We start from the raw sequence: 57,671 nt of genomic DNA on the forward strand, positions 1-57,671 counted from the left end.
CCCCCCCCCCCCCCCCCCCCCCCCCCCCCCCCCCCCCCCCCCCCCCCCCCCCCCCCCCCCCCCCCCCCCCCCCCCCCCCCCCCCCCCCCCCCCCCCCCCCCCCCCCCCCCGTCGTGTCCGCGGCTGTCCGCAAGGGACTGCCTAGTGCTGCGGGACGTCGGCCAGCAGCTTGCGGAGCAGTCCCGTCAGGACGTCGACCTCCTCGGGGTCGAACCCCTTGAGGGCGGCGGCCTGTGTCTCCAGGCCGGCCCCGACCGCCTCGTCGATGAGCGCGAGTCCGCGCTCGGTGATGGTGACCTGGAGGCCGCGGCGGTCGTGCGGGTCCGGACTGCGCGTGAGCAGTCCGGCCTTCTCCAGCTTGTCCAGGCGCCCGGTCATGCCGCCGGTGGTGAGCATGAGGGTGGCCGACAGCTGGCGGGGCGAGAGCGTGTAGGGGGCCCCGGAGCGCCGCAGCGTGGCGACGACGTCGAACTCCCCGGTGGAGATCCCGTAGCGGTTGTAGACCCGTTCCATCGCGTCGCCCATGGCCCTGGCGATCCGGTAGATCCGGCCGAAGACGCCCATGGGGGCGGTTTCCAGGTCCGGTCGTACCGCGAACCACTGTGCGGTGATCGCGTCGACGGCGTCCTTGCTGGCTGCTTCTTCCCTGATGACCTGGTTCATGTCCGAAGTATCCAAGTTCCGCTTCCTCGTTCGCAAGAAACTAGCTTGCAGAAAACTAGCTTAGTAGTAAGCTACTTACGAGCGATCTAGTTGGGGGGCAGTGGGCTCCCGGTCGCCGCCGCCGAGGAGTCGCCGTGAACCGCGTCGCCACCATCGCACTGACCGCGCTGGCCCCCATCTCCTGGGGCTCCACCTACGCCGTCGCCAGCGAACTACTGCCGCCCGACCGGCCGCTCTTCACCGGGGCCATGCGGGCCCTGCCCGCCGGACTCCTGCTGATCGCCCTCTCCAGGACCCTCCCCAAGGGCGCCTGGTGGTGGAAGTCCGCCGTCCTCGGCACCCTGAACATCGGGGCCTTCTTCCCGCTCCTCTTCCTCGCCGCCTACCGGCTGCCCGGGGGCGTCGCCGCCGTACTGGGCGCCGCCGGCCCGCTGTTCGTCGTGGGCCTCGCGGCCCTCCTCCTGGGGGAACGGGCCAGGCTGCGCACCGTGCTCGCCGCCGTGGTCGCCGCGTTCGGCGTGAGCATGGTGGTGCTGACCGCCGAGGCGGAGCTCGACCTCATCGGCGTCATCGCCGGCATCGTCTCCTCCGCCTCCATGGGCGCCGGCACCGTGATGACCAAGCGCTGGGGCCGCCCCGAGGGCGTCGGCCCGCTGGCCGTGACCGGCTGGCAGCTCACCGCGGGCGGACTCGTCATCATCCCGATCGCCGCCCTCGTCGAAGGGGCCCCGCCCGCACTCGACGGCAAGGCCTTCCTCGGCTACGGCTACATGATGCTGATCAACACCGGAGCCGCCTACGTCCTCTGGTTCCGCGGCATCGGCAAGCTCTCCGCCACCTCCGTCACCCTGCTCGGCCCGCTCTCCCCGCTCACCGCCGCCGTCATCGGCTGGGCCGCGCTGGGCCAGGCGCTGACCCCGGTCCAGCTGGTGGGCATGGCGATCGCCTTCGGAGCGACCGTCTTCGGGCAGCTCCCGGGCCGCGCCGACCGCACCCCCGCGGCTCCCGCGGCCTCGGCATCCGAGGAACCGTTCAGTTCTCCTGAAGCAACCGATCGAAATGTTTCGATGGACCTGAGCAATGCGGAGGTGCGACGGTAGGGCACATCCAGACCAGCTCCAGAACCGAGGGGGAGACACCCAGGTGGCCGTCACGGACCGCGCCCGAACCGTTTCGCAGGAACAGCAGCAGTCCGACAGCGGACGCGGGAAGAAGGGGGCCGCCGGGGTCGGCGTCCTCCTCGCCCTGCTCGCGACGGTCGTCTGGTCCGGCAGTTTCGTGGCCACCCGGGGCATGGCCGGGTCCGTCCCGCCCGTCCAGGCCGTCTTCTGGCGCTGGATCATCGCCACCCTCGCGGTCGCCCCCTTCGCGGCCCGGCAGGCGTGGCAGCAGCGGGCCCTGATCCGCGAGCACCTCGGCTACGTCAGCCTCGCCACCCTCTTCGGCGTCACCCTCTACAACACCCTCGTCCACCAGGCCGGACTGACCACCTCCGCCTCCAACATGGGCATGATCATGGCCGCTTCGCCGGTCATCATGGCCCTCTACGCCCGCCTCGGCGGCGAACGGCTCGGCATCCGGCGGACCTTCGGGATGCTGCTCGCGGCCTTCGGGGTCCTGCTCCTCGTCGGAGACGGCTCGCTCGGCTTCGACTTCACCGCCGGCGACCTGTGGATGTTCGCCGCCGCGCTCTCCTTCGCCACCTACAGCGCGCTCCTCAAGCGCAAGCCCGCCGAGATCGGCGGCCTCGCCTTCCTGATCACCACCTTCGTGCTCGGCGCCCTGATGCTCGCCCCCGCCTACGCCGTCTCCCTCCACCTGCAGGGCGGCTTCGAGGCCACCGCCGGGACGGTCGGACCGCTGCTCTACGTCGGCGTGTTCTCCTCCGCGGTCGCCTTCTTCGCCTGGAACAAGGCCATCTCGATCATCGGCGCCGCCCGCGCCGGAGTCGTCTACTACCTCCAGCCGGTCTGCGTGGCGGGCCTGGGCCTGCTGCTCCTCGGCGAGCGCACCGGCCCGGCCGAACTGATCAGCATGGTGCTGATCCTCGGCGGGGTCGGGCTGGCGAGTGTCACCCGGAGGTAGGTTCGGGGGCGTGATCGAGTGGGACATCAAGAAGCTGCGGATCCTGCGGACCCTGGCCCACCGGGGGACCGTCACCGCGACGGCCGAGGCGCTGCACATGACGCCCTCGGCCGTTTCGCAGCAGCTGACCAACCTCGCCCGGCAGCTGGGGGTCCCGCTGCTGGAGGCCCAGGGACGCCGGGTCCGGCTCACGGACGCCGCCCACCTGGTGCTGCGTCACACCGAGGACGTCTTCGCCCAGCTGGAGCGGGCCGACGCCGAACTCACCGGGTACCTCGCCGGAGAGGCCGGGGAGGTACGGATCGGCGCCTTCTCGACCGCCGTACCGGTGCTCGTCGTCCCCGCCGTCGCGGCCCTGCGGCGCAGCCATCCCGGCATCGAGGTCCGCATCCGGGAGACCGAGGCCGCCGAGTCCTACGAACTCCTCTCCGCCGGGGCCGTCGACCTCGCGCTGTCCCTCGCCGCCCATGCCCCGGGCGCCGGGGACCCCCGCTTCACCCGGGTCACCCTGCTGGAGGACCCGCTGGACGTCGCGCTGCCGCCCGGCCATCCGCTGGCCGCGGCGCGGGGCCTGCGGCTGGCCGACCTGGCCGGGGAGCGGTGGATCTACGGGGGCAGCGGGCCCTGGTCGGAGATCACCCGCAGCGCGTGCGAGGCGGCGGGGTTCGTACCGGAGCAGGCGCACTCGGCGTCCGGGTGGACGGCGATCCTGGCGATGGTGGAGGCGGGGATGGGGGTCGCGCTCGTACCGCGGATGGTGTCGGGGCGGGCGGAGGGGGTCGAGGTGCGGGTCCTGCACCAGGACCGGCCCACGCGGCACGTGATCGCCGCCCTGCGGCGGGGCTCGGAATCGGCCCCCGCCCTGGCCCGCGTCCTGACGGCCCTCCAGACCGCGGCCGCCTGACCCGGGACCGGCTCCGCTGCGCGGGCCGGTCCCCGCCCCAGCCTTCCTCCGTTCCCGCCTCGATCGCCGGCGCGGCTCACTCCACGGCGCTCCGCGCCCGCGCCTCAAACTCCCCCAGCCACCGCCGGGAGGTGCCCCCTGGCGGGGCTGGAAGATCCAGCCCCGCCGGAGTGTGCGTCAGCCCGGCGGCGTCAGCCCTGGGTGGCGGCGGCCGCGTCGGCGGCCTGGGCCTTCAGGGCACGCTCGACCCCCGCCCGGGACTCCGACACCAGCCGCCGCAGCCCCGCGTTCGGCTCGGCCGAGGCCAGCCACGCGTCGGTCGCGTCGAGCGTCTCCCGCGAGACCTGCAGCGACGGGTACAGACCCACCGCGATCTGCTGCGCGATCTCGTGGCTGCGGGTGTCCCAGATCTCCTTGACCACGGCGAAGTACTTCTGCGCGAACGGAGCGAGCAGCTCCCGCTGGTCGCTCTGGACGAAGCCGCCGATCACGGCCTCCTGCACCGCGTTCGGCAGGTCCGCGGAGTCGATCACCGACGCCCACGTCTCCGCCTTGGCGGCGGCCGTCGGCCGCGCGGCACGGGCCGTCGCCGCGTGCCGCTCGCCCGCCGCCGTCGCGTCCCGCTCCAGCTCGGCCGCGATGGCCGGCTCGTCCGCGACACCGGTGGCGACCAGGCGCTCCAGGAACGCCCACCGCAGCTCGGTGTCCACGACCAGGCCCTCGACGGTCTCGGAGCCGTCCAGCAGCGCCGCCAGGTACGCGAGCTGCTCCTCGGTGCGGGCCGTTGCCGCGAAGGCCCGCGCCCACGCCAGCTGGTGGTCGCTGCCCGCCTCGGCCGTCCGCAGGTGTTCCCGCGTGGCCTCGGTCCAGGTCGCCAGGCCCCGCTCCCGCCACGCCGGGTCGGCGTACAGGTCCACGGCCAGCTTCACCTGGCGGTGCAGGGACTGCACGACGCCGATGTCGGACTCCTTGCCGATGCCCGACAGGACCAGCGCCAGGTAGTCGCGGGCGGCGAGCTCGCCGTCGCGGGTCATGTCCCAGGCGGAGGCCCAGCACAGGGCGCGCGGCAGCGACTCGGTGAAGTCGCCCAGGTGAGCGGTGACGTTGGCCAGCGAGACCTCGTCCAGGCGGACCTTGGCGTAGGACAGGTCGTCGTCGTTGAGCAGCACCACGGTCGGACGGGCACGGCCCACCAGCTCCGGCACCGCCGTCCGCTCGCCGTCGATGTCCAGCTCGATGCGGTCCGTGCGGACCAGCTTGCCGTCCTGGAGCTCGTACAGGCCGACCGCGATGCGGTGCGGGCGCAGCACGGGCTCGCCCTTGGCGCCCGCGGGCAGGGCCGGGGCCTCCTGGCGGACGGCGAAGGCGGTGATCACGCCGTTCTCGTCCGTCTGGACCTCCGGGCGCAGGATGTTGATGCCCGCCGTCTCCAGCCACGCCTTCGACCAGGCGGTCAGGTCGCGGCCGGAGGTCTCCTCCAGCGCGCCCAGCAGGTCGGACAGCCGGGTGTTGCCGAACGCGTGCGCCTTGAAGTAGGCCTGCACGCCCTTGAAGAAGGCGTCCATGCCGACGTAGGCGACGAGCTGCTTGAGGACCGAGGCGCCCTTGGCGTACGTGATCCCGTCGAAGTTGACCAGGACGTCGTCCAGGTCACGGATGTCCGCCATGATCGGGTGCGTCGACGGCAGCTGGTCCTGGCGGTACGCCCAGGTCTTCATGGAGTTGGCGAACGTGGTCCAGGCGTGCGGCCACTTCGAGCCCTCCGCGTACGCCTGGCAGGCGATGGAGGTGTAGGTGGCGAACGACTCGTTCAGCCACAGGTCGTTCCACCACTCCATGGTGACCAGGTCGCCGAACCACATGTGCGCGAGCTCGTGGAGGATCGTCTCCGCGCGGACCTCGTACGCCGCGTCCGTCACCTTGGAACGGAAGACGTACTGGTCGCGGATGGTGACCGCGCCGGCGTTCTCCATCGCGCCCGCGTTGAACTCCGGGACGAAGAGCTGGTCGTACTTGGCGAAGGGGTAGTCGTAGGCGAACTTCTCCTGGAACCAGTCGAAGCCCTGCCGGGTCACGTCGAAGATCGCGTCCGCGTCGAGGAACTCGGCGAGCGAAGGGCGGCAGTAGATGCCGAGCGGGACGGACTGGCCGTCCTTGCCCTCGTACGAGCTGTGGACGGCGTGGTACGGGCCGACGATCAGCGCGGTGATGTACGAGGAGATCCGCGGGGTCGGCTCGAAGGCCCACACCCGGTCCTTCGGTTCCGGCGTCGGGGAGTTCGAGATGACCGTCCAGCCCTCCGGGGCCGTCACGGTGAACCGGAACGTCGCTTTCAGGTCGGGCTGCTCGAAGCTGGCGAAGACCCGCCGCGCGTCCGGCACCTCGAACTGGGTGTACAGGTAGGCCTGCTGGTCGACCGGGTCGACGAAGCGGTGCAGGCCCTCGCCGGTGTTGGTGTAGGCGCAGTCGGCGACCACGCGGAGCTCGTTGGTCCCGGCGGCGAGCCCGGACAGGGCGATCCGCGAGTCGTGGAAGACGGCGGCGGCGTCCAGCGCCTCGCCGTTCAGGACGACCTCGTGCACGGCCGGCGCGACCAGGTCGATGAAGGTCTCGGCGCCGGCCTCGGCCGACTCGAAGCGCACGGTGGTCACGGACGGGAAGGTGCCGCCCTCCTGCGCACCGCTGAGATCGAGTTCGACCTCGTACGAGTCGACGGTGAGCAGCTTCGCCCGCTGCTGAGCCTCTTCACGGGTGAGATTCGTGCCAGGCACGCGGTCATCTCCTTTGATGGTGACGTTGCCCCGCCATCCTTCCACGCGCTCCGCGTCATCGCGCCGGAGTAATCCACGGGCGAACGCGAGGTCCGATTCCCGCCAGCCCCGGCGGACCGGGCGGGGCACGATCGCAGTCATGACCTCCTCCACCGTCCGGGCCGCCGGAACCCCTTCCTCCGTCCTGCCCCGCCCCCTCGCCCCCGACGCCCTCGCCGAGCTGCGCCGGCGCGACGACGCGGGCCGGCCCTGCCTGCCGTACGAGGACCCGGAGGGCGGGGCCCCGCTGCGCTGCTGCCTGCGCCGCAGCCGGGCGGGCGAGCGCATCGCCCTGGTCTCCTACGCCCCGCTGCGCCGCTGGGCGGCCGGGGCCGGCGCGGATCCGGGGGCGTACGACGAGCAGGGGCCCGTGTTCGTGCACGCCGACCCCTGCGCGGGTCCGCCGCAAGGCGGCGGGCTCCCCTTCGGGACGCCGGGGGCGTTGCGCGTCGCCCGGCGCTACGACGCGGGCGGCCGGATCCTCGGCGGCCGCGTACTGGACCTCGGCGAGGAGCCCGACGCGGTCGTCGGGCAGGCGCTGACCGAGGCCTTCACCGACCCGGAGGTCGCCCTCGTGCACGTCCGCGCGGCGGAGTACGGCTGCTTCCTCTACGAGGTGCGGCGGCCGTGAAACGGGGGAGGGGGGGGGGGGGGGCCCCGCCCCCCCCCCCCCCCCCCCCCCCGCGCCCGGGGCTCGGATCAGCCCTGGCGCAGCTCCTCGGCCACGAGCTCGGCGATCTGGACGGCGTTCAGCGCGGCGCCCTTGCGCAGGTTGTCGTTCGACAGGAACAGCGCGATGCCGTTGTCCACCGTCTCGTCGACGCGGATGCGGCCCACGTACGAGGCGTCCTTGCCGGCGGCCTGGAGGGGGGTCGGGATCTCGGACAGCTCGACGCCGGGGGCGTCCCCCAGCAGCTCGTAGACGCGCTCGACGCCCAGCGGGCGGGCGAAGCGGGCGTTGACCTGGAGCGAGTGGCCCGAGAAGACGGGGACGCGCACGCAGGTGCCGGAGACCTTGAGCTCCGGGATCTCCAGGATCTTGCGGGACTCGTTGCGGAGCTTCTGCTCCTCGTCGGTCTCGAAGGAGCCGTCGTCGACCAGGTTGCCCGCGAGCGGGACCACGTTGTAGGCGATCGGGCGCTTGTAGACGGCCGGCTCCGGGAAGTCCACCGCGCCGCCGTCGAAGGTCAGCTGGTCGGCGGCCTCGGAGACCGCGCAGGCCTGGCCCTTGAGCTCGGCCACGCCGGCCAGGCCCGAGCCGGAGACGGCCTGGTAGGTGGTGGCGACCAGTGCGGTCAGGCCGGCCTCGTCGTGCAGCGGGCGCAGCACGGGCATCGCGGCCATCGTGGTGCAGTTCGGGTTCGCGATGATGCCCTTGGGGCGGTTCTTGATCGCGTGCGGGTTGACCTCGGAGACGACGAGGGGGACCTCGGGGTCGCCGCGCCAGGCGGAGGAGTTGTCGATCACGACGGCGCCCTGGGCGGCGACCTTCTCGGCGAGGGCCCGGGAGGTGGCGCCGCCCGCGGAGAAGAGCACGATGTCCAGGCCGGAGTAGTCGGCCGTGGAGGCGTCCTCGATGGTGATCTCGCGGCCCTCCCACTCCAGGGTCGAGCCCGCCGAACGGGCCGAGGCGAACAGCCGCAGCTCGTCCACCGGGAACTTGCGCTCGGCCAGGATGCCGCGCATGACTCCGCCGACCTGTCCGGTGGCTCCGACGATTCCGACCCTCACGGTGACTCCTCTTGGTACGTAGGCGCGGGCGCGCGTGAGGCCATCATGCGTTCGACCCCACGAGGATTGTCCAATCCATTGTCCGAGCTGCGGACGGTGTCCGGGATGTGAACCTGCGTGGCGAGTCCGTGACGGGCTTGTTTCAGGGCCCCCGGACATCCGTTTTGCCTGGTCAAAGCCGGTTAGCGTCCGGTCTGTCGTGCCCGGTATCCGGACACGGCGTACCAGACATCGGAACGCTCACCTCGGGGAGAACACCGTGCGGGACATCCGCCACCGCCGCCGGTCGATACCGGCCCTCGCCGCCCTCGCGGCCGCCGCCGTCGCCGCGCCCGTCCTGATCGCCGCCGGCCCGGCGTCGGCCCACGACGACGACCACCGGGGCCGGCGCGGGGCCAAGCTCGCCAAGGAGCTCGTCGAGGAGGTCACCGCCCGCGGGGCCTACCGCCACCTGGCGAAGTTCCAGCAGATCGCCGACGCCAACGGCGGAAACCGCGCCGCGGGCACCCCCGGCCACGCGGCCTCCGCCGCCTACGTCCACGACACCCTGAAGAAGGCCGGGTACGACGTCTCGTACCAGGACTTCGACATCCACGAGGCGCACACCAGGACGGAGAAGACCACCGTCCTCGGTGAGGGCGGGCGCGAGCTGGCCACCGCCGCCTTCACCTTCACCCGGTCCACCCCGGCCGGCGGCCTCGTCGCCCCGCTCGCCCTCGCCCGGGTCGACGAGACCCCCGGCTGCACCGCCGACGACTACCCGGCCGGAGCCTTCACCGGGAAGATCGCCCTGGTCAAGCGGGGTGCCTGCACCTTCGTGGAGAAGCAGAGGGCCGCCGCCGCGGCCGGCGCCGTCGGGGTGATCGTCTACAACCACAGCGGCACCACCCCGGTGCGCGGCGGCTTCTCCTCCCCGGCCGAGGGGGTCATCCCGAGCGCGGGCATCACCCTGGCCGACGGCGAGGCGCTGGCCGCGGCCGCCGCCGGGGGCGAGGTGAAGGTGCGCCTGGACCTGGACCAGGAGCACGTGAAGAAGACCACCCGCAACGTGATCGCGGAGACGAAGGGCGGCCGCGCCGACCGCGTGGTGGCCCTCGGCTCCCACCTGGACTCGGTCCCCGAGGGCCCCGGGATCAACGACAACGGCTCGGGTTCGGCCGGTCTGCTGGAGGTGGCCCTGAAGCTCGCGGACGAGGGCGCCAACAAGAAGGGCGGGGGGACCGCGAACAAGGTGCGCTTCGCCTGGTGGTCGGCGGAGGAGCTGGGCCTGCTCGGCTCCGAGCACTACGTGGCGCAGCTGAACGGGAAGCAGAAGAAGGACATCGCCCTCTACCTGAACTTCGACATGATCGCCTCGCCGAACCCGGCGCAGTTCGTCTACGACGGCGACGACTCGGACCGGACCGGCGAGGGCGCGGGCCCGGCCGGCTCGGCGCAGATCGAGGCGCTGATCAACGGCTTCCTCGACAGGAAGGGCAAGCCGCACGAGGGCAGTGACTTCGACGGCCGCTCCGACTACGGCCCGTTCATCGCCAGCGGCATCCCGGCGGGAGGCACCTTCACCGGCGCCGAGGGCGTCAAGACGGCGGAGCAGGCCGAGCGCTACGGCGGCACGGCCGGGGCCCCGTACGACCCGAACTACCACGGGGCCGGCGACACCCTGAAGAACCTGGACCTCAAGGCGTTCGACACCAACCTCGACGTGATCGCGTACGCGGTCGGCACCTACGCCCAGGACCTGAGCTCGCTGAAGAACTGACGCAGCCCGAGGGGGGCATGCGGAAGGGGCGGGTGCTCATCGAGCGTCCGCCCCTTCGTCATGCTGTCAGCTCACGCCCTTACGGGGTGACCTTGTCGATCTGCACGCTGCCGGTGCCGGCGGCGGTGCCGCGGCCGTTGAGCAGCTGGACCTGGCCGAAGAACTGACGGCCCTCGGGGGCCGCGCTGCTGACCAGGACGTTCGCCGAGACCTGCGCGGAGGCGCCGGTGGCGAGGTTGACCGCGGCGGCCTCGTCGACCTGGACGGTGCCCAGGGCCGAGGAGAAGTACACGTCGCGGTAGTCGTACGTGGTGGAGCCGGACGGGACCGCGTAGCCGATCACCTTGACGGTGTAGGTGCCGGCGGCCGGCTTGTCGATGCTCACGGACTCGTCGGAGTCGCCGTCGGCGGACGAGGCGACCTTCACGCCGTCCTTGTAGACCTCGAGGTCGAGGTCGGCGGCGGCGTCGGAGGTGTGGTTGATGCCCACGTCCAGACGGGAGACGCCCTCACCGACGGTGATCTCGGTGGTCTTGGTCTCGCCGGCGGCGATGGTCGGCTTGTCGACCTTCGCGGAGCCGAGCGGGCCGCCCTGGAGCTTGCCGCCGGAGATGGCCGCGCCGGTGTTCTTCACGGTCCACTGGACCGGGGCCGGGGTGCCCTGCTTGACCTCGGGGAGGACCTTGACCGCCGGGTCGAAGCCCGCGCCGAGGACGGAGACGTCCAGCTTGAACGGGTTGTCCAGCAGCGGCGACGTACGGCGCGACTCGACCTCGATCTCCCAGACGCCCGCCTGCGGGTTGTCGTAGGAGCGCAGGTCGGGGCGGCACTTGTTGGCCGGGTTGTCGTAGTTCGGGTAGCACTGGGTGGTCGCGCTGTCCTCGACGCCCGTGCCGTACGGGTGGATCGAGATGAAGCGCGTCTGGCTGCCCGGCTTCAGACCGCCGAGGGCGACCTCAAGGGTCTTGGCGCCCTGCGGGACCGTCACGAAGTACGACTTGTGGCTGTTGCGCTGCACGGAGGAGGTGTCCGAGAGCGCGAACGAGGGCTGCGCCAGCGGGGTGGAGGCGACGACCGTGGCCAGGACCTGCTTGTCGATGCCCTCGGTGGTGGGGTCGTCGAGCTGCAGGATGCCGCTGTGCACGCCGGCCGACTTGACGTTGGCCTCGACCTTGATGGTGACGGGCTTGTTCAGCGGGAGCGTGACGTAGTCGTAGCCGCCGACGACCTTGAAGGTGCCGTCGTTGTTGCGCCAGCTCAGGTTGTGCCGGGTGCCGTACTTGACGCCCGTGGTGCGGGTGACGACGACGTCGTAGACCTTCTTCTGGCCGACCTTGAGGCCGCCCTCGCGGTCGTACAGGCCGGTGCCGAAGCCCGGGGTCTTCAGGAACTGGTCGAGCGCGGTGTCGACCGGGGCCTTGACGGTGAACTCTTCGGCCTTCGCGCCGCGCTGGATGGACTTCCAGGCGTCGACGATGTTGATGAGACCGGCACCCTGGGCGTGCGCCGGGACGTCGTCGATCTTCTTCGCGGTGCTGGTCAGCGCCACGCGCAGGGTCGCCGGGGTCAGCGCGATCTTCTGCTGCTTGGCGGCCGAGATCAGCAGGGCGCTGGCGCCCGTCGCCTGCGGCGAGGACATCGAGGTGCCCTGGAGCATCGAGTAACCGGCCGGCAGGTTGTAGCCGGCCTCCTTGACCGGGCTGCCGGGCAGCCAGGTCTGGGTGGTGTTGATCGCCGCGCCGGGGGCGGTGATGGTCGGCGTGAACCCGCCGTCCTCACGCGGACCGCGCGAGGAGAAGGGGAACATGTTGTACTTCTTCGACACGCCGGAGCCGTAGTTGGCCGCCCAGGTGTCCTTGGAGACCGCCGCGCCCACGGAGATGACCTTGTCCGCGAGGCCGGGGTCGCCGATGGTGTTGACGCCGGGGCCCTCGTTGCCCGCCGAGATGACGAGCTGGACGCCGTAGGTGTCGATGAGGTTCTTGTACAGCTCCGAACGGGCGTTGTTGCCGTCGTTCAGCGCCGGGAGACCACCGATGGACATGTTGACGATGTCCACGCCGCGGTTGACGACGAGGTCGATCATGCCCTCGGTCAGCGCGATGTTGGTGCAGCCGCCGGACCAGGAGCAGGCGCGCGAGGAGACGAGCTTGGCGCCGGGCGCCTCGCCGTTCATCTTGCCGCCGAAGAGGCTGTTGGCGGCCGTGATGCCGGCGACGTGCGTGCCGTGCTCCGACTCGATGATACCGATGTTGACGAAGTCGGCCTTCTTGCCCACCCAGTCCCCGCCGAAGGGGTCCATCGGGACGTCCTTGCGGATCTGGATCACGAACGGGATGCGCTCGGCGACGTCGGTCGCCGGGTTGTCCGTGCCGAAGTAGCCGACCTGGTAGCCGTCCTTGTACGGCTTCATCGGCTCGTTGTTGGTGAAGTCGCCGTCCTGGTCGGTGTCGACGCGGACGGTGCCGGCCACCGGGTCGTACAGCATGCCGAACTTGTCGGTGGTGTCGCCGTCGCGGTTGACGTCGCCCTTCATGTCACCGGTGGCGGTGATCGACTCGCTGAAGCGGCTCCACTGGAAGCTGCCCTCGGGCGCCTTCCAGCTCTGGCCGCCCGCGGTGAAGGAGCCGCCGGTGGCGGTGACCGGGGTGACCTGGGGGCGCCAGGTGGCGTCGTTGTCCAGGATCGGGTCGGTCGCCGTGACCCAGTCGACGATCTTGCGCTCGCCGGTGGTGGTCTTCTGGAGGGCCGGGTGCGCGATGTCGACGCCCGAGTCCAGGATGCCGATGGTCACGCCGCGGCCGTCGGCCTGCGGGTTCTTCTGGACGAAGTCCACCGCGCCGGTCTCGAAGGACGGGTTGTACGGGTTCTTCGCCGGGGTGTTCTTGTCCGGCCCCGGGAAGGACCCGTCGGCGGTCTTCTTGGCCGAGCCGGCGTCCTTGCCCGCGTCGGGGCGCGGGTCCGGCAGCTGGATCTCCTGCCGCAGGTCCATGCCGTGTACGGATTCGAGCTTGGCGGCGGCCTTGAGCGCGGCCTCGGCCTTGTCGGTCGGCAGGGTCGCGCGGACGTAGCCGAGCTTGTCGTACGTCTGGCCCACCGAGGCGCCGTGGACGGCGTCGAGCTGGTCGGCCACCTGCTTGGTCTGCCCGGGGGCGGTGGCGACCATGACGGTGACGGTCGCGTCACCCTTGGCCTTGGCCTCCTGGAGCAGCTCGGCGTCGACCGAACCGAGCTTCTGGTCGGCGGACTTGACCGGCGGGGCGTTCCGCGGGTCGTCGCCGGCCGCCGCGAAGGCGGGGACGGCGCCGGTGGCGCAGAGGGCGGCCACCAGGCCCGCGGCCGCCGCGACGCGGGCGGCACGCCGCGCGCCGGGTATGGACCCGGTGGTGGAGCTGGGGGAGTCGAGGGTCATCAGCATCCCTGGCTAAGTGAAAGATACGGTCCGGATTTCGGTGCCGGATGACCGGTCAGCTTTGCGCAAGTGACAGCTGTTTGGGGAGGGTTGTTATTGACCGAGACCTGACATGGCGGACTCTCGCCAGTGCGTACTACCCGCCAGTAGGGACATGCCGGGGCAAGGCGGGGCGACTCGCAGCGGTATGCGAGTTGATTTATCGACTTTCCAGCCTCGCGCCGAGTGCGGTGCGGGCCTCCGTCTCATGACGGGTGTGACAGATTCCGACCGTTCAGCGCTCGCGCGTGCGCGCGTAGTGCCGCGAGGCCTTGGCGCGGTTGCCGCAGGCGGCCATGGAGCACCAGCGCCGGGTGCCGTTGCGCGAGGTGTCGTGGAAGTGCAGGATGCACGTCTCCGAGGCGCACTTGCGGATCCGGTCGGGCGCCGACCGCAGCAGTTCCAGGTAGTCGCGGGCCGCGGTCCAGGCGGGTCCCCAGGAAGGGTCGTCGAACTCCGCCCGCTCGCCCGGACCTTCGGCCGTGAGGGTGGCCCGGATGCGGCCGTGCTCCAGTACGGCGTCGATCAGCTCGCGGGCGCCGGCGTCGGCCGGGTCCGTGACGGCGCGGGCGAGGGCCTCGCGCGCGGTCAGCAGGTGGACCAGGGTCGACTTGTCGGCGCGGAAGCGGCCGTCCAGCCCCGTGCTCCGCAGCCAGAGGGTCAGCCCCTCCAGCCGGCTCAGGCCGAAGGCCCCGGCGAAGAGGTCGGTGGGCACGCCCTCCGGCATCCAGCGCGTGTTCACCAGGTCGAGGGCGAGCGGCTCCCCGGTGAGCGGACGGGGGTCCGTCGTCGGTACTGCCGTCATGTCCGCCTCCTGGCTCCGCTAACCCCTCAAGGGTACGTGACCGGTTGACGCCCGAATCTCTAACCTCTAATCTCAATTTAGAAGGTTAGAACCACTGAAGGGAACCCTCATGACCGCCACCACCGTCGGCACGCTCCGCACGGGCCACGTGGGCCTCAACGTCACCGACGTGGACCGCTCGCTCGCCTTCTACCGCGACGCCCTGGGCTTCGAGCTCCTCGGCGAGGGCAAGGAGGACGGCCGCCGCTTCGCCTTCCTGGGCCGCGACGGGGAGCTCGTCCTGACCCTTTGGCAGCAGGCGCAGGACCGGTACGCCCCGCGGGCGGCCGGACTGCACCACCTGGCCTTCTCGGCCGGCGCGATCGAGGAGGTCCGGGCGTACGAGGACCGGCTGCGCGGCCTGGGCGTCGACTTCGCCTACGAGGGCGTCGTCGCCCACCGCGAGGGGGCCGCCTCCGGCGGGATCTTCTTCCACGACCCGGACGGCACCCGGCTGGAGATCTCCGTGCCGACCGGCGCCGAGGGGGCTCCCGCCCCGACCGCAGGTGCTCCGACCTGCGGGTTCTTCTAGGCCCTCAAGGCTTCTGGACCCTCAAGGAAGGGGAGCCGCCATGGACACGTACCACCGGGGATCGCTGGCCGTGCAGGAGCGGGTCGGCGTGCGCGAGCTCGCCGACCACGTCGGCCGCTCGATCGGCAGCGGCATCCGGGACGTCGCCGCGGCCTTCCTCGCCGGGCAGCCCCACCTCGTGGCCGGCGCGGCCGACGGCGACGGCCGGATGTGGGCCTCGATGCTCACCGGGCCGCCCGGTTTCGTACGGGCCGAGGGGCGCGACCGGATCACGGTCGCGGGCGGCCTGCCCGACGGGGATCCGCTGGCCGGGGCGCTGGCCACCGCCGGCACCCGGGTCGGCACCATCGCCCTCGATCCGCGCACCCGGCGCCGGATGCGCCTGGGCGGGACCCTGGAGGTGACGGCCGGCGGTTTCGCGGTCGGGGCCGAGCGGGTGTTCTCCAACTGTCCGAAGTACCTGCAGAAGCGGCAGCCGCTGGAGCTGGTCGCCGAGGGGCCCGGGATCCTGTGGCGCGGGCCGGCGCTCACCCCCGGCCAGATCCGGGCGGTCCGCGCGGCGGACACCTTCTTCATCGCCACCACGGCGGGGGCGCAGGAGACCGACGCGAGTCACCGGGGCGGTATGCCGGGCTTCGTGGAGGTGCTCTCGCCGACCGAGCTGGCCTGGCCGGACTATCCGGGGAACGCGATGTTCCTGACCCTGGGCAACCTCGTCGCCGACGACCGGGCCGGGCTGCTCTTCCCCCACTGGGAGAGCGGCGCGCTGCTCCAGCTGAGCGGGCGGGCCCGGACCGAGTTCGGCGGCGCCGGGGAGCGGCGGGTTCGGTTCACGGTCGAAGCGGTGGTGGAGGCTCTGCATCCGGGGCGGCTGCGCTGGAGCGCCCCGGAGTACTCCCCGGCCAACCCGCCCGTTCACCGGGGCAGTACGACCAGGTAGGCGGCGGGCTCGCGGTCGGCGGAGGCCGTCAGTGCGGTCCGGACGACCGCGGCCTGCTGCTCGGGCCAGTCGCGCAGCTTGCGCGGGGTCAGGTGCAGCACGGTCACCCCGAGGCGCTCCAGGGTCTCCCGCTTGTGGACGGCCTCGGCCCAGTCCTCGTCCTCGCCCTGGCGGGGTGCGCGGGTGTCGATCTCGATGGCGACGGCCTGCTCGGGCCAGTAGGCGTCCACTCCGCCGAGGTGCGGGCCGCCGGGCAGCCGCAGGTCCACGTTCCAGACGGGCTCGGGGAGTTCGTAGCCCCGGACGAGCTGGTACAGCCGGTCCTCGGCGATGGCCCGGCCTTCGGCGAGCAGGGCCTCCACGGCGTCCACCACGTGCGGCCGGTTCAGCAGCCGGGCGACCGTCAGCTCCCGTACGAGGGCCGCCGGTTCGCAGTGGCCGGCGCGGACGGCCTCGCTCAGCAGGCGGCGTACGGCGTCGGCGTCGCAGAGCCGGGCGACGGCGTCGGCGACGGCCCGCGCCACCGGGGCCACGGGCAGGCCCGTCACCTCCAGCGGCCGGGGCGGGGTGTGGGTGCGGACGATCCGGACGTCGCCGGTGGAACGCAGCCGGCGCGTGCCGGGCACGAGGACGTCGATGTGCGAGAGGCCGAGCAGGGCGGGGGCGGCGGAGAACCGGTAGAGCGCGAGCGCCGCCAGGCCGGTGATCATGACCTCGCCGCCGTGCCGGCCCGCGTACAGCAGGGCGGCGTGCAGCCGCTCCTCGCTCGTCGCGGGTCCGGAGTGCAGGAGGAACACCCCGGGCAGCACCTGCTGCCAGGGGCGCCCGGCGGCCTCGGCGGCGCTGACGCCGTGCTCCCGCAGCTGCGCGAGGGTCAGCACGCGGGGGCGGCTGGCGGTGAGGTGGGCCAGGGGGAGGGGTGCGTTCTGGTTCATGACGCGGTGATTCCCTCAGGCCATGGCCTCGCTAACGCCTGTTACACGTTCGTCGGCAAATCCGGACAAGCTGGGGCTAAAGTACGGGCGTTCGACTGCCGATGACGTGCCCTCGCCCGTCGCCGGTTCCCGCTCGCCGCCTGCTCGTCCCGTCGGGCGGGACCGGAAGCCCGGCCCCGCCCGACGGCCGGGGTCAGGCGCCGTCGCGGGCCTGGGCGCGCAGGGCGCGGGCCAGGTCGTCGCGGGACTCCAGGACCAGCCGCCGCAGCGCGGGCGCCGCCTCCGGGTGACCGGCCAGCCAGGCGTCGGTCGCCGCGACCGTGGCCGGGGAGTCCTGCAGCATGGGGTAGAGCCCCTTCACCACGTGGATCCCGATCTGGATCGAGCACTGCGTCCAGATCCGCTCGATCACCTCGAAGTACCGGTCGGCGTAGGGGGCGAGCAGGTCGCGCCGCGAGGGCTGCTGCATCCCGTCGATGGTGGCCTCGACCAGCGCGTTCGACAGCGCGTCCGATTCGACGACCGCTGCCCACGCCTGGTCCTTGACGGCCGCCGACGGCCGCGCCGCCAGGCACCGCACCTGGTGCCGCTTGCCCGACGCCGTGTCGTCACGGGCGAGTTCCGCGCCGAGCACGCCCTCGTCCACCGACCCGTGCGCCGCCAGCGGCAGCAGGAAGTCCCAGCGAAGCTCCTGGTCGACGTCCAGCCCGTCGATCCGGGCCGTCCCGTCGAGCATGCCCAGCAGCAGCTGGAAGTCGCCCTCGGTCGCCGCGCTCGCCGCGAAGAACCGGGCCCAGGTCAGCTGGTGCTCCGACCCCGGCTCGGCCAGCCGCAGCTCGTGCAGGGCTCCCGCCGCCAGGTCCCGGCCGCTCTGCTCGCGCCGCCCGTCCGCCGCGTAGTGGGTGACCGCGCTCAGCGCCTGCCCGTGCAGCATCTGGAGCACGCCGACGTCGGTCTCCCGGCCGGCGTGGGCGAGGAACAGCGAGAGGAAGTCCCGGGCCGGCACCAGCGCGTCGCGCGTCAGGTTCCACAGCGCCGACCAGCACAGGGCCCGGGCCAGCGGGTCCGTGAGGTCGCCCAGATGGCCGCGGAGCGTCTCCAGGGAGGCCTCGTCGAAGCGGATCTTGCAGTAGGTGAGGTCCTCGTCGTTGACCAGGACCAGGTCGGGACGGTCCAGCCCGGCCAGTTCCGCGACCGCCGTCCGCGCCCCGGCCACGTCCGCCTCGGCCCGCGCGTAGCGCACCAGCGCGCCCGCCTCGATCCGGTACAGGCCCACGCAGACCCGGTGCGGGCGCAGCTCGTCACCCTCCTGGAGGACCGCCAGTTCGGTGATCCGGCCGTCCGCGTCCGTGCCGACCACCGGGGTGAGCGCGTTCACGCCGGCCGTCTGGAGCCAGGCCCGCGACCACTCCGCCATGTCCCGCCCGGAGACCTCCCCGAGCACCGACAGCAGGTCGTCCAGGGTGGTGTTGCCGTAGGCGTGGGCCTTGAAGTAACGCCGCGCGCCGTCCAGGAACGCCTCGCGGCCCACGTACGCCACGAGCTGCTTGAGGACCGCGGCGCCCTTGGCGTACGTGATCCCGTCGAAGTTCAGCTTGGCGTCCTCCAGGTCGCGGATGTCGGCCGTGACCGGGTGCGTGGAGGGGAGCTGGTCGGCCCGGTACGCCCACGCCTTGCGGCTGTTGGCGAAGGTGACCCAGGCCTGGTCGAAGCGGGTGGCCTCGACGAGCCCGAAGGATCCCATGAAGTCCGCGAAGGACTCCTTCAGCCACAGGTCGTCCCACCACTTCATGGTGACCAGGTCGCCGAACCACATGTGCGCCATCTCGTGCAGGATGACGTTCGCGCGCCGCTCGTAGGACGCCTGGGTGACCTTCCCGCGGAAGATGTACTCCTCGCGGAAGGTCACCATCCCCGGGTTCTCCATCGCGCCCAGGTTGTACTCCGGGACGAAGGCCTGGTCGTACTTCCCGAAGGGGTACGGGTAGTCGAAGATCTCGTGGAAGAGGTCGAAGCCCTGCTTGGTGACGAGGAAGACGTCGTCCGCGTCGAAGTGCTTGGCCAGCCCCTTGCGGCACATGGCGCCGAGCGGGATCGTCAGGTCCCCACGGGTGTAGGTGTCCGTCACGTAGTGGTACGGCCCGGCGACCACGCAGGTGATGTACGTGGAGATGGGCGCGGTCTCGGCGAAGCGCCTGACCTGCCCCTCGCGGGACTCCTCCGCGCCGTTGCTCCACACCCGCCAGCCCTCGGGCGCGGCGACCTCGAAGCGGTAGGGGGCCTTCAGGTCGGGCTGCTCGAAGTTGGCGTACACCCGGCGGGCGTCCGCCGGCTCGTACTGCGTGTAGAGGTAGACCTCGCCGTCCTCCGGGTCCACGAAGCGGTGCATGCCCTCGCCGGTCCGGCTGTACGCGCAGTTCGCGTCCACCACCAGGACGTTCTCGGAGGCGAGCCCCTCCAGGGCGATCCGGGCCCCGTCGAAGACGGCGGCCGGGTCGAGGGCGCGGCCGTTGAGCGTGACGGAGTTGACCGAGGGGGCGATCAGGTCCGCGAAGGAGGCGGCGCCCGGCGTCGCGGCCCGGAAGCGGATGGTGGTCACCGAGCGGAAGGTCCGGGGGCCTTCGGCCGGTTCGTCCTCGTCCACGGCGGACCTCAGGTCGAGGGCCACCTCGTACCCGTCGACGGACAGCAGTCCGGCCCGCTCGCGGGCCTCGTCTCGGGACAGGTTCTCTCCGGGCACGTGCACTCCTTCGTGCGTGATCGTGGTCTTCGGTTCGAATCCTCCCACGGGGGAATGGGCGCGGGCCCGGCCCGGTTGGCCTGGGGGATGACTGGTGAGCAACGCTTTGGCTGACTTGAGGAGAGACATGGCCGACACGCAGGTGCGCGAGAAGACCCCCGTCGACTTCTGGTTCGACCCGCTGTGCCCCTGGGCGTGGATGACGTCGCGCTGGATCCTGGAGGTCGAGAAGCTCCGCGACATCGAGGTCCGCTGGCACGTGATGAGCCTGGGCGTGCTCAACGAGAACAAGCTCGACGAGCTGCCCGAGGCCTACCGGGAGATGCTCGGCCCCCAGGCCTGGATCCCGGTGCGCGTGGTGACCGCCGCCGAGCAGAAGTTCGGCAAGGAGGTCACCGGCAAGCTCTACACGGCGCTCGGTACCCGCATCCACAACGAGGGCCGCGGCAACACCCCCGAGGTGATCGCCGAGGCGCTGGCCGAGGTCGGTCTGCCGGCGGAGCTCGCCGGGTTCGGCCTGAAGGACACCTTCGACGCGGAGCTGCGCGCCTCCCACGAGGACGGCATCGAGCGGGTCGGCCAGGAGGTCGGCACCCCGGTGATCTCCGTGCCCGGCGCCGACGGCAAGGACGTCGCCTTCTTCGGGCCGGTCGTCACCCCGGCGCCGCGCGGCGAGGCCGCCGCCCGGCTGTGGGACGGCACCCTGCTCGTGGCCTCCACCCCGGGCTTCTTCGAGATCAAGCGCACCCGCGACAAGGGTCCCAGCTTCGAGTAGTCCGCCGGGACCGCATGACGCAAGGGACCCCCGTGAGTCACGTCCTCACGGGGGTCCTCCGCTGTACACGCCCGCCGGTGAAGGCTGAGAAGACGATCACGAGGCGGACGGGTTCGGGGAAGCGGCGATCAGCCCTTGACGGGGATCAGCAGCGGGGTGTTCGCCTTGGCGTCGGCGTAGCGCTTGGCCACGTCCTGCCAGTTGACGACGTTCCACATGGCCTCGATGAAGTCCACCTTCTGGTTCTTGTACTGCAGGTAGAAGGCGTGCTCCCAGGCGTCGAAGACGAGGACCGGCACGGAGGCCTGGCCGACGTTGCCCTGGTGGTCGTAGATCTGCTCGACGATCAGACGGCCGCTGATGGGCTCGTACGCGAGCACGCCCCAGCCGGAACCCTGCGTCGCGGAGGACGCGAAGGTCAGCTGCTTCTTGAACTTGGCGAAGGAGCCGAAGGACTCGGTGATCGCGTCCGCCAGGTCGCCCAGGCCGTCGGCGGCGGTGGGCTCGCCGCCGCCCTCGCCGGTCTTCGGGCTGGCCATGTTGTGCCAGTAGATGCTGTGCAGGATGTGGCCGGAGAGGTGGAACGCGAGGTTCTTCTCCAGGCCGTTGAGCGCGCCCCAGTTCTCCTTGTCGCGCGCCTCCTCCAGCTGCTCCAGCGTGGTGTTGGCGCCCGCGACGTAGGCCGCGTGGTGCTTGTCGTGGTGCAGTTCGATGATCTGCGGATTGATCACCGGCTCCAGCGCCGCGTAGTCGTAAGGAAGCTCAGGAAGCGTGTAGATGGCCATGCGTGTGTCCGGTCCCCTCGGCGTGCCAATCGCTAATTGCAATTAATGCGCAACTGCACGCTAGCAGTATCTATTCCACGCTTCGAGTAAGGGTCGCCTCTCTTGAGCGGACCTCCGGAACGCCGGAGGCCGGGCTCATGCGATCGCATGAACCCGGCCTCTGACGTGCCGTCCGACGGGGGTGTTACATCGGAACGGAGCCTGTGGAGCCCTCGCGGGCGGCGGTCCGGCGCTGCACGGCGTACCCGGTCGCGGCCAGGGCCACGGTCAGCCCGCCGGTGAACAGGACCTGCACCCGGGTGTCCTCGCCCAGGGCCATCAGCACCAGCACCCCGGCGACCCCGGCCAGCGCCACCCAGGTCAGGTACGGGAAGCCCCACATCTTCACGACCAGCCGCTCGGGAGCCTCCCGCTCCAGGCGCCGGCGCAGCACGAACTGGGAGACCGCGATGAAGCCCCAGACGACGAGGATGACCCCGCCGACCATGTTCAGCAGCCAGGCGAACAGGGTGTCCGGGTACCAGTAGGAGAGCAGGACGGTGACGAACCCGAAGCCGCAGGAGGCGAGCACCGCCCGGCGCGGCACGCCGCCGGTGGCCTTCCCCAGGGCCCTGGGGCCCTGGCCCCGGGCGACGAGGGAGTGGGCCATGCGCGAGGAGCCGTAGATGTTGGCGTTCATCGCGGAGAGCAGGGCGATCAGGATGACCACGTTCATGATCTCGCCGGCGGCCGGGATGCCCAGGTGGTCCAGGGTGGCGGCGTAGGGGCCGACCTCGGTGACCGCGGGGTCGTTCCAGGGCAGCAGGGTCACGATCATCAGCATCGAGCCGACGTAGACGACCGCGATCCGCCACATGGTGGTCTTCACGGCCTTGGCCACGCCCCTGACCGGGTCGTCGGACTCGGCGGCGGCGATGGTCACCGTCTCCAGGCCGCCGTACGCGACGACCGAGGCGAGCAGGCCGACCAGCAGGCCGTCGACCCCGTTGGGCAGGAGGCCGCCGTCGCGGACCAGGTTGGCGGCCCCCGGGGAGGAGGTGCCGGGCAGCAGGCCCAGGACGGCGAGGGTGCCCAGGCCCAGGAAGAGGGCGATGGCCCCGATCTTCAGGGCGGCGAACCAGAACTCGAACTCGCCGAAGCGCGAGACGGCGCCCAGGTTGCTGCCGCAGAAGACGGCCATGAAGACGAGCACCCACATCCACGAAGGGGTGCCGGGGAACCAGCCCGTCATGATGTGCGCCGCACCGATCGCCTCGATGGCCACGCCCACGCACAACAGGATCCAGAACATCCAGCCCGCCGTGAAGCCGGCCCACGGGCCGATCGCCCGGTCGGCGTGCACCGAGAAGGAGCCGGAGGCGGGGTTGGCGGCGGACATCTCGCCGAGCATCCGCATCACGAACATCACCAGCAGCCCGGAGACGGCGTACGCGAGCACGATCGAGGGCCCCGCCGCCGCGATCCCGGCGCCCGAGCCCACGAAGAGCCCGGCGCCGATGACCCCGCCGAGGGCGATCATCGAGAGGTGGCGCTGCTTGAGGCCGTTGCCCAGGGGGGATCCGGCGGGGGCCTGCTGCCCTGGGGGCGGCGCGAGGGTGCTGCTGCTCTGGCTCATGGGGGTGTGCCTGTCCGGTGTGCGGCGTGTGCGGGGGTTGGTGCGAAGGGCCCCAGTGTGCCGAGTGTCCGCTCACCGGACGTTCTTTGTCCGGTATTCGGACGTGCGATTCACGGATCGTGATCACGTCCGTACGCTCGCGGCAGACCGGGCGGGCCGCGCCCGGCGACGCGCCGAGAGGGGCCGCACCATGGACCGGACCGCGACACCACTGCCCGCCACCGGCCGGGGCGTCCTCGTCACCGGCGCCTCCCGGGGCATCGGCCGGGCGATCGCCGCCGCGTTCGCCGCGCAGGGCGACCGGGTCGCCGTGCACTGCTCCGCCCGCGGGGCGGCCGCCGAGGAGACCCTCGCCGCACTGGAGGGGGAAGGGCACGCACTGCTCGCCGCTGACCTCGCGGACCCGGCCCGCGTCGCGGAGCTGGCGGACGCGGCCGACGCGGCGCTGGGCGGGGTGGACGTACTGGTCAACAACGCCGCCGTGATGGTCGGCCACCCCCTGGCGGACACCTCCTGGGAGGACTGGCAGGAGGCATGGCGGCGCACGGTCGACGTGAACCTCCTCGGCGCGGCTCACCTGAGCCACCGCGTCGCCCACCGCATGATCGGAGCCGGCCGCGAGGGCCGCATCGTCAACGTCGGCTCCCGCGGCGCGTTCCGCGGCGAACCCGACCACCCCGCCTACGGAGCCACCAAGGCCGCGCTCCACGCGCTGGGCCAGTCCCTGGCCGTCTCCCTGGCCCCGCACGGCATCGCGGTGGCCTCCGTCGCCCCCGGGTTCGTCGCCACCGAACGGGTCGCCGGCCGCCTGGAGGGCCCCGAGGGCGAGGCCATCCGCGCCCAGAGCCCCTTCGGCCGGGTTGCGGACCCCGCCGAGATCGCCTCCGCCGTGCTCTACCTGGCCTCCCCGGCGGCGCTCTGGAGCTCCGGCACCGTCCTCGACGTCAACGGGGCCTCCTACCTGCGCACCTGAGGACGGCGAGGACCCCCGCGCCACGGCGCGGGGGTCCCGGTATCCGCTCGTCCCGCGCGCGTACGGGCGTACGCGCGCACGGCTACGCCCTGTCGGCCGCCACCGTCCCGGCCCGGCGCTCGCGCACCTCCCGCAGCCACGCCACCAGCAGCACCACGGCCGCCGCGCCCGAGGACCACAGCAGCTGCGGTCGCGCCGAGTCGTCGAACAGCATCAGCACCAGCACCGCCGCCATCCCCAGCAGCGCCGCCCACGTCAGGTACGGGAACAGCCACATCCGCAGCGTCAGCCGCTCCGGCATCTCCCGCTCCAGGATCCGGCGCAGCCGCAGCTGCGAGACCGCGATCAGCGCCCACACGAACAGCAGCACCGCGCCGACCGCGTTGAGCATGTAGAGGAACACCGTGTCCGGCCACAGCAGGTTCAGCACGACGGACACGAACCCGAAGGCCACCGAGGCGAACACCGCCCGGCGCGGCACCCCGCCGCCGGACACCTTCAGCAGGGCCCCGGGTGCCTCGCCGCGCTCGGCCAGGGAGAACACCATGCGCGAGGAACCGTAGAGGTTGGCGTTCAGCGCCGACAGCAGCGCCACGAACACCACGATGTTCATGATCTGCCCGGCGGCCGGGATCCCGATGGAGTCCAGCACCGCGACGTACGGGCTCTCGCCCGGCTTCAGCGAGTCCCACGGCAGCAGCGTCACGATGACCAGCATCGAGCCGACGTAGAAGAAGAGGATGCGCCACACCGCGCTGCGCACCGCGCGGGCCACCGAGCGGGCCGGGTCGTCCGACTCGGCGGCCGCGATCGTGACGACTTCCAGGCCGCCGAAGGCGAAGATCACCGCGAGCATGCCGGCGACCACCCCGCCGAAGCCGGCCGGGAAGAAGCCGCCGTGACCGGTCAGGTTGGCCGCGCCCACGGGGTCCGTGTCGGAGAGCAGGCCGAAGATCGCCAGGGTGCCCAGGACCAGGAACAGGACGATGGCCCCGACCTTGAGGGCCGCGAACCAGAACTCGAACTCGCCGAAGTTCTTCACGGCCGCCAGGTTGCTCACGGTGAAGACCACCATGAAGATCAGCACCCACACCCACTGGTCGACCGAGGGCATCCAGCCGTTCGCGATCTTCGCGGCGCCGGTCGCCTCCACGGCGAGCACGACGACCAGCAGGAACCAGTAGAGCCAGCCGGCCGAGAAACCGGCCCAGCGTCCCAGGGCCTTCTCCGCGTACACGGAGAAGGAACCGGAGGCGGGCATCGCGGCCGACATCTCGCCGAGCGCCCGCATCACCAGCATCGCGAGGACGCCCGCGAGCAGGTAGGAGCAGATGATCGCGGGTCCGGCGATGCCGATGCCGGCGCCGGAGCCGACGAAGAGCCCGGCGCCGATCACGCCGCCGAGGCCCAGCATGGTCAGGTGGCGCTGCTTGAGGCTGTGACTGAGGGGTTCCGGGGGCAGGTCGCCCGCGGTGACGTTCGGGTCGGGCAGGTGGTCGCGCATGAGGAGATGCTCGTACTCTCGGTCGGCCAAGCGGCGCTGGCGGCTGCACGGGGGATTGGCGGGAACCTACAGTCTGGCCGGAGGACACCCGCAGGAGCAAAAAGGACGTGTGGTCGAATGTGGCCCGTGACGAGGATCACTCCGACTCGGGTGTAGGGGCGGGTCTTTGTCCGGTCTCCACCAAACCGGGGAGTATGCCTTTGTCTCGCCCGGCGGTGGGGCGGCGCCACGGCCGGCCGTAGCCTCACGGTGTCCTGTCGATCACCACCTCGCGGAGCCCCCCGATGAGCACTGCTTCCGTCTCCTTCCGGCCCGGCGCCGTCCTCGCCGACCTGCTGCCCGCGAGCCGCGTCCGCGACATCGCGCTCGTCGTCGGCGGAGCCGCGCTCACCGGCCTCGCCGCGCAGATCTCGGTTCCCGTTCCCGGCTCGCCCGTACCGGTCACCGGCCAGACCTTCGCCGCGCTGCTCGTGGGCGCCGCCTTCGGCGCCCGCCGCGGCTTCCTCTCGCTGGCCCTGTACGCCCTGGTCGGCATGGCCGGCGTGCCGTGGTTCGCGGGCGGCACCTCCGGCGCGGGCGGCGCCTCCTTCGGCTACGTGCTCGGCATGCTGCTCGCCGCCACCGTCGTCGGCGCGCTCGCGCGGCGCGGGGCCGACCGCTCGGTGCCGCGCACCGCGGGCACCATGGTGCTGGGCTCGGCCGTCATCTACGCGGTCGGCGTTCCGTACCTGATGGCCGCCACCGGCATGTCCCTGAGCGCCGCCGTCGCGGCGGGCCTGGTCCCGTTCCTGATCGGCGACGCCCTCAAGGCCGCGCTCGCCATGGGCGCCCTGCCGGCCGCCTGGAAGCTGGCGGGCCGCCGGGGCTGAGCCCCGTACCCGCTCCGCTGCACAGCAGCCCCGGACCGCGCTCGCGGTCCGGGGCTGCTGTGCGTGCCGGGAAGGCTAGGCGTCGACGGCGTCGGCGACGGCGGCGTCGGCTTCCACGCCGGCCTTGCGGCGCAGCGCCGAGCGGAGCACGCCGATCACCACGACGACGGCGGCGACCAGCAGCGAGAGCAGGACGGTCTCACGGTTGTCCTTGTCGTAGACCATGTAGCCCAGGACGAAGGTGATCATCGCGGCGGTGGCCCAGGTCAGGTACGGGAAGAGCCACATCTTCACCGTCACCTTCTCCGGCGCCTCGCGCATCAGGATCCCGCGCATCCGCAGCTGGGTCAGGCAGATCACCAGCCACACGAAGAGCGCGATCGCACCCGAGGAGTTCAGCAGGAAGCTGAAGACCGTGTCGGGGGAGGTGTAGTTGAAGTAGACCGCGGCGAAGCCGAAGACGACCGAGCCGAGGATCGCGGTCACCGGCACGCCCCGCTTGCTGACCTTGGCGAAGGCCTTGGGCGCGTCACCGCGCTCACCGAGCGAGAAGGCCATGCGCGAGGCGGTGTACAGGCCCGAGTTCAGGCAGGACAGGACGGCCGTCAGGACGATCACGTTCATGATCTGGCCGGCGTGCGCGATGCCGATCGAGTCCAGGGCCGCGACGTAGGAGCCCTTGTCGACGATCGACTTGTCGTTCCACGGCAGCAGCGTGAGGACGATGAAGATCGAGCCCAGGTAGAAGACGCCGATGCGCCAGATCACCGAGTTGGTGGCCTTCGTGACGGCGCGGCGCGGGTCCTCGGACTCGCCGGCGGCCAGGGTGACGATCTCGCTGCCCATGAAGGAGAAGACGACCATCAGCACACCGGTGAGGACCGAGCCCCAGCCGTTCGGCATGAACCCGCCGGCGTCGGTCAGGTGGGCGAAGCCCGCGCCCGGGTTGTCCGAGCCCGGCAGCACGCCGAAGACGGCGAGCATGCCGACGATCACGAAGGCGCCGATGGCGACGACCTTGATGCCCGCGAACCAGAATTCGAACTCGCCGTAGGAGGCGACGGAGCCGAGGTTCGTGACGGTCAGGACCGCCATGACGATCAGGGCCCAGCCCCACTGCGGGACGGCCGGGACCCAGCCTTCGAGGATCTTCGCGCCCGCGGTGGCCTCGACGGCCAGCACGACGACCCAGAAGAACCAGTAGAGCCAGCCGATGGAGAAGCCGGCCCAGCGGCCCAGCGCCCGGTCGGCGTAGGCGGAGAAGGAGCCCGAGTTCGGGCTCGCGGCGGCCATCTCGCCCAGCATCCGCATGACGAAGACGACCATGGCGCCGACGAGCAGGTAGGACAGGAGGATGGCCGGACCGGCCTTGGCGATGCCTCCGCCGGAGCCGACGAAGAGGCCGGCGCCGATGACGCCGCCAATGGCGATCATGGACAGGTGCCGGTTCTTGAGACCGGCCTTCAGACCGTCGGAGGGCTTGGCGGATCCGGGTTCACCGGTCGGGTCGCCTGCCTTCTGAAGGGTCGTCGTGGTGCTCATGGACGATTCCTTAGGTTCTCGGGTTTCGAGTTGCGGCATTCAAACCTGATTTCCGGCCAGTGCGGAAGACCTTCTTCCGATAGTTGCCTGAGGCCCGGAAGTCGCGATCAAGCTCCCGACCCGTCCCGTCTGGGTTCTTTGGGTTTACTTGAGGTTTAGAAGTGACATACGCGACACCCTCTGAGGATCTTCGAGGGCCCTCGTGCCACACTCGACCCATGCGCGTGTATCTCGGATCCGACCATGCCGGCTTTGAGCTCAAGAACCACCTGGTGGACTGGCTCAAGAACAACGGCCACGAGCCCGTCGACTGCGGGCCCCACATCTACGACGAGGTGGACGACTACCCGCCCTTCTGCCTCCGCGCCGCCGAGCGGACCGCCGCGGACGAGGACAGCCTCGGCATCGTGATCGGCGGCTCCGGCAACGGCGAGCAGATCGCCGCCAACAAGGTCAAGGGCATCCGCGCCATCCTGGCCTGGAGCGTCCAGACGGCCGAGCTGGGCCGCGAGCACAACAACGCCAACGTCATCTCCGTCGGCGGCCGCATGCACACCGAGGACGAGGTCGTCGCCTTCATCGACGCCTTCCTGAAGACCCCGTACTCCGGGGCGGAGCGCCACACCCGCCGCATCGACATGCTCACCGCCTACGAGCAGACCGGCGAGCTCCCCCCGATCCCCGCCCACCACCCGCAGGACCAGTAGGCAGGTTCACCGGTGAGACGCCGCGCCGCCGGACCCCGTCCGGCGGCGCGCCCCACCCGGACGTACGTAGGAGCAGTGCCGTGCCCGAGGGGCATACGATCCACCGCCTCGCCCAGGACCACACCGAGCGCTTCGCCGCCCGGCCGGTCCGGGTCAGCAGCCCCCAGGGCCGGTTCGCCGAGAGCGCGGCCCTCCTCGACGGGCGCGAGCTGGAGAGCGCCGAGGCCCACGGCAAGCACCTCTTCCTCGAACTCGGCGACGCCTGGATCCACGTCCACCTCGGCCTCTTCGGCAAGCTCGGCTTCGGCCCCGCCCCCGCCCCGCCGGCCACCGACACGGTCCGGCTGCGGCTGCTCAACGAGGACCACTACGCCGACCTGCGCGGCCCCACCGCCTGCGCCATCGTCGACGAGGGCGAGAAGAAGGCGATACACGACCGGCTCGGCCCCGACCCGCTGCGCCCGGCCGACGACCCGGACGGCGCCTGGAGGCGGATCTCCCGCTCCCGCACCACCGTCGCCGCCCTGCTCATGGACCAGAAGGTGGTCGCGGGCGTCGGCAACGTCTACCGCGCCGAGGTCCTCTTCCGGCTCGGCATCGACCCGTACCGGCTCGGCAAGGACCTCTCGCGGAACGAGTGGGACGCGATCTGGAACGACCTCGTGACGCTGATGCGCGAGGGCGTGCGGAACAACCGGATCGACACCGTGCGCGACGAGCACCTGCCCGATGCGATGGGCCGCCCGCCGCGCGTGGACGACCACGGCGGCGAGGTGTACGTCTACCGGCGCGCCGCCATGCCCTGCCACGTCTGCGGGAGCGAGATCCGCACCGCCGGCCTCGCCGCCCGCAACCTCTTCTGGTGCCCCGGCTGCCAGTCCCGCTGACCGCCCGCGGCCTCGTCCCGCCGACCGCCTGCGGCCCCCCCCGGCCCGCCGCGGCGGACCTAGAAGCCGTGCGGGAGCCAGGGCGCGACATCCCCGGCGAAGGCGCGGGAAGCCCGCGTCAGGGCGCCCGGATGCAGCTCGCGCACCAGGCCCGCCGCCGCCAGCGAGGCCAGGGTGATCCCGCCGAGGTACGCCGAGCCCAGCTCCCGTACCGACAGCGCCAGGTCCGCCCCTTCCTCGGTCCGCTCGCACCGCGCCGCACCGTCCGCGTCGGCCGTCAGCCGCCACCGGCCCGCGTTCCACGGGCAGAAGGCGTCCTCGACGTCCAGGACCACGTCCAGCGGGGCCCCGTAGGTCCGCGCGCCGAGTGCCGCCGGCAGGTCCACCAGCCGCACGTGCAGCGAGTCCCGCTGCCGCGTCCGGGTCCGCCGGATGTCGCTGACCAGGTGCAGCAGCGGATCGTCCACCGGCCGCCCGAACGCGCGCACGCTCCAGGTGAGGTCGATTCCGAAGAGGTAGCGCCACAGCGCCGCGTACGCCGCCGGGTGCAGCGCGTCCACATCCTGGACCTGGACCTTGCCGTCCGAGCCGCTCTGCTCCCAGTCCGGCGCGACCCGGTACCGGGCGTACCCGACGACCTCGCCGTCCGCGCCCTCGGCCACCACGCACTTCAGCGGCGAGGCCCCGCCCCGGTGCCCCTCCGGGTCGAGCAGCGTCTTGAGGTCCCATCCGGGCTGCCGGGCCGGCATGCCGGGACGCCGGGCGACCAGCCGGGCGTAGACCCGCTCGCAGTCGGGCAGGGCCTTCTCCGGGTCGACCAGGCGCAGCCGTACGTCGTCCGTCCCCGGGGGCACGGAGAGCCGCACCCGGGTCGTGTCGACGTCCACGGAGAGGGCGTAGGCGGCCGTGCCGTAGCCGAAGCGTCCGTAGATCGCCGGATCCGAGGCCGTCAGCACGGCGATCGGCTCGCCACCCGCACGGACGTCGTCCAATTGGCGCCGCATCAGCGACGTGAGCACCCCGCGGCGGCGGTGCGTCGGGGCGACGCCCACCATCGTCACGCCGGCCGCCGGAACGGGCTCGCCGCCGCCCGGCACCGAGAGCCGGAAGCTGAAGGCCGAGGCCGAGCCGACGCAGTCCTCGCCGTCCCAGACGCCGAGTGAACGTTCCGGCTCGGTCAGGGACCGGAAGGTCTGGCGGTGCTGCGGGGATTCGGGCACGCCACCGAACGCCAGTTCCAGATGATCGAACCAGACGTCCCAGTCATCCATTGACAAAACGCGCATCTCTAGAGCCATGTGGTCATCCTTACCAGGGCATTCCGTCGCGGTCGAAGTGTTTTCGACCGTCGAGGGGCCCGCGGTCCGGGGGTACCCCTGCGCGGGCACAGCCAGGATGGATAGGGTCCCGATGCAATGGCCGGAGCACGTGTGGAGACGCTCATGGCCCGGACGCGCATGCTGTGGCACCGGGCCCGCACAGCGCTGCGCAAATCCGCCGTCGACTACTTCCGGGGCGACGCCTCCGACTGGCTCGCCTTCGCCGGGCTCCTGCTGACCGTCCCCGCCATCGCCTGCGGCACCATGATGCTGCCGGTCTGGTTCTCCCCGTCGGCCCTGGTCCTGCCCATCGTGGCCGGTGGCCTGCTGCTGCGGCCCGCGAGCCTGCTCGCCCTCTACGCCGCCTCCGCGACCGCCCTGATCATCGAGGCCCTGGTGCTCGGCCCGTACACCCAAGGGCCGGCCAGGGTCACCCCGGGAACCGTCCTGGTGGTCGCCGCCTGCGGGTTCTTCGGGCTGGTCATCGCCCAGTTCCGCAGCCGCGTCGGCGTGCCCTGGCGGCGCGGCGGCACCATGCTCTTCGACCTGCGCGAACGGATCCGGGTCCAGAGCAAGCTGCCCGCCCTGCCGAGCGGCTGGCACCGCGAGATGGCCCTGCGGCCGGCCGGGGGCCAGTCCTTCTCCGGCGACTTCGTGGTCGCCGCCCGCACCAACGGCGGCCGCACCCTGGAGATCGTCCTCACCGACGTCTCCGGCAAGGGCATGGAGGCGGGCTCGCGCGCCCTCCTGCTGAGCGGCGCCTTCGGGGGCCTCCTCGGCGCCCTCCCGCACCGGGACTTCCTCCCCGCCGCCAACGGCTACCTGCTGCGCCAGGACTGGGACGAGGGCTTCGCCACCTCCATCCACCTCGTCCTGGACCTGGAGACCGGCGACTACGAACTGCTCTCCGCCGGCCACCTCCCCGCCCTCCAGCTCTCCGCCGGCACCGGCCGCTGGCAGGAGGTCACCGGGGAAGGACCGCTGCTCGGCGTCTACGACGGCGCGGAGTTCACCCCGGCCCGGGGCAACCTGCGGCGCGGCGACGTCCTGATGCTGTTCACCGACGGGCTCGTCGAGACCGCGGAGCGAGAGATCAGCGAGGGCATCGACCGCCTCACCGGCGAGGCCGACCGCTACGTCGCGGCGGGGTGGGAGGGCGCGGCGTGGCACCTGATCGAGAAGGTGGCCAAGGACGTCAACGACGACCGAGCCCTCCTCCTCATCCGCCGCTCCCCCTGACGGGTCCCGGACCCACAACCCTGGGAGGCCCCCTTGCACGGCCCCGGGCCGCTGGACGGCCTTCCGACCCGCTGAACGGTCCCCGGCCCGCGGGACGGCCCGGACCCGCCGGAGGGCCCTGGCCCGCGGGGCGGCTCTGGCCCCGCGGGATGGCCCGGACCCGCCGGAGGGCCCTGGCCCGCGGGGCGGCTCTGGCCCGCGGGATGGCCCTGGCCCGCCGGAGGGCCCGGACTCCCGGACGGCCTCCGGCCCGCGCTCACAGCTTCCGGCCCGCACCCCCGGGCCCCGCCTGACGTGATCCCGGACTCGCAGCCCCCGGGCCCGCCCGACCGGCTTTCGGTCCTCGGTCCACCCGACCGGTCCCCGGGCCGCCCCCGGCACGATCGCGGTCAGGGCAGGGGGGAGGGGCCCGGGTCGGTGGGGGGTGCCCCGGGGATCCGCCACGGGCCCAGCCCCATCCGGCCCGTGTTCCCGAGGTCCACCGCGTGCTCCAGCTCCAGCCTCACCCGGGGCGCCCCCGGCTTCGGGACGACCTCCAGCACCCAGCCCTCGACGGCCTCACCGGCGCCCTCCGTCACCAGGTTGCGCCAGGTCAGGCTCGTCGACGCCGCCTCACCCGGCCGCAGCACCACCTTGCGCGCGGCCTCGCCGCCGCCTTCGCCCGCTGCCACGACGCCGTTCCCGCCCGGTGCCACCGACACCTCGACCGGCCTCCCGCCCCGGTCCAGCAGCCGGACCTCCGGGTAGCCCTCCAGCTCGTAGACCGCCGTACCGCAGTTCAGGAGCTGGACGTCGGAGACCCGCAGCCCCATCGCGGCGTTCCCCTCGCCCTCCATCAGCCGCACCCCGCCCTCGGGGCACGGCACCGGCTCCGCCCGCGGCGGCGACTCCCCGAGCCGCTCGGCGAGGTCGCCGCACCCCGCCAGCGCCCCCGCCAGGGCCCACGCCCCCGCCACCGCAGCCACGCGTCTGCCCCACCCACGTCCGCTCATCCGAGGAGCGTAGGGCGCCCACCGGGTCACCGACCGGCGATCGGCCGGTCTCCCCACCGCCCCGGCGGAGCCGCCACCGCCCCGGGCGGGCCGCTCGGCCGGGCGGGCCAATCGATGGGCATTGGCCCGTTCCCCGCGACCGCCGGAGGCCTACCGTGCCGCCATGGACCGCACCCTCGCCGCCGATCTGGCCCGTCTGCCCGACCTCCTCGACGCCACCCGCCGCGCCGCCACTGAGGCCCTCGACGCGCTCGACGCGCGGCCCGTCGTACCGGACGCCGGGGCCGCCGCCCCGCCCGTCCCCGAGCCGCTTCCCGAGCACGGCAGCGGCACCGAAGCGGCCCTGGAGGTGTTCCGGTCCCGCTGGGCCCCCCGGTTCTCGGCCTCCGCCGGCCCCCGCTACCTCGGCTTCGTCACCGGCGGAGCCACCCCCGCCGCCCTCGCGGGCGACTGGCTGACCGCCGCCCACGACCAGAACTCCAACTCCGCCTTCGACGGTGCGGGCCAGCACCTCGAACGCGAGACCACCGGCTGGCTGCGCGGCCTCTTCGGCCTCTCCGACGCCCACACCGGCACCTTCGTCAGCGGCGCCACCATGTCCAACACCGTCGGCCTGGCCATCGCCCGCGAATGGCTCGGCGAACGCCTCGGCGTCTCCCCGGCCGAGGACGGCGCGGCGGCCCTCGGGCCCGTCCGCGTCCTGTCCGGCGCCCCGCACTCCTCCATCGCCAAGGCCCTCTCCGTCCTCGGTCTCGGCCGGGCGAGCCTCGTACGTGTCCCCACGCTCCCCGGCCGGGAGGCCGTCGACCCCGCCGCGCTCGACCGTGCGCTCGCCGACGGCTCCGGCCCGGCCGTGGTCGTCGCCAACGCCGGCACCGTCAACACCGTCGACTTCGACGACCTCCCAGCCCTCGACGCCCTGCGCCCCCGCCACGACTTCTGGCTGCACACCGACGCCGCCTTCGGCGCCTTCGCCGCCCTCTCCCCGCGCCACGCCCACCTCACCGCCGGCCTCGACGCCTCCGACTCCGTCTGCGTCGACCTGCACAAGTGGCTCAACGTCCCCTACGACAGCGCCGTCCAGTTCACCCGCCGCCGCGACCTGCAGACCCGCGTCTTCCAGAACTCCGCGGCCTATCTAGGCCCCCTCGGCGACGACCCCGACCTCGTCCACCTCACCCCCGAGAACTCCCACCGGCTGCGGGCGCTGGCCGCCTGGTTCACCCTCCGCGCCTACGGCCGCGCGGGCCACCGCGAGATCGTCGAACGCGACGTCGACTGCGCCCACGCCCTGGCCGAGGAAGTGGAACGGGAACCGGCCCTGCGCCTGCTCGCCCCGGTCCGCCTCAACGTCGTCTGCTTCACCCTCGCCACCGCCCCCACCCCCGAACGCCTGGCCGCCCTGCGCGAGGCCGCGGGCGCCGAGGTCTTCGTCACCCCCACCGTCTACGGGGGAACCCCCGCCCTGCGCGCGGCGTTCTCCAACTGGCGTACCACGCAGGCGGATGTGCGCCGGGCCGCCCAGGCCCTCCGAACGGCAGCGAAGGGGATCGCATGACGCAGCAACCGCTGACCCTCCTGGAGGTCGAAGCCCTCGCCCGCGGGGCGCACGAGGGTCAGACCGACAAGGCCGGCCGGCCCTACGCCGAGCACCTCGCCGCCGTGGCCGAGGGCGTCCGCCTGCGCGGCGGCACCCCCGCGCAGCAGGCGGTGGCCTGGCTCCACGACGCCGTCGAGGACGAGGCCCTCACCCCCGCCGAGCTCGCCGAGACCCCCGTCCCGCAGGAGGTCAAGGCCATGGTGCTGGCCCTGACCAAGCGCCCCGGGGAGCCGGTGGAGGAGTACGCCGCCCGCATCCTCGCCACCCCCGGCGCGGCCCTCGTCAAGGAGGCCGACCTCGCGCACAACGCCGACCCCGTACGCCTCTCCGTGCTGGACACCCCCACCCGGGACCGGCTCACCGCGAAGTACGCGTACGTGCGTTCCCTCCTCGGGATCACCACCCCGTGACCCGTACCCCATGCCCGAAATGCGCCGAGTGCGGGTCCGCTTGGCGGGAAAGAGGCGATGGCGATTCGTCACGGGACGGGTAGCCGGGCCCGGTTGGTGGGAGGATGGTGCATGTGGGGGTGTGCGCGGCCGTGCGCCCCGGGCCGGCCAGGGGACGACCGAAGGTGTGATCAGTAGTGGCCATTTCGCTGTCAGTGGTGGTTCTGTTGGCGATCATCCTGGTGATCCTGATCCGCGGCAAGCACATGAAGGCCGGCCCCGCGATCGTCGCGGTCCTCTTCGGCTTCTTCCTGGCGTCCAGCTCCATCGCCCCGGACGTCAACCGTTTTCTGAACTCCCTCGCCGACACCATCGCGGGGATCAAGCTCTAGCGTCAGGCCGGAGGTCAGAGGAGCAGGCCGGGCGCCGGGCAGACTCCGGTGGCTCGTCCGGCCGCACTCGGCACACGCAGGGGTGCTGCTCGTCGTGCCGGGCGCCCCGGGGCGGCCCCGGGAACGGCGAAGGGCCAGGTCGAGGAAAACTCCTCTGACCTGGCCCTTCGTACTTCAGAGCGGGTGACGGGAATCGAACCCGCGTAGCTAGTTTGGAAGACTAGGGCTCTACCATTGAGCTACACCCGCACCATGCGTTCCGCAGGTCCGGGGACCGCGGCACGGACAGCATCCTAGCGGGTCGCGCAGGGTGAGCGCACACCCCTTTCCCGTCGCCGCGTCCGGCGTCCGAGCCGCGCGCGCGTGCGGCCGCCGGAAAACCGCGCGCATCAGAGGGTCTCCGGGCATGTACCCTACGTGTCGCACCGACGGGGTGTGGCGCAGCTTGGTAGCGCGTCCGCTTTGGGAGCGGAAGGTCGTCGGTTCGAATCCGGCCACCCCGACCACCAGTACCGCCTGCACCAAGATCACGTATCGAAGATCGCGTTGTGGGCTGATTGCCGCTTGCGGTTACTATGCAAGCTGCGTGCCCGTGTGTCTGATGTACCGGGCCGAATCCGTCGAACCGCTGAATCGCAGCGTTCCGGCAGAACCCCAAGCAGTCAGCCACAAGGAGACCGAACCGTGAAGAGCGCCGTGGAGACCCTGAACCCGACTCGGGTTCGGCTCACTGTTGAGGTGCCCTTCGAGGAGCTCAAGGACAGCCTCGACGCGGCGTACAAGAAGATCAACCAGCAGGTCACGGTGAAGGGCTTCCGCAAGGGCAAGATCCCCGCGCGCGTCATCGACCAGCGCTTCGGCCGCGGTGCGGTGCTGGAGGAGGCCGTCAACGACGCCCTCCCGAAGTTCTACACCGAGGCGGTCAACGAGGCCGACCTGAACCCGCTGGGCCAGCCCGAGGTCGACATCACGGAGCTGAAGGACGGCGAGCTGCTCGCCTTCACCGCCGAGGTCGACGTGCGCCCCGAGATCGAGATCCCGGACTACTCCGGCATCGAGGTCGAGGTCGACGCCATTGAGGTCTCCGACGAGGACATCGAGAAGTCGGTCGAGCAGCTGCGCGGCCGCTTCGCGTCCACCAAGGACGTCGAGCGCGCCGCCCAGGACGGCGACGTCGTCACCATCGACCTGGAGGCCAAGGTCGACGGAGAGGTGCTGGAGGACGGTGTCGCCAGCGACGTCTCCTACACCATCGGCTCGGGCGAGCTCCTCGACGGCATCGACGAGGCCGTCAAGGGCCTGGAGGCCGGTGGCGAGGCCACCTTCACCTCCCAGCTGAAGGGCGGCTCCGCCGAGGGCAAGGACGCCGAGGTCACCGTCAAGGTCACCAAGGTCTCCGCCCGTGAGCTGCCGGAGCTGGACGACGACTTCGCCCAGATGGCGAGCGAGTTCGACACCCTCGAGGAGCTCAAGGCGGACAGCCGCAAGCGCCTGGAGAACATGAAGCAGTACGACCAGGCCACCCAGGCCCAGGAGCGCGTGCTGGAGAAGTTCCTGGAGCTCGCGGAGATCCCCGTCCCCGAGAAGCTGCTCGCGGACGAGGTCCAGACCCGCAAGCACAACCTGGAGCACCACCAGCTCGGCCAGATGGGCCTGGACCTGGAGAAGTTCCTGGAGATCCAGGGCAAGACGGTCGAGGAGTTCGACGCCGAGACCGCCGAGCAGGCCGTCAAGGGCATCAAGACCCAGTTCCTGCTGGACGCCCTGGTCAACAAGGAGAAGCTGGGCGTCAACCAGGAGGAGCTCACCGAGCACCTCATGCGCCGCGCGCAGTCCTCGGGCATGTCCCCGGACCAGTTCGCCCAGGCCGTCGTCGAGGGTGGCCAGGTCCCGATGCTCGTCGGCGAGGTCGCCCGCGGCAAGGCCCTCGCGGTCGTCGTCGAGAAGGCCAAGGTCGTCGACACCAACGGTGAGGTCATCGACCTCTCCGACGAGGACGAGACCGAGGCCGCGGCCGAGGTCGTCGAGGACGCCGTCGACGGTGACACCGAGGTGAAGGCCGAAGAGGCCAAGTAACACCCCCCCGGGCCGAGCCCGTGGAGCAGTAGTGGCAAGGGTCCGGACGCGGTCGCGTCCGGACCCTTCGCCGTCCTCTCGTGACCCTCCTCGCGGGGCCCGGTCACCTTGCGCTCCGAGCGAACAGTTCGGGAAGCGGGATGGCGTTGTCCTACCTGCGCGTTAGGGTCCATGAATACGAGGGCACGGGAGTACCCGAAGCCGGCGGGCATCGCCCCACCGGTAGGTCCGCGCCCCAGAACGAGACGCTGAGACGGCATGTGGCCGTCGGAGACGAGCAGGTGGATACGTGACGAATCTGAAGCCTTACGCCGCGGGTGAGCCGTCCATCGGTGGCGGCCTCGGCGACCATGTCTACAACCGGCTGCTCGGCGAGCGCATCATCTTCCTCGGCCAGCAGGTCGACGACGACATCGCGAACAAGATCACGGCGCAGCTCCTCCTCCTGGCCGCCGAGCCGGAGAAGGACATCTACCTGTACATCAACAGCCCCGGTGGCTCCGTGACGGCGGGCATGGCGGTCTACGACACCATGCAGTACATCCCGAACGACGTCGTCACCATCGGCATGGGAATGGCGGCCTCCATGGGCCAGTTCCTGCTCACCGGCGGCACCGCCGGCAAGCGCTTCTCCCTGCCGAACACCGACATCCTGATGCACCAGGGCTCCGCCGGCATCGGTGGCACCGCCTCGGACATCAAGATCCAGGCCCAGTACCTGCTGCGCACCAAGCAGCGCATGGCTGAGATCACCGCGCACCACTCGGGCCAGACCGTGGAGGCGATCATCCGCGACGGTGACCGCGACCGCTGGTTCACGGCGGAGGAGGCCAAGGCGTACGGCCTGATCGACGAGATCATCTCGGCCGCCTCCCTGGTTCCCGGCGGCGGCGGCACCGGGGCCTGATCCCGGCCCCGGCGTACGGCCCTCCGTACGGCCCGCCCGCACAGGCACCCTCAGCCCGCAGAACGCCACCAGGATGGTGAACACCCAGATGCAGAACAACTTCTCCGCGAACTTCTCCGCGAGCGGCCTCTACTCCGGCCCGCAGGTGGACAACCGCTACGTCATCCCGCGCTTCGTCGAGCGCACCTCGCAGGGCGTGCGCGAGTACGACCCGTACGCGAAGCTCTTCGAGGAGCGCGTGATCTTCCTCGGCGTGCAGATCGACGACGCCTCCGCCAACGACGTCATGGCGCAGCTGCTTTGCCTGGAGTCGATGGACCCGGACCGCGACATCTCGATCTACATCAACAGCCCCGGTGGTTCCTTCACCGCGCTGACGGCGATCTACGACACGATGCAGTTCGTGAAGCCGGACATCCAGACGGTCTGCATGGGCCAGGCGGCCTCCGCCGCCGCCGTCCTGCTGGCCGCCGGCACCCCCGGCAAGCGCATGGCGCTGCCGAACGCCCGCGTGCTGATCCACCAGCCCTCGGGCGGTACCGGCCGTGAGCAGCTCTCCGACCTGGAGATCGCGGCCAACGAGATCCTGCGCATGCGCGACCAGCTGGAGAGCATGCTGGCCAAGCACTCGACCACGCCGATCGAGAAGATCCGCGAGGACATCGAGCGCGACAAGATCCTGACGGCCGAGGACGCGCTCGCGTACGGCCTGATCGACCAGATCGTCTCCACCCGCAAGAGCAGCGCGGTCTGATCCTTGCCGTCAGTTGACGTGGCCGCGTCGTCGCATTGGGCGATGTGAACCACGTCAAGGGGGCCCCGCTGGGGGCCCCCGGCAAGGTACCGTCGGATATGAGGCACCAGGAGTCGCTGAACCAAGCGTCTCCCAGGCGAAGGGGAAGCACCTCGTGGCACGCATCGGTGACGGCGGCGATCTGCTCAAGTGCTCGTTCTGCGGAAAGAGCCAGAAGCAGGTGAAGAAGCTCATCGCAGGACCCGGTGTGTACATCTGCGACGAGTGCATCGACCTCTGCAACGAGATCATCGAAGAGGAACTCGCGGAAACCTCCGAGGTCCGGTGGGAGGAACTCCCCAAGCCCCGTGAGATCTACGAGTTCCTGGAGAGTTACGTCGTCGGCCAGGAGCCGGCGAAGAAGGCGCTCTCGGTAGCGGTCTACAACCACTACAAGCGGGTCCAGGCCGGCGAGAACGGCGGCGCGCAGGGCCGTGACGACGCGATCGAACTCGCGAAGTCCAACATCCTGCTGCTCGGCCCCACCGGCTCCGGCAAGACCCTGCTCGCGCAGACGCTCGCCCGCATGCTCAACGTCCCGTTCGCCATCGCGGACGCGACGGCGCTGACGGAGGCCGGGTACGTCGGCGAGGACGTCGAGAACATCCTGCTGAAGCTGATCCAGGCGGCGGACTACGACGTCAAGAAGGCCGAGACCGGGATCATCTACATCGACGAGATCGACAAGGTCGCCCGCAAGAGCGAGAACCCGTCGATCACGCGCGACGTCAGCGGCGAGGGCGTGCAGCAGGCCCTCCTGAAGATCCTGGAAGGCACGACGGCCTCCGTCCCGCCGCAGGGCGGACGCAAGCACCCGCACCAGGAGTTCATCCAGATCGACACGACGAACGTGCTCTTCATCGTGGGCGGCGCCTTCGCCGGCCTGGAGAAGATCATCGAGTCGCGCGCGGGCGCCAAGGGCATCGGCTTCGGGGCGACGATCCGCTCGAAGCGCGAGATCGAGGCCAGCGACCAGTTCCAGGAGGTCATGCCGGAGGACCTGGTGAAGTTCGGGATGATCCCCGAGTTCATCGGCCGCCTGCCCGTCCTGACCTCGGTGCACAACCTGGACCGCGAGGCGCTCCTCCAGATCCTGGTGGAGCCGCGCAACGCCCTGGTGAAGCAGTACCAGCGTCTGTTCGAACTCGACGGCGTGGAGCTGGACTTCGAGCGCGAGGCCCTCGAAGCCATCGCGGACCAGGCCATCCTCCGCCAGACGGGCGCGCGCGGTCTGCGCGCCATCATGGAAGAGGTCCTGATGTCGGTGATGTACGAGGTCCCGTCCCGCAAGGACGTGGCCCGCGTGGTCATCACCGCCGACGTGGTCCGCTCCAACGTCAACCCGACGCTGGTCCCCCGCATCGTCCCGAAGGACCAGGGCCCGCACGAGAAGTCGGCGTAGCCGTCAGGCTGTTGTACGCAGACGGGGCGCGCCCGAGGGGCCCCCCCCCTTCTGCGTGTGTTCCGCGCGGTTACTTCTTCACGCGGGCGGTGTTGTAGAGCTTCGCAGCGAGGTCCGCGGTCTGCTCCAGGGTGTAGCCGGGCTTGCCGGCGAGGAGCGAGGCAGCGTCGTTGGCGCTGACGGCGCTCAGGGTGCTGTAGTCACCCCAGATGCAGACGGGCAGCGTGAATTCTTTGATCCCCTTGGTCGTCGCCGGGTCCTTCGGGATGGACTTGATTTCCTGGCACTTGAGGATGGCGCCCTTGAAACCGGCCGGGGCGATCGACTTGGGGCTGCCGACGAGCTCGACCGTCATCTTGTCGTTCTTCTGAGCGGCGTTCATCTTGAACAAGGCGAAGTAGGCGTCCACCGACTTCTCCGGGTCGGCGAGTTCACCATAGAGACCGCTGAAGGTGAGGCCCTTGGCCGTCAGCAGGTTCTTGGGGTCGCCGGACTGGTAGCTCATGCCCACCTGAGTGGGGTTCTTGATGCCGGCGGCCTCGGCTTCCTGCTTGTCCTTGTCGCTGATGGGCTGCTCTTGGTACTTCGGGTTCTTCTGGAACTCGCCAACCGACTCCGGGGCCACCAGCTTGTAGCCCTTCGTGGCGTCCGAGACCGAGCTGCCCGAGCCGCCGCCCAGGAACCACCAGCCGGCGCCGCCGATCACGGCTACGACTGCGACCACCGCGATGACCGGGCCGGCCTTGGACTTCTTCGGGGGCTGCGGCGGAGGCATGTACCCCTGCTGCGGGGGCTGCTGGTAGCCGTACGCGGGCTGGGGCGGCTGCGGGGGCTGCTGCTGGTAGCCGCCCTGCTGGGGGAAGGCCGGCGGCGGCGGGGGCGGGGCCTGCTGGGGGTAGCCGTAGCCCGGCTGGGGGGCCGGCTGGCCGTACGGGCCGGGCGGCGGCGGGGGCTGCTGCCCGTAGGGGCCTGGCTGCTGCGGCTGTTGCCCGTACGGACCTGGCTGGTTGTAACTCATCCCGCGTCCCCCTGTGAGGTGTGCTTATTTGATTCACACATCCTTGCGGAAGGATCGTTCGCCCAGGGCATCGGGGTCCCGGCCGTTACGGAACTACGACGCCTTCGGGACCTCCATCGCCGCGCGCAGGGCGCGGGTCCGCGCGGCCAGTGCCTCCGACGTGACCGGCTTGTTCTCCACCGGGACGGTGACCGTCACCAGGGAACTGTGGTCCGCCCACATGCGCAGCGTCAGCGGTCCCGCCCCGGTCGTGAGGCTGCCGCAGCGGGTCCGCAGCTTCCGCGCCGACCAGGGCCTGCAGCCGGGCCAGAAGGTCCCGGCCCGCCTCGACCTGGCCGGTACGGCGCCGGCCGCGCACGAGGCCGCGATCCGGCAGCTGCTGCGGCTCCAGCCGGAGGGCGAGGAGTTCAACGCCACCGCGGCCCTCCCGGTCGCCGGTGCCACCGTCGCGCTGGACCTGTCCGGCACCATCGACGTGGCGGCCGAGGGCAAGCGCCCGAGCAAGGACCTGGGCGCCGCCGAGAAGGAGAAGCAGCACGCCGGGGCGAAGCTCGGGAACGAGGCCTTCCTGGCCAAGGCCCCGGACAACGTCGTGGACGAGATCAAGGGCCGGCCGGCCGAGGCCGAGGCCGACATCGCCCGGATCCAGGCGCAGCCGGACGCGCTGCCCGCCGCGCAGGCAGGGAGCACGAAGGCCCCCGCACCATCGGTGCGGGTGCCTTCCCGTGTTTCCGGGGGGCCGGGGTCCGAGGAGCGCCGGGATCGGGGCGGAAAGTCACGGGCGGACGGGCCGTCCGGCCCTGTCCGAAGGCGCCCACAGTGCCGTATATCACTTCATATGTCCGTCTCGTGGATCCGATCCGGGGCGCGGACCACGGATGATGGGGGGCATGCACGTCAAGCCCGCCGCCTCGGCGTTCCAACGGGTCGCGGCCTCCTGCCGTCGGCTCACCGAGGGCTGGGCCGCTTCCCCGCGGGCACAGGACGTCCTGACGGCCCTGGGCTGTCTGGCCCTGATGGTGCTGGACCTGCCGGGCCTGGCCGCCGCCGACAACTCCCTCACCGGGCCGCAGGCGGCCGTCGTGCTCACCGCGGGCTGCGCGACGCTGCTGGTGCGGCGCCGGCTGCCGTGGGCGTCGTACGTCACCTCGCTGCTGTTCATCGGCTGGCTGCACGAGCTGACGCTGATCCAGTTCGCGCTGTACTCCGTCGGCCGCTACCGGGGACGGCGGGCCGGGATCCTGGCCACCCTCGGCTACGTCGCCTTCGCGCTCGCGGTGTTCAGCCTTCCGGGCTGGCCCGAGCCGAGGGCGGAGACCCTGAGCGCCTTCCTCAGCCTGGTGGTGCCGATCGGGGTCCTCGCCTCGGCCGTGGGCATCGCCGCGTACCGGCACGACCTGGTGAACGAGCTCCAGGCCCGCCGGGCGGAGGCGGCGGTGCAGGGCGCCGTCCAGCAGGAGCGCACCTCCGTCGCCCGGGACGTCCACGACTTCGTCGGCCGGGAGCTGACCCTGCTCACGGTGCGCTCCGAGGTGCTGTCGATGCGGGCGCGCCAGACCTCGTACGCGAAGGACTTCGAGGAGCTGGCGGACACGGCGCGGCGGGCCCACCTGGTGCTCAACGAGATCATCGTGCAGCGCGGGGAGAGGGCCGCGACGCCCGGTGTGGACGGGCTGGAGGAGCTGGCGCGGGAGAGCGGCCGGGCCGGTTCGCCGGTGCGTCTGGCCATGGACCCGGACGCGCACGCGCTGTCGCCGCTGCGGCAGGCGGCGGTCTACCGGGTGGTGCAGGAGTGCCTGACGAACGCGGCCAAGCACGCGCACGGGGAGACCATCGAGGTGGTGATCCGGGTGGACGGGCCGCAGCTGCGGATCGCGGTCAGCAACGGCCTCCCGGCCCGCACCCCGGGCAGGGCCCCGGTCTCGGCGGGTTCGGGCACGGCGAGCATGTCCGAGCGCGTCCGCAGCCTGGGCGGAACCCTGACGGCGACCCGCGGCGAGGACGCGTACGAGGTCGTGGCGACGCTCCCGCGCGGCTAGTGCCGTGGCGCCCGGCCCGGCCCGCGACGCCCGGCGCCACTTCGACGACAGGACCCGGGCGTCCTAGCTGGCGAAGAGGCTGCCCAGGGTGTCCAGCTCCTCGACGCACTTGCCCGAGCCGAGGGCCACGCAGTCCAGCGGGGCGTCCGCGACGAAGACCGGGATGCCCGTGGCGGAGGCGATGCGCAGGTCGAGGCCGGGCAGGAGGGCGCCGCCGCCGGTGAGGACGATGCCGTGCTGCATCACGTCGCCGGAGAGCTCGGGCGGGCACTCCTCCAGGGTGCCGCGGACGGCGGCGATGATCGCCTCGATCGGCTCGTCGAGGGCGGAGCGGACGTCCGCGGCGCCCAGTTCCAGGGTCTTGGGCATGCCGCCGACCTTCTCGCGGCCGCGCACGGTGAAGGTGCGGGTCTCCAGCTCGGGCCGGTCCGGGACGGGCCAGGCCGAGCCGATGCCGATCTTGATGTCCTCGGCGGTGCGCTCGCCGACGAGCAGCGCGTGCTCCTTGCGGACGTAGTCGATGATCGCCGTGTCCAGCCGGTCCCCGCCGACGCGCAGGGACCGGGAGGTGACGATGCCGCCGAGCGAGATGACGGCGACCTCGGAAGTGCCGCCGCCGATGTCCACGACCATGGAGCCGCGCGCCTCGGCGACGGGCAGTCCGGCGCCGATCGCGGCCGCCATCGGCTCCTCGATCAGGTGGACCTTCCTGGCGCCGGCCCGGGTGGAGGCGTGGATGATGGCCCGCCGCTCGACCGGGGTCACCCCGGACGGGACGCAGATGACCATCCGGGTGCGGGGGCGGCGGCCGGGGACGGCCTTGCGGACGAAGTGCCGGATCATCTCCTCGGCGACCTCGTAGTCGCAGATCACCCCGTCCTTGAGGGGGCGGATCGCGGTGATGGAGCCCGGGGTGCGGCCGATGGTCTCCTTGGCCTCGGCACCGACGGCGAGGGCCGTGGTCGTGCCCGCCTTGACCGCGACCACGGACGGCTCATTGAGGACGATTCCGTGCCCGCGCGCGTACACGAGGGTGTTGGCGGTCCCCAGGTCCATCCCTATGTCGCGGCTGGAAGCTGTCTTGTTGGCGCTGGCCTGCGGCATTTGTTCCCCAATCTCCTGTCCGCAAGGCTTGCATAACGATCCGGTCGCTTTCGTAGTCGAAGGTCCCGAAACGGCCGGGCCGAAAGTCCTGGGGGCCCTCGTCCGTAGACTGGGTGCGTGAGTGAGCAGCAGCCCGAGAGCCACGACCGTGACGGCGTCGACCACCTCGACGAATCCTTCGACGAGTTCGACCAGATAGTGGCGGAAGAGTCCGACCGCGACCCCGACCTGGCGGTGATCGAGGCCGGCAGCCGCACCCTGCGCGCCCAGGCCGGGCCGCCCGCCGGTGATCCGGTGCCCTCCCGCCCCGAGGACCCGGAGGTGGCGAAGGCGCTCCTGGAGGTGGAGCAGGAGCTCGCCACGCGCTGGGGCGAGACCAAGCTGGAGCCGTCGGTCAGCCGGATCGCCGCGCTGATGGACGTCCTGGGCGAGCCGCAGCGCGCGTACCCGTCGATCCACGTGACCGGCACGAACGGCAAGACCAGCACGGCCCGGATGATCGAGGCCCTGCTGAACGCCTTCGAGTTGCGCACCGGCCGCTACACGAGCCCGCACGTGCAGTCGGTCACGGAGCGGATCAGCCTGGACGGGGCGCCGATCGGCGTCGAGCGCTTCATCGAGACGTACCACGACATCAAGCCGTACGTGGAGATGGTCGACGCGGCCGAGGAGTACCGGCTGTCCTTCTTCGAGGTGCTCACGGGCATGGCGTACGCGGCCTTCGCGGACGCGCCCGTGGACGTGGCCGTCGTCGAGGTCGGGATGGGCGGCAGCTGGGACGCCACCAACGTGATCGACGGCTCGGTCGCCGTGATCACCCCGATCAGCCTCGACCACACGGACCGGCTCGGCTCCACGCCCGGCGAGATCGCCCAGGAGAAGGGCGGCATCATCAAGCAGGACGCCACCGTGATCCTGGCCCAGCAGCCGGTGGACGCGGCGCAGGTGCTGCTGAAGAAGGCCGTCGAGGTCGACGCGACCGTGGCGCGCGAGGGCATGGAGTTCGGTGTCGTCGCCCGCGAGGTGGCGGTCGGCGGCCAGATGCTGACCCTGCGCGGGGTGGGCGGCGAGTACGACGGCATCTTCCTGCCGCTGTACGGCGCCCACATGGCGCACAACGCGGCGGTGGCGCTGGCCGCAGTCGAGGCCTTCTTCGGGGTCGGCGGGGAGCACGCGCGGGAGCTGGACGCCGACACGGTGCGCCGCGCCTTCGCCTCGGTGACCTCGCCGGGCCGCATGGAGGTCGTGCGCCGCAGCCCCACGGTGATCCTGGACGCCGCGCACAACCCGGCGGGCGCGCAGGTGACCGCGGAGGCGGTCACCGAGGCCTTCGGCTTCAGCCGGCTGATCGGTGTGGTGGCGGCGAGCGAGGGCAAGGACGTCAAGGGCGTCTTCGAGGCCTTCGAGCCGATCTTCGCGGAGGTCGTCGTCACCGAGAACACCAGCCACCGGGCGATGGGCGCGGACGAGCTGGCGGCCATCGCGGTCGAGGTCTTCGGAGCGGACCGGGTGCAGGTGGAGCCGCGGCTGGACGACGCCCTGGAGGCGGCCGTCACCCTGGCGGAGGAAGAGGCCGAATACGGTGGGGCCGGGGTCCTGGTGACCGGTTCCGTGATCACGGTGGGCGAGGCCCGCCTGCTGTTCAAGAGGGGCTGAGGGATCGATGCGCACGCTCTGCGCGAGCACGCTGATCGGTGAATTCTTCATCGTCGGCTTCGCGGGCCTGGTGGCCATGAAGAACCCGGACCTGACGCAGGCCCAGGTGTGGACGGTCTGCGGCGTGACCATGCTGTTGTCGGTGCTGCTGTGCGGGATGCTGTCGCGCCCCGGCGCCGTCCAGCTGGGCTGGGCGCTGCAGATCGGGCTGATCGCGAGCGGTTTCGTGGTGCCCACGATGTTCTTCCTGGGCGTGGTCTTCGCGGCCCTGTGGTGGTGCTCGGTGCACTACGGCCGACGCATCGACACGATCAAGGCACGCTGGGCCGCGCAGGCCGAGGCCGCTGCCCCTGACGCTGCGTGACGGGTCACCGTAACGGCCCTGTAGATTCGCCCTACCGCACCCGTATGCCGCAAGGAGTTAGACCATGACCCAGCGCACGCTCGTCATCCTCAAGCCGGACGCCGTCCGTCGCGGCCTGATCGGCGAGATCATCGGCCGGATCGAGCGGAAGGCCGGCTGGACCGTTCCCGCGCTGGAGCTGCGCACGCTGGACCGTCAGACGCTGGAGACGCACTACGCCGAGCACGTGGGGCGCCCGTTCTACGAGCCCCTCATGGGCTTCATGGAGAGCGGCCCGGTCGTCGTCCTCGTGGTCGAAGGGGAGCGCGTGATCGAGGGTGTCCGCCAGCTGGCCGGACCCACCGACCCGATCGCCGCGGCGCCCGGTTCCATCCGTGGCGACTTCGGCACCGTCACCCGGGAGAACCTGGTCCACGCCTCGGATTCCGAGGAGTCCGCGGAGCGCGAGCTGAAGCTCTTCTTCCCCTCCCTCTGAGGGCCGCAGGGGGCCTTTCGGGGCACTCTTTCCTGACGAGACATCAGCCAAACAGCGCTCATGACCTGGGGCGACCGAAGTAATTTCGGTCGCCCTTCGGTATTGCGGGTGGCAACCGGGAACGCCTGGACAGGACACGACGTCACCACTAAGGGGGCGGGTATCCGTTCCGGCGGGATTGCCGGAGTCCCGTCGCGCGGAGTGCGCACTTGCGGCACTACGATGGGGCCTCCACCCACACACCCACCTCGCCGACCCTGACAGCAGCCGCTATCAACTGGAAGGCCAGACGCTCCTCATGGGGAACAAGGGGAACAACATGTCGTTCATCGGCCGTGACATGGCGATCGACCTCGGGACCGCCAACACGCTGGTGTACGTGAGGGGCCGGGGAATCGTCCTGAACGAGCCGTCCGTGGTCGCCATCAACACGAACACCGGTGGCATCCTGGCGGTCGGCTCCGAGGCGAAGAAGATGATCGGCCGGACGCCCGGCAACATCGTCGCCGTACGGCCCCTCAAGGACGGCGTGATCGCCGACTTCGAGATCACCGAGCGGATGCTCCGGTACTTCATCCTCAAGATCCACAAGCGCCGGTACCTGGCGCGCCCGCGCGTGGTGGTCTGCGTGCCCTCCGGCATCACCGGAGTGGAGCGCCGCGCCGTCATCGAGGCGTCCACGCAGGCCGGCGCCCGCCAGGTGCACATCATCGAGGAGCCCATGGCCGCCGCCATCGGCTCGGGCCTGCCCGTCCACGAGGCCACCGGCAACATGGTCGTGGACATCGGCGGCGGCACCACGGAGGTCGCCGTCATCTCCCTCGGCGGAATCGTCACCGCGCAGTCCATCCGGGTGGCCGGCGACGAGCTGGACAACGCGATCATCCAGCACATCAAGAAGGAGTACTCGCTCCTCCTCGGCGAGCGCACCGCCGAGCAGATCAAGATCACCATCGGGTCGGCGTACGACCTCGACAAGGACGAGCACACCGAGATCCGCGGCCGCGACCTGGTCTCGGGCCTGCCCAAGACCGTGGTCATCTCGGCCGCCGAGGTGCGCAAGGCCATCGAGGAGCCGGTCAACGCGATCGTCGACGCCGTCAAGACCACCCTCGACAAGTGTCCGCCGGAGCTCTCCGGCGACATCATGGACCGCGGCATCGTCCTCACCGGCGGAGGCGCCCTGCTGCGCGGGCTCGACGAGCGCCTGCGCCGCGAGACGGGCATGCCGATCCACATTGCCGAGGACCCGCTCGACTCCGTGGCCCTGGGCTCCGGCAAGTGCGTCGAGGAGTTCGAGGCCCTCCAGCAGGTTCTGGACGCCCAGCCCCGGCGGTGATCGAATCCCCGCGAACGGGGCATGCGGAACACAAGGATCCGCCGTACGGGTGCTACCGCGCCGGTGCGGCGGATCGTTGATATACAGGCACAGTCCGGTGGATGCCCCGGCTCCACCGGAGCGGCTCCGCCGCATGGGTTTCTACGAGGAAGGCACGGCCTCCGCACGTGAGGGACACACGAGAGAGCCGGCTGCTCCTGGTGCTGCTGATCGCCATCGCGTTCGCTTTGATCACGGTGGACATCAGGGCGGGAGAGGAGTCGCCGGTCGACGGGGCCCGGCAGGCCGCCGCAGCGGTCTTCGGCCCCGTCGAAAAGGGTATGGCGACCGCGGTGGATCCGGTCGCCAACGCCATAGGGGCCGTACGCGACTCCGACCAGCGCCACAGCCGCATCGCCACGCTGGAGCGCGAGAACACCGCGCTCAAGGCCAAGCTGGGCAGTGACGACCAGACCCGCAGCCGCATCCACGAGCTCGACGAGATGCTCAAGCGGGCCGGCGCCGGGCAGTACGGCATCAAGGGCGCCGAGGTCATCGCCATAGGAGCGGCCCAGGGCTTCTCCTGGACCGTCACCATCGACGCGGGCAGCAAGGACGGCATCGAGCGTGACATGACCGTCCTGAACGGGGACGGACTCGTCGGCCGCGTCACCACCGTCGGCCCCGACACCGCCACCGTGGTGCTCGCCAACGACCCCGACTTCACCGTCGGCACCCGGCTGGAGAAGACCGGAGAGCTCGGCTTCGCGACCGGTCAGGGCGACCGCGCCCTCTCCGTCCAGATGCTCAACGGCAAGGCCAAGGTGAACCCGGGCGACCGGCTCGTCACCTTCGGCTCCCGGGGCAACAAGCCCTTCGTACCCGGCGTCCCCATCGGAGAGGTCGTCAAGGTCGACCCCTCCCGCGGGGACCTGACCCGCACCGTGTGGGTGAGGCCGTTCGTCGGCTTCTCCCGCCTGGACATCGTCGGCGTCGTCGTCATGCCCCCGCGCGAGGACCCCCGCGACGCCGTCCTGCCCCCCAAGCCCGAGGCCCCCAAGCCCACCCCGACGGTCACGGTCACGGTCACCCCGTCCGCCGGCGCGTCCGTCAAGCCGGCCGACGAGTAGGAGCCGACCACCATGCGCTTCAACCGGATCCTGCTCTCGGGCACGCTCGTCGCCGTGGCCCTCGTCATCCAGGTCAGCGTCCTCGGGCGGCTCCAGCTGCCCGGGGCCGTCCCCGACCTCGTCCTGCTGACCGTGGTCGCCCTCGCCCTGGTCTACGGGCCCGTCGGCGGAGCCCTCATCGGCTTCGGTGCAGGCCTGCTCGCCGACCTGGCCCCGCCGGCCGACCACGCCGCCGGCCGGTACGCCCTCGTCCTGTGCCTCATCGGCTACCTCGTGGGCCTCGTCCGCCCCGACACCGGGCGGTTCCGCTCCGCCTGGGGCCCGATGCTCACCGTCGTCGCCGCCGCGATGTCCTCCACCCTGCTCTACGCGGGCGTCGGCGCCCTCGTCGGAGACACCGCAGCCCGGCACGTCGGCCTGGCCGGCCTGCTGTTCACCGCCACCCTGTACGACCTGTTGCTCGCGCCCTTCACGGTGCCGTTCCTCATGGCGCTCGCCCGTCGTGCCGAGAACGACCCGATGGCCGTCGAGGCCAACGGGGGCCCGCCGCAGGGCAAGGACGTCGCCTCCGGCTGGCTGGCCGGCGGAACGGGGCTGCGCATCGGCAGCCAGCGCGGCGGCCTGCGGCTGAAGACCGCGCGCGGCCGCGCCAACCGGGCCGGCCGCATAAAGGGCGTCAAGGGCGTCAAGGGCGTCAAAGGCGTGAAGAGCGTCAAGAAGCTGTGACGGGGGAGCAGTCGTGACCAACATTCCGGAGACCGGACGCACCCACCGGGTGCAGATCCGGCTCGTCATCCTGCAGGTGCTCGTCTTCTCCCTGCTGCTCACACTGGGCGGCCGGCTCTGGTACCTCCAGATCCGCAACGGCCAGGAGTACTCCGACGAGGCCAAGAACAACCACGTCCAGCAGGTGGTCCAGCCGGCCGTGCGCGGCTCCATCCTCGACGCGCGCGGCGTGCCGATGGCCGACAACGAGACCCGGCTGGTCGTCTCCGCCAGCCGCACCGAGCTGATGAAGATAAAGGACAAGGGCAAGGGCGTCCTGACCCGCCTCGCCGGGGTGCTCGACATGAAGCCGCAGGACGTCATGGACAAGGTCCGCCTCTGCGACTCCAAGACCCCACAGCCGTGCTGGAACGGTTCCCCCTACCAGCCCATCCCGGTGACCCTGGAGGCCACCACCCAGCAGGCCCTCCAGATCCGCGAACGCCCCGAGGACTTCCCCGGCATCACCGCCGAACCCACCGCCGTACGCCGCTACCCGGCCCCCGGCGGCGCCAACACCGGCCAGGTCCTCGGCTACCTCTCCCCGGTCACCGACGACGAGATCGTCAAGGCGAAGAACACCAACTCGCCGTTCCTGCGCTCGGACCAGGTCGGCCGCTTCGGCCTGGAGCGCACCTACGACAGGGCACTGCGCGGCAAGTCCGGTGTCACCCGCTACGAGGTCGACAACCTCGGCCGGGTCATCGGCCAGGCCGCCAACGACCCCGCCGTCCCCGGCGCCAACCTGGTGACCAGCATCGACGCCCGCGTCCAAGGGGTCGCCGAGTACGAGCTCAACGCGGCCATGGTCGAGGCGCGCAAGCAGATCGACCGCAACACCGGCGTCCCCTACAAGGCCGACGCCGGCGCCATCGTCGTCCTGGAGTCCAAGACCGGCCGGGTCGTGGCGATGGCCTCCAACCCGACGTACGACCCCAACGTGTGGGTCGGCGGCATCTCCGGCAAGGACTACGCCAAGCTCACCGCCAAGGAGTCCAACGTCCCGCTGATGAACCGGGCGATCCAGGGCCAGGCCGCCCCGGGCTCCATCTTCAAGGTCATCCCGACCGCTGCCGCGGTCAACGCCGGGTACAAGTTCGACGGCGACTACCCCTGCCCCAGCTCGTACTCCATCGGCGGCCAGGTCTTCAAGAACTTCGAGTCCCAGGGCCACGGAAACATCACCCTCGGACGGGCCCTGGAGGTCTCCTGCGACACCGTCTTCTACGCCCTCGGCCACCAGCAGTGGCTTAAGGACGGCGGGCTCCATCCGGTGAAGAACCCGGCGCAGATCTTCTACAAGACCGCCCACCAGTTCGGTCTCGGCGCCGAGACCGGCGTGGACCTGCCGGGCGAGGAGAAGGGCCGGGTCCCCGACCGCGAGTGGAAGCAGAAGTTCTGGGAGGCCAACAAGGACCAGTGGTGCAAGACCGGCAAGAAGGGCGGCACCTACGTCGAGCTGCTCTCCTACGAGAACTGCCTCGAAGGCAACCTCATGCGCGCCGGTGACGCCGTCAACTACTCCATCGGACAGGGCGACACGCTCGTCACCCCGATCCAGATGGCCACCATCTACGCCGCCATCTCCAACGGCGGCACCCTGTGGAACCCGACCATCGGCAAGGCGATCGTCAGCGCCGACGGCAAGAAGGTCGAGGAGATCAAGCCGAAGGCCCACGGCAAGCTGCCCATGACCGAGGAGACCCGGTCGAAGATAGGAGAAGCGCTCGAGGGCGTCGCCACCCGCGGCACCGCCGCCTGGCGCTTCGGCGGCTGGCCGCAGAAGGAGATCCCGATGCACGCCAAGACCGGCACCGCCGAGGTCTACGGCAAGCAGACGACCTCCTGGTTCGCCACGTACACCGAGGACTACACGATCGTGATGACGATCTCCCAGGGCGGCACCGGCTCCGGTGCCTCCGGTCCCGCCGTGCGCAACGTCTACAACGCCATCTACGGCCTCGACATGGCCGGCAAGCAGGACCCCAAGAAGGCCCTGCTGCTCAAGCCCGAGGCCGAGCTGCCCAAGGTGCAGCCCGACGGCTCCATCGACGCCCCCGAGGTCCGGCCGTACGTGCCGCCGTCCCCGGAGGAATCCGCCCCGCCCGCGCTCGCCGGACCCCCGGCCCCGCCCGCCCACCGGCAGGACTGAGGCCCCGATGCAGACCGCCAACAAGTTCTCCGTCTCCCGGTACGCACCCCAGCGCGGACCCGTGGCCAAACTGACCGCCCGGGACTCCGTCCTGCGCCGGCTCGACTGGCCGATACTGCTGTCCGCGCTCGCCCTGTCCACCCTCGGCGCCCTGCTGGTGTGGTCCGCGACCCGCAACCGCACCACCCTGAACCAGGGGGACCCGTACTACTTCCTCCTGCGCCACGCCATGAACACCGGCATCGGCCTGGTCCTGATGATCGGCACCATCGCCCTGGGGCACCGCACCCTGCGCGGAGTCGTGCCCATCCTGTACGGGCTCTCCCTGGTCCTGATCATCGCCGTGCTCACCCCGCTCGGCGCCACCATCAACGGCGCCCACGCGTGGATCGTGATCGGCGGCGGCTTCTCGCTCCAGCCCTCCGAGTTCGTGAAGATCACGATCATCCTCGGCATGGCCATGCTGCTCGCCGCCCGGGTGGACGCGGGAGACCTGGCCCACCCCGACCACCGCACCGTGATGAAGGCACTGTGCCTGGCCGCCGCCCCCATGGGCATCGTCATGCTGATGCCCGACCTCGGCTCCGTCATGGTCATGGTCGTCATCGTGCTCGGCGTGCTGCTCGCCTCCGGCGCCTCCAACCGCTGGGTGGTCGGCCTGCTCGCCTCCGGCGCCGCCGGGGCCGTCCTGATCTGGCAGCTCGGAGTCCTCGACGAGTACCAGATCAACCGCTTCGCGGCCTTCGCCAACCCCGAGCTCGACCCCGCCGGCGTCGGCTACAACACCAACCAGGCGCGCATCGCGATCGGCTCCGGCGGGCTGACCGGCTCCGGGCTCTTCAAGGGCTCGCAGACCACCGGCCAGTTCGTCCCGGAACAGCAGACCGACTTCGTCTTCACCGTGGCGGGGGAGGAGCTCGGATTCCTCGGCGCCGGACTGATCCTGGTCCTGCTCGGCGTCGTGCTCTGGCGGGCCTGCGTCATCGCCCGCGAGACCACCGAGCTCTACGGCACCGTCGTGTGCGCCGGGATCATCGCCTGGTTCGCCTTCCAGGCCTTCGAGAACATCGGGATGACCCTCGGCATCATGCCGGTGGCCGGGCTCCCGCTGCCCTTCGTGTCCTACGGAGGATCATCGATGTTCGCCGTCTGGGTGGCGATCGGACTACTCCAGTCCATCCGCGTCCAACGCCCCATGTCGGCCTGATCGCGCCGTGAGGGGGCCGCTTTCCGCCGGAGCGGACGGCGGCCTCCCACCGCACCCCGTTCCGCATTAGATTCGGTTCATGGCGGAAACCAAGCGCGAGATCGAGCGGAAATTCGAGTTCACGCACGGCGACGGCGCGCAGGGCGGCGAAGCCGGCACCGGACGCCGCGGGCGCCTCCCCGACCTGACCGGCACCGCCGGGATCACCGAGGTCCGCGCCGAGGGCACCGTCCGCCTCGACGCCGTCTACTACGACACCCCCGACCGGCGGCTCGCCGCCGCCGGGCTCACCCTGCGGCGCCGCACCGGGGGCCACGACGCCGGCTGGCACCTGAAACTGCCCGTCGCCCCCGGCGTCCGCGACGAGATCCGGGCCCCCCTCGCCGACACCCCGCCCCGCGCCCTCACCGCCCTCGTCCGCTCCCGCGTCCGCGGCTCCGGGCTCGAACCGCAGGTCAGGCTGGGCTCCGAACGCGTCGTGAGCCACCTCCTCGACGCCCGGGGCGACCTCCTCGCCGAGCTGAGCACCGACACCGTGCGCGCCGAGCGGGGCACCGCCGTCGCCACCTGGACCGAGGTCGAGGTGGAACTCGCCGACGGCGTGGACCCCGCCCTCCTCGACGCCGTCGAGAAGCGCTTCCGCAAGGCCGGACTCCGGGTCAGCGACGCCCCCTCGAAGCTCGCCCGCGCCCTCGCCGAGACCGGCGCCGCCCCGGCCCCCGCCGCTGCCGCCGAAGGCCCTCCCGAGGGCACGGCGGGCGCGCACCTGCTGGCGTACCTGCGCGAACAGCGCGACGCCCTGATCGCCCTCGACCCCGCCGTCCGCCTCGATCTGCCCGACTCCGTCCACCAGATGCGCGTCGCCACCCGCCGGCTGCGCAGCGCGCTCGCCAGCCACCGCCGGATCGTCGACCGCACAGCCACCGACCCGCTCCGCGAGGAACTGCGCCACCTCGCCGCCGAACTCGGCGCCGACCGAGACCGCGAGGTCCTGCTGGAACGGCTGCGCACCCGCCTCGGGGAACTCCCGCGCACCCTGGTCCACGGCCCGGTCCGGTCCCGGCTGCGCACCTGGAACGCCGCCCGCCGCTCCGCCACCCGCCGCCGCGCCGTCGCCGCCCTCGACAGCCCGCGCCACCTGGCCCTCCTCGACGCCCTCGACGCCCTGCTGGCCGACCCGCCCCTGCGCGCCCGCGCTGCCCGCCCGGCCGTGCGCGTCCTGCCGAAGGCCGTGCTCCGCGACTGGGACCGCCTCGCCCACCGGGTCGGCGCCGCGCTGGAGCTGGAGCCCGGTGAGGAACGCGACACGGCCCTGCACGAGGCCCGCAAGGCGGCCAAGCGCGCCCGCTACGCGGCCGAGGCCGCCGCCCCCGCCCTCGGCAAACCGGCCCAGCGCCTGGCCAAGGCCGCCAAGGCCGTGCAGACCCTGCTCGGCGAGCACCGCGACGGCGTCGTCGCCCGCGAGGCCCTGCACCGGCTGGCCCTCCAGGCGTCCGACGCCGGCGAGTCCGCCTTCACCTGGGGCGTCCTGTACGGCCGCGAGGAAGGCGTGACCGCGCGCTGCGAACGCGAGCTGCCGGCCGTCTGGGCCGAGGCCGCCGACCCCGCGCTGCGAGCCGCCCTGACGTGATCACGTGGGCGGGGGCGGTCCGGCCCTCGGGGTACGCTTGAGAGTCGCCCCCTGCCCGCTTCACGAAAGTCGCGTGATGTCCGAGTCGGTCTTCCCACAGCTCGAAGCTCTGCTCCCGCATGTGCAGAAGCCCATCCAGTACGTCGGTGGTGAGCTCAATTCCACGGTGAAGCCCTGGGAGTCGTGCGACGTCCGCTGGGCGCTCATGTACCCGGACGCGTACGAGGTGGGGCTGCCCAACCAGGGCGTCATGATCCTCTACGAGGTGCTGAACGAGCGCGAGGGCGTCCTCGCCGAGCGCACGTACTCGGTCTGGCCCGACCTCGAAGAACTGATGCGCGAGCACAAGGTGCCGCAGTTCACCGTCGACAGCCACCGCCCGGTCGGTGCCTTCGACGTGTTCGGCCTGTCCTTCTCCACGGAGCTGGGCTACACCAACATGCTCACGGCCCTCGACCTGGCGGGCATCCCGCTGGAGTCGCGCAACCGTACGGTCGACCACCCCATCGTGCTCGCGGGCGGCCACGCGGCCTTCAACCCCGAGCCGATCGCGGAGTTCATCGACTGCGCCGTCATCGGCGACGGCGAGCAGGCCGTCCTCGACATGACCGAGATCATCCGCGCCTGGAAGGCCGAAGGCCGCCCGGGCGGACGCGAGGAAGTGCTGCTGCGCCTCGCGAAGACCGGCAACGTCTACGTGCCGGGCTTCTACGACGTGGAGTACCTGGAGGACGGCCGCATCGGCCGTGTCGTGCCGAACCGCTCCGGCGTGCCGTGGCGCGTGTCCAAGCACACCGTCATGGACCTCGACGAGTGGCCCTACCCCAAGCAGCCCCTGGTCCCGCTCGCCGAGACCGTCCACGAGCGCATGTCCGTGGAGATCTTCCGCGGCTGCACCCGCGGCTGCCGTTTCTGCCAGGCCGGCATGATCACGCGCCCCGTGCGGGAGCGAAGCATCACCGGCATCGGCGAAATGGTGGAGAAGGGCCTCAAGGCGACCGGCTTCGAGGAGGTCGGCCTCCTCTCCCTCTCCTCGGCGGACCACACCGAGATCGCCGACATCGCCAAGGGCCTCGCCGACCGCTACTCGGACGACAAGGTGGGCCTGTCCCTGCCGTCGACCCGCGTCGACGCCTTCAACGTGGACCTGGCCAACGAGCTGACCCGCAACGGTCGCCGCTCCGGCCTGACCTTCGCCCCCGAGGGCGGCTCCGAGCGCATGCGCAAGGTCATCAACAAGATGGTCTCGGAAGAGGACCTGATCCGCACGGTCTCCACCGCCTACGGCAACGGCTGGCGCCAGGTGAAGCTGTACTTCATGTGCGGCCTGCCCACCGAGACCGACGAGGACGTCCTCCAGATCGGTGACATGGCGGTCAACGTGATCGCCAAGGGCCGCGAGGTCTCCGGCCAGAACGACATCCGCTGCACGGTCTCGATCGGCGGGTTCGTGCCGAAGCCGCACACCCCCTTCCAGTGGGCGCCGCAGCTGTCGGCGGAGGAGACGGACGCCCGTCTCGGCAAGCTCCGCGACAAGATCCGCGGCGACAAGAAGTACGGCCGCTCCATCGGCTTCCGCTACCACGACGGCAAGCCCGGCATCGTCGAGGGCCTCCTCTCGCGCGGCGACCGCCGCGTCGGCGACGTCATCCGCGCCGTGTACGAGTCCGGCGGCCGCTTCGACGGCTGGCGCGAGCACTTCTCGTACGACCGCTGGATGCGGGCCGCGCAGGAGACGCTGCCCTCCTACGGTGTCGACGTCGCCTGGTACACCACCCGCGAGCGCACCTACGAGGAGGTCCTGCCCTGGGACCACCTGGACTCCGGCCTCGACAAGGACTGGCTCTGGGAGGACTGGCAGGACGCCCTCGACGAGACCGAGGTCGAGGACTGCCGCTGGACCCCGTGCTTCGACTGCGGCGTCTGCCCTCAGTTCGACACATGGCCACAAGTAGGACCGACGGGTAAGAAGCTGCTCCCGCTTGAGGTCAAGAAGTAGCCGTGACCAGCGGCGATGCCGTCCAGAGGATGGCTGAGACGCTCGCTGGCATGAGCGAGGCGGAGCGTACCGAGATCCTTCGAGGGCTCGGGGCGAAGGAGCGCGAGCAGGCTTCCCGCCCTGTGCGGCGCACGCCGCTCCCTGCTCCTCGGCAAGATCCGGGCATCGTCTCGGCGGTCGAGTGGGTGTAGCTGACGAGAGGCGTCCGGGCCGTAAAGGTCCGGGCGCCTTCTGCGTATCGCCGGACAGCATCGGGTCGGATCGGGGTGAACATGCCCTCTTGACCCGCAGGTTCCGACAGAGTGAAGGTCGTGCAACCAGGCGCAACGCGCTCGACAGGGAGGGACACCATGGCCTTACGGTTCGTCGGTAAAGATCCCGAGTCCGGAGATCACGGATCACCCGCTGTGTGGGTGGACCAGGAGTCGAAGGATCTTGTGATCCAGGGGTGGACGGCAGACGAGCGGACCACGGGCGAGAGCTCGCGGGATGTGCCGATCCCCGGGCACGAGTCGGTGATCAGGGTTCCGAAGCGGATGATCCCGCTTCTCAGGGAGGCGCTCCGTGTCGCAGAGTCTGACTGACTTCTCTGACCTCATCAGGTCAGTGCAGGAGTCAGCCGTGCATCTTGAGATGCGCGACACGTACGGCGTT

At 71.4% G+C, this 57,671-nt stretch carries 47 protein-coding genes, 2 tRNA genes and 1 pseudogene (1 of these 50 running past the window's edge); 34 read left to right on the plus strand and 16 right to left on the minus strand.

What is annotated here, in order from left to right:
* Window positions 1-141: 141 nt before the first annotated feature.
* Window positions 142-663, minus strand: a complete 522-nt coding sequence (locus ACEPPI_RS14415) for a MarR family winged helix-turn-helix transcriptional regulator (RefSeq protein WP_373915621.1) — start codon at window positions 661-663, stop codon at window positions 142-144.
* A gap of 134 nt (window positions 664-797) precedes the next feature.
* Between ACEPPI_RS14415 and ACEPPI_RS14420 the strand changes: the two genes are divergently transcribed.
* Genes ACEPPI_RS14420 through ACEPPI_RS14430 form a run of 3 tightly spaced genes read left to right on the plus strand, consistent with a single transcriptional unit; the run spans window position 798 to window position 3,652 of the window.
* Window positions 798-1,763 (plus strand): EamA family transporter, encoded by a 966-nt coding sequence (locus tag ACEPPI_RS14420; protein WP_373915622.1) that lies wholly within the window; start codon window positions 798-800, stop codon window positions 1,761-1,763.
* 43 nt (window positions 1,764-1,806) lie between these two features.
* Window positions 1,807-2,748 carry a DMT family transporter gene (locus ACEPPI_RS14425; protein WP_373915623.1) on the plus strand — a complete coding sequence of 314 codons (942 nt, stop codon included), beginning with the start codon at window positions 1,807-1,809 and terminating at the stop codon, window positions 2,746-2,748.
* 10 nt (window positions 2,749-2,758) lie between these two features.
* Complete coding sequence (locus tag ACEPPI_RS14430) at window positions 2,759-3,652, plus strand: LysR family transcriptional regulator (protein ID WP_373915624.1); 894 nt, start codon at window positions 2,759-2,761, stop codon at window positions 3,650-3,652.
* 191 nt (window positions 3,653-3,843) lie between these two features.
* On the opposite strand, the gene pepN (ACEPPI_RS14435) is transcribed toward ACEPPI_RS14430, so the two are convergent.
* On the minus strand, window positions 3,844-6,423 hold the full coding sequence (gene pepN, locus ACEPPI_RS14435; protein WP_373915625.1) for an aminopeptidase N: 2,580 nt from the start codon (window positions 6,421-6,423) through the stop codon (window positions 3,844-3,846).
* 139 nt (window positions 6,424-6,562) lie between these two features.
* On the opposite strand from pepN (ACEPPI_RS14435), the gene ACEPPI_RS14440 reads away from it, so the two are divergent.
* Window positions 6,563-7,093, plus strand: coding sequence for a DUF1203 domain-containing protein (locus ACEPPI_RS14440; RefSeq protein ID WP_373915626.1), 531 nt, complete (start codon window positions 6,563-6,565; stop codon window positions 7,091-7,093).
* Window positions 7,094-7,161: 68 nt separating this feature from the next.
* Here the strand turns inward: ACEPPI_RS14440 and ACEPPI_RS14445 are convergent, their stop codons facing one another.
* The gene (locus ACEPPI_RS14445; protein WP_373915627.1) at window positions 7,162-8,193 is read right to left on the minus strand and encodes an aspartate-semialdehyde dehydrogenase; all 1,032 of its coding nucleotides are present in this window, start codon (window positions 8,191-8,193) and stop codon (window positions 7,162-7,164) included.
* 259 nt (window positions 8,194-8,452) lie between these two features.
* On the opposite strand from ACEPPI_RS14445, the gene ACEPPI_RS14450 reads away from it, so the two are divergent.
* Window positions 8,453-9,952: a M28 family metallopeptidase gene (locus tag ACEPPI_RS14450; RefSeq protein WP_373915628.1), complete on the plus strand. Its 1,500-nt coding sequence runs from the start codon at window positions 8,453-8,455 to the stop codon at window positions 9,950-9,952.
* 79 nt (window positions 9,953-10,031) lie between these two features.
* Here the strand turns inward: ACEPPI_RS14450 and ACEPPI_RS14455 are convergent, their stop codons facing one another.
* Window positions 10,032-13,364 (minus strand): S8 family serine peptidase, encoded by a 3,333-nt coding sequence (locus tag ACEPPI_RS14455; RefSeq protein ID WP_373915629.1) that lies wholly within the window; start codon window positions 13,362-13,364, stop codon window positions 10,032-10,034.
* 274 nt (window positions 13,365-13,638) lie between these two features.
* Window positions 13,639-14,208: a CGNR zinc finger domain-containing protein gene (locus ACEPPI_RS14460; RefSeq protein WP_373915630.1), complete on the minus strand. Its 570-nt coding sequence runs from the start codon at window positions 14,206-14,208 to the stop codon at window positions 13,639-13,641.
* A 109-nt stretch (window positions 14,209-14,317) separates the two neighbouring features.
* Here ACEPPI_RS14460 and ACEPPI_RS14465 point away from each other — a divergent pair, with 109 nt between their 5' ends.
* Together ACEPPI_RS14465 and ACEPPI_RS14470 are read left to right on the plus strand one after the other, a co-directional pair.
* Window positions 14,318-14,779 (plus strand): VOC family protein, encoded by a 462-nt coding sequence (locus tag ACEPPI_RS14465; protein WP_373915631.1) that lies wholly within the window; start codon window positions 14,318-14,320, stop codon window positions 14,777-14,779.
* Window positions 14,780-14,819: 40 nt separating this feature from the next.
* Entirely contained in the window at window positions 14,820-15,719 is a 900-nt protein-coding gene (locus ACEPPI_RS14470) for a pyridoxamine 5'-phosphate oxidase family protein (RefSeq protein WP_373915632.1), read from the plus strand.
* Here the strand turns inward: ACEPPI_RS14470 and ACEPPI_RS14475 are convergent.
* Window positions 15,695-16,654: a hypothetical protein gene (locus ACEPPI_RS14475; RefSeq protein ID WP_373915633.1), complete on the minus strand. Its 960-nt coding sequence runs from the start codon at window positions 16,652-16,654 to the stop codon at window positions 15,695-15,697. The two genes, ACEPPI_RS14470 and ACEPPI_RS14475, sit on opposite strands and share 25 nt — an antisense overlap.
* A gap of 193 nt (window positions 16,655-16,847) precedes the next feature.
* Window positions 16,848-19,394: an aminopeptidase N gene (pepN, locus tag ACEPPI_RS14480; protein WP_373915634.1), complete on the minus strand. Its 2,547-nt coding sequence runs from the start codon at window positions 19,392-19,394 to the stop codon at window positions 16,848-16,850.
* A 127-nt stretch (window positions 19,395-19,521) separates the two neighbouring features.
* Here pepN (ACEPPI_RS14480) and ACEPPI_RS14485 point away from each other — a divergent pair, with 127 nt between their 5' ends.
* A complete protein-coding gene (locus ACEPPI_RS14485; protein ID WP_373915635.1) occupies window positions 19,522-20,169 on the plus strand; it encodes a DsbA family protein in 648 nt (215 codons plus the stop codon).
* 128 nt (window positions 20,170-20,297) lie between these two features.
* Here the strand turns inward: ACEPPI_RS14485 and ACEPPI_RS14490 are convergent, their stop codons facing one another.
* Window positions 20,298-20,954 carry a superoxide dismutase gene (locus ACEPPI_RS14490; protein ID WP_030229612.1) on the minus strand — a complete coding sequence of 219 codons (657 nt, stop codon included), beginning with the start codon at window positions 20,952-20,954 and terminating at the stop codon, window positions 20,298-20,300.
* Window positions 20,955-21,138: 184 nt separating this feature from the next.
* Window positions 21,139-22,569, minus strand: coding sequence for an amino acid permease (locus ACEPPI_RS14495; RefSeq protein ID WP_373915636.1), 1,431 nt, complete (start codon window positions 22,567-22,569; stop codon window positions 21,139-21,141).
* A gap of 190 nt (window positions 22,570-22,759) precedes the next feature.
* Between ACEPPI_RS14495 and ACEPPI_RS14500 the strand changes: the two genes are divergently transcribed.
* Window positions 22,760-23,542 carry an SDR family NAD(P)-dependent oxidoreductase gene (locus ACEPPI_RS14500; RefSeq protein WP_373915637.1) on the plus strand — a complete coding sequence of 261 codons (783 nt, stop codon included), beginning with the start codon at window positions 22,760-22,762 and terminating at the stop codon, window positions 23,540-23,542.
* 82 nt (window positions 23,543-23,624) lie between these two features.
* Here ACEPPI_RS14500 and ACEPPI_RS14505 read toward each other — a convergent pair whose 3' ends face one another.
* Window positions 23,625-25,046, minus strand: a complete 1,422-nt coding sequence (locus ACEPPI_RS14505) for an amino acid permease (protein ID WP_373915638.1) — start codon at window positions 25,044-25,046, stop codon at window positions 23,625-23,627.
* Window positions 25,047-25,330: 284 nt separating this feature from the next.
* Between ACEPPI_RS14505 and ACEPPI_RS14510 the strand changes: the two genes are divergently transcribed.
* On the plus strand, window positions 25,331-25,915 hold the full coding sequence (locus ACEPPI_RS14510) for a biotin transporter BioY (RefSeq protein WP_373915639.1): 585 nt from the start codon (window positions 25,331-25,333) through the stop codon (window positions 25,913-25,915).
* 75 nt (window positions 25,916-25,990) lie between these two features.
* Here the strand turns inward: ACEPPI_RS14510 and ACEPPI_RS14515 are convergent, their stop codons facing one another.
* Window positions 25,991-27,457: an amino acid permease gene (locus ACEPPI_RS14515; protein ID WP_373915640.1), complete on the minus strand. Its 1,467-nt coding sequence runs from the start codon at window positions 27,455-27,457 to the stop codon at window positions 25,991-25,993.
* A 218-nt stretch (window positions 27,458-27,675) separates the two neighbouring features.
* On the opposite strand from ACEPPI_RS14515, the gene ACEPPI_RS14520 reads away from it, so the two are divergent.
* Both ACEPPI_RS14520 and ACEPPI_RS14525 read left to right on the plus strand, forming a co-directional pair.
* A complete protein-coding gene (locus ACEPPI_RS14520; RefSeq protein ID WP_373915641.1) occupies window positions 27,676-28,164 on the plus strand; it encodes a ribose-5-phosphate isomerase in 489 nt (162 codons plus the stop codon).
* An 80-nt stretch (window positions 28,165-28,244) separates the two neighbouring features.
* Complete coding sequence (locus ACEPPI_RS14525; RefSeq protein ID WP_373915642.1) at window positions 28,245-29,051, plus strand: Fpg/Nei family DNA glycosylase; 807 nt, start codon at window positions 28,245-28,247, stop codon at window positions 29,049-29,051.
* Window positions 29,052-29,110: 59 nt separating this feature from the next.
* On the opposite strand, the gene ACEPPI_RS14530 is transcribed toward ACEPPI_RS14525, so the two are convergent.
* Window positions 29,111-30,349: a GNAT family N-acetyltransferase gene (locus ACEPPI_RS14530; protein ID WP_373915643.1), complete on the minus strand. Its 1,239-nt coding sequence runs from the start codon at window positions 30,347-30,349 to the stop codon at window positions 29,111-29,113.
* Between the two features lie 117 nt (window positions 30,350-30,466).
* Between ACEPPI_RS14530 and ACEPPI_RS14535 the strand changes: the two genes are divergently transcribed.
* A complete protein-coding gene (locus tag ACEPPI_RS14535) occupies window positions 30,467-31,609 on the plus strand; it encodes a PP2C family protein-serine/threonine phosphatase (RefSeq protein WP_373915644.1) in 1,143 nt (380 codons plus the stop codon).
* 389 nt (window positions 31,610-31,998) lie between these two features.
* Here the strand turns inward: ACEPPI_RS14535 and ACEPPI_RS14540 are convergent, their stop codons facing one another.
* A complete protein-coding gene (locus ACEPPI_RS14540) occupies window positions 31,999-32,601 on the minus strand; it encodes a DUF4232 domain-containing protein (protein WP_373915645.1) in 603 nt (200 codons plus the stop codon).
* 163 nt (window positions 32,602-32,764) lie between these two features.
* On the opposite strand from ACEPPI_RS14540, the gene ACEPPI_RS14545 reads away from it, so the two are divergent.
* From ACEPPI_RS14545 to ACEPPI_RS14555, 3 genes are all read left to right on the plus strand, one after another.
* A complete protein-coding gene (locus ACEPPI_RS14545) occupies window positions 32,765-34,159 on the plus strand; it encodes an aspartate aminotransferase family protein (RefSeq protein WP_373915646.1) in 1,395 nt (464 codons plus the stop codon).
* Window positions 34,156-34,611: a phosphohydrolase gene (locus tag ACEPPI_RS14550; RefSeq protein ID WP_373915647.1), complete on the plus strand. Its 456-nt coding sequence runs from the start codon at window positions 34,156-34,158 to the stop codon at window positions 34,609-34,611. Before ACEPPI_RS14545 ends, ACEPPI_RS14550 begins: the two co-directional genes overlap by 4 nt.
* Window positions 34,612-34,787: 176 nt before the next feature.
* Window positions 34,788-34,982, plus strand: a complete 195-nt coding sequence (locus ACEPPI_RS14555) for a hypothetical protein (protein ID WP_079426944.1) — start codon at window positions 34,788-34,790, stop codon at window positions 34,980-34,982.
* Window positions 34,983-35,160: 178 nt separating this feature from the next.
* Here ACEPPI_RS14555 and ACEPPI_RS14560 read toward each other — a convergent pair.
* Window positions 35,161-35,231: transfer RNA gene (locus ACEPPI_RS14560), tRNA-Gly, on the minus strand.
* 180 nt (window positions 35,232-35,411) lie between these two features.
* Between ACEPPI_RS14560 and ACEPPI_RS14565 the strand changes: the two genes are divergently transcribed.
* The 5 genes from ACEPPI_RS14565 (at window position 35,412) to clpX (ending at window position 40,160) form a co-directional block, all read left to right on the plus strand.
* Window positions 35,412-35,488 (plus strand) — tRNA-Pro (locus tag ACEPPI_RS14565).
* 178 nt (window positions 35,489-35,666) lie between these two features.
* Entirely contained in the window at window positions 35,667-37,058 is a 1,392-nt protein-coding gene (gene tig, locus ACEPPI_RS14570) for a trigger factor (RefSeq protein WP_373915648.1), read from the plus strand.
* Between the two features lie 289 nt (window positions 37,059-37,347).
* Entirely contained in the window at window positions 37,348-37,965 is a 618-nt protein-coding gene (locus tag ACEPPI_RS14575) for an ATP-dependent Clp protease proteolytic subunit (protein ID WP_030229632.1), read from the plus strand.
* Window positions 37,966-38,038: 73 nt separating this feature from the next.
* Window positions 38,039-38,719 (plus strand): ATP-dependent Clp protease proteolytic subunit, encoded by a 681-nt coding sequence (locus ACEPPI_RS14580; RefSeq protein WP_266839021.1) that lies wholly within the window; start codon window positions 38,039-38,041, stop codon window positions 38,717-38,719.
* 154 nt (window positions 38,720-38,873) lie between these two features.
* A complete protein-coding gene (gene clpX, locus ACEPPI_RS14585; RefSeq protein WP_030229634.1) occupies window positions 38,874-40,160 on the plus strand; it encodes an ATP-dependent Clp protease ATP-binding subunit ClpX in 1,287 nt (428 codons plus the stop codon).
* A 70-nt stretch (window positions 40,161-40,230) separates the two neighbouring features.
* On the opposite strand, the gene ACEPPI_RS14590 is transcribed toward clpX, so the two are convergent.
* Window positions 40,231-41,178 (minus strand): hypothetical protein, encoded by a 948-nt coding sequence (locus ACEPPI_RS14590; RefSeq protein ID WP_373915649.1) that lies wholly within the window; start codon window positions 41,176-41,178, stop codon window positions 40,231-40,233.
* Window positions 41,179-41,446: 268 nt separating this feature from the next.
* On the opposite strand from ACEPPI_RS14590, the pseudogene ACEPPI_RS14595 reads away from it, so the two are divergent.
* Window positions 41,447-41,854, plus strand: a pseudogene (locus ACEPPI_RS14595) (valine--tRNA ligase); the annotation flags it as partial.
* A gap of 214 nt (window positions 41,855-42,068) precedes the next feature.
* Entirely contained in the window at window positions 42,069-43,217 is a 1,149-nt protein-coding gene (locus ACEPPI_RS14600) for a sensor histidine kinase (RefSeq protein ID WP_373915650.1), read from the plus strand.
* 63 nt (window positions 43,218-43,280) lie between these two features.
* Here the strand turns inward: ACEPPI_RS14600 and ACEPPI_RS14605 are convergent, their stop codons facing one another.
* Window positions 43,281-44,321, minus strand: coding sequence for a rod shape-determining protein (locus tag ACEPPI_RS14605; protein WP_373915651.1), 1,041 nt, complete (start codon window positions 44,319-44,321; stop codon window positions 43,281-43,283).
* 117 nt (window positions 44,322-44,438) lie between these two features.
* Here ACEPPI_RS14605 and ACEPPI_RS14610 point away from each other — a divergent pair, with 117 nt between their 5' ends.
* The 11 genes from ACEPPI_RS14610 to ACEPPI_RS14660 all read left to right on the plus strand — a co-directional run.
* Entirely contained in the window at window positions 44,439-45,977 is a 1,539-nt protein-coding gene (locus tag ACEPPI_RS14610; RefSeq protein WP_373915652.1) for a folylpolyglutamate synthase/dihydrofolate synthase family protein, read from the plus strand.
* A gap of 7 nt (window positions 45,978-45,984) precedes the next feature.
* Window positions 45,985-46,341, plus strand: coding sequence for a DUF4233 domain-containing protein (locus ACEPPI_RS14615; protein ID WP_373915653.1), 357 nt, complete (start codon window positions 45,985-45,987; stop codon window positions 46,339-46,341).
* Between the two features lie 64 nt (window positions 46,342-46,405).
* Window positions 46,406-46,816: a nucleoside-diphosphate kinase gene (gene ndk / locus ACEPPI_RS14620; RefSeq protein ID WP_356217232.1), complete on the plus strand. Its 411-nt coding sequence runs from the start codon at window positions 46,406-46,408 to the stop codon at window positions 46,814-46,816.
* Between the two features lie 319 nt (window positions 46,817-47,135).
* Window positions 47,136-48,155, plus strand: a complete 1,020-nt coding sequence (locus tag ACEPPI_RS14625; RefSeq protein ID WP_008738981.1) for a rod shape-determining protein — start codon at window positions 47,136-47,138, stop codon at window positions 48,153-48,155.
* Between the two features lie 167 nt (window positions 48,156-48,322).
* On the plus strand, window positions 48,323-49,264 hold the full coding sequence (gene mreC, locus ACEPPI_RS14630) for a rod shape-determining protein MreC (protein ID WP_373915654.1): 942 nt from the start codon (window positions 48,323-48,325) through the stop codon (window positions 49,262-49,264).
* A gap of 12 nt (window positions 49,265-49,276) precedes the next feature.
* On the plus strand, window positions 49,277-49,990 hold the full coding sequence (gene mreD / locus ACEPPI_RS14635; RefSeq protein ID WP_373915655.1) for a rod shape-determining protein MreD: 714 nt from the start codon (window positions 49,277-49,279) through the stop codon (window positions 49,988-49,990).
* Between the two features lie 13 nt (window positions 49,991-50,003).
* Window positions 50,004-52,181, plus strand: coding sequence for a penicillin-binding protein 2 (mrdA, locus tag ACEPPI_RS14640; RefSeq protein WP_373915656.1), 2,178 nt, complete (start codon window positions 50,004-50,006; stop codon window positions 52,179-52,181).
* 7 nt (window positions 52,182-52,188) lie between these two features.
* Entirely contained in the window at window positions 52,189-53,388 is a 1,200-nt protein-coding gene (rodA, locus tag ACEPPI_RS14645) for a rod shape-determining protein RodA (RefSeq protein ID WP_356217226.1), read from the plus strand.
* A 79-nt stretch (window positions 53,389-53,467) separates the two neighbouring features.
* The gene (locus ACEPPI_RS14650; protein ID WP_373915657.1) at window positions 53,468-55,018 is read left to right on the plus strand and encodes a CHAD domain-containing protein; all 1,551 of its coding nucleotides are present in this window, start codon (window positions 53,468-53,470) and stop codon (window positions 55,016-55,018) included.
* Between the two features lie 73 nt (window positions 55,019-55,091).
* Entirely contained in the window at window positions 55,092-57,017 is a 1,926-nt protein-coding gene (locus tag ACEPPI_RS14655) for a TIGR03960 family B12-binding radical SAM protein (RefSeq protein ID WP_373915658.1), read from the plus strand.
* 564 nt (window positions 57,018-57,581) lie between these two features.
* Window positions 57,582-57,671, plus strand: partial view of a DUF6879 family protein gene (locus ACEPPI_RS14660; RefSeq protein WP_373915659.1) — the 5' portion only. 435 nt of this gene lie beyond the right edge of the window; 90 of the gene's 525 nt are visible here — the first part of the coding sequence; the start codon lies at window positions 57,582-57,584; the stop codon falls past the right edge of the window.

Source organism: Streptomyces sp. AB3(2024) (genome assembly GCF_041862025.1).
Classification (GTDB): domain Bacteria; phylum Actinomycetota; class Actinomycetes; order Streptomycetales; family Streptomycetaceae; genus Streptomyces.

Bases quoted from the DNA above. Each gene is read 5' to 3' on its own strand.
- mreD (WP_373915655.1), top strand. From the start codon at position 49,277: ATGCGCTTCAACCGGATCCTGCTCTCGGGCACGCTCGTCGCCGTGGCC.
- ACEPPI_RS14550 (WP_373915647.1), top strand. From the start codon at position 34,156: ATGACGCAGCAACCGCTGACCCTCCTGGAGGTCGAAGCCCTCGCCCGC.
- ACEPPI_RS14535 (WP_373915644.1), top strand. From the start codon at position 30,467: ATGGCCGGAGCACGTGTGGAGACGCTCATGGCCCGGACGCGCATGCTG.
- ACEPPI_RS14500 (WP_373915637.1), top strand. From the start codon at position 22,760: ATGGACCGGACCGCGACACCACTGCCCGCCACCGGCCGGGGCGTCCTC.
- ACEPPI_RS14615 (WP_373915653.1), top strand. From the start codon at position 45,985: ATGCGCACGCTCTGCGCGAGCACGCTGATCGGTGAATTCTTCATCGTC.
- ACEPPI_RS14485 (WP_373915635.1), top strand. From the start codon at position 19,522: ATGGCCGACACGCAGGTGCGCGAGAAGACCCCCGTCGACTTCTGGTTC.
- ACEPPI_RS14515 (WP_373915640.1), bottom strand. From the start codon at position 27,457: ATGAGCACCACGACGACCCTTCAGAAGGCAGGCGACCCGACCGGTGAA.
- ACEPPI_RS14540 (WP_373915645.1), bottom strand. From the start codon at position 32,601: ATGAGCGGACGTGGGTGGGGCAGACGCGTGGCTGCGGTGGCGGGGGCG.
- ACEPPI_RS14440 (WP_373915626.1), top strand. From the start codon at position 6,563: ATGACCTCCTCCACCGTCCGGGCCGCCGGAACCCCTTCCTCCGTCCTG.
- ACEPPI_RS14530 (WP_373915643.1), bottom strand. From the start codon at position 30,349: ATGGCTCTAGAGATGCGCGTTTTGTCAATGGATGACTGGGACGTCTGG.
- ACEPPI_RS14580 (WP_266839021.1), top strand. From the start codon at position 38,039: ATGGTGAACACCCAGATGCAGAACAACTTCTCCGCGAACTTCTCCGCG.
- rodA (WP_356217226.1), top strand. From the start codon at position 52,189: ATGCAGACCGCCAACAAGTTCTCCGTCTCCCGGTACGCACCCCAGCGC.
- ACEPPI_RS14495 (WP_373915636.1), bottom strand. From the start codon at position 22,569: ATGAGCCAGAGCAGCAGCACCCTCGCGCCGCCCCCAGGGCAGCAGGCC.
- ACEPPI_RS14625 (WP_008738981.1), top strand. From the start codon at position 47,136: ATGTCGTTCATCGGCCGTGACATGGCGATCGACCTCGGGACCGCCAAC.
- ACEPPI_RS14520 (WP_373915641.1), top strand. From the start codon at position 27,676: ATGCGCGTGTATCTCGGATCCGACCATGCCGGCTTTGAGCTCAAGAAC.
- ACEPPI_RS14475 (WP_373915633.1), bottom strand. From the start codon at position 16,654: ATGAACCAGAACGCACCCCTCCCCCTGGCCCACCTCACCGCCAGCCGC.
- ACEPPI_RS14510 (WP_373915639.1), top strand. From the start codon at position 25,331: ATGAGCACTGCTTCCGTCTCCTTCCGGCCCGGCGCCGTCCTCGCCGAC.
- ACEPPI_RS14505 (WP_373915638.1), bottom strand. From the start codon at position 25,046: ATGCGCGACCACCTGCCCGACCCGAACGTCACCGCGGGCGACCTGCCC.
- ACEPPI_RS14460 (WP_373915630.1), bottom strand. From the start codon at position 14,208: ATGACGGCAGTACCGACGACGGACCCCCGTCCGCTCACCGGGGAGCCG.
- ACEPPI_RS14415 (WP_373915621.1), bottom strand. From the start codon at position 663: ATGAACCAGGTCATCAGGGAAGAAGCAGCCAGCAAGGACGCCGTCGAC.
- ACEPPI_RS14650 (WP_373915657.1), top strand. From the start codon at position 53,468: ATGGCGGAAACCAAGCGCGAGATCGAGCGGAAATTCGAGTTCACGCAC.
- ACEPPI_RS14455 (WP_373915629.1), bottom strand. From the start codon at position 13,364: ATGACCCTCGACTCCCCCAGCTCCACCACCGGGTCCATACCCGGCGCG.
- ACEPPI_RS14490 (WP_030229612.1), bottom strand. From the start codon at position 20,954: ATGGCCATCTACACGCTTCCTGAGCTTCCTTACGACTACGCGGCGCTG.
- ACEPPI_RS14600 (WP_373915650.1), top strand. From the start codon at position 42,069: ATGCACGTCAAGCCCGCCGCCTCGGCGTTCCAACGGGTCGCGGCCTCC.
- ACEPPI_RS14605 (WP_373915651.1), bottom strand. From the start codon at position 44,321: ATGCCGCAGGCCAGCGCCAACAAGACAGCTTCCAGCCGCGACATAGGG.
- ACEPPI_RS14545 (WP_373915646.1), top strand. From the start codon at position 32,765: ATGGACCGCACCCTCGCCGCCGATCTGGCCCGTCTGCCCGACCTCCTC.
- ACEPPI_RS14465 (WP_373915631.1), top strand. From the start codon at position 14,318: ATGACCGCCACCACCGTCGGCACGCTCCGCACGGGCCACGTGGGCCTC.
- ndk (WP_356217232.1), top strand. From the start codon at position 46,406: ATGACCCAGCGCACGCTCGTCATCCTCAAGCCGGACGCCGTCCGTCGC.
- ACEPPI_RS14590 (WP_373915649.1), bottom strand. From the start codon at position 41,178: ATGAGTTACAACCAGCCAGGTCCGTACGGGCAACAGCCGCAGCAGCCA.
- ACEPPI_RS14470 (WP_373915632.1), top strand. From the start codon at position 14,820: ATGGACACGTACCACCGGGGATCGCTGGCCGTGCAGGAGCGGGTCGGC.